This is a genomic window from Bacillus sp. FSL R5-0603, from assembly GCF_038050295.1.
GTDB classification, from domain to species: Bacteria; Bacillota; Bacilli; order Bacillales; family Bacillaceae; genus Bacillus; species Bacillus subtilis.
Genome location: NZ_JBBOYP010000001.1, coordinates 3,125,344 through 3,182,664 on the forward strand (window position 1 = coordinate 3,125,344; position 57,321 = coordinate 3,182,664).

At 46.6% G+C, this 57,321-nt stretch carries 60 protein-coding genes and 2 pseudogenes (2 of these 62 cut by a window edge); 18 read left to right on the plus strand and 44 right to left on the minus strand.

The features are described 5' to 3' along the window. From dhbC to NYE56_RS16155, 4 genes are all read right to left on the minus strand, one after another. Nucleotides 1-83 carry the start of an isochorismate synthase DhbC gene (dhbC, locus tag NYE56_RS16140; protein WP_015483641.1) on the minus strand. Its footprint begins 1,114 nt before the window's first position, so 83 of the gene's 1,197 nt are visible here — the first part of the coding sequence; the start codon lies at nt 81-83; its stop codon lies off the left edge, out of view. 25 nt (nt 84-108) lie between these two features. Next, complete coding sequence (locus tag NYE56_RS16145) at nt 109-894, minus strand: 2,3-dihydro-2,3-dihydroxybenzoate dehydrogenase (RefSeq protein ID WP_341284103.1); 786 nt, start codon at nt 892-894, stop codon at nt 109-111. Between the two features lie 193 nt (nt 895-1,087). Further along, the gene (gene besA, locus NYE56_RS16150; protein WP_341284104.1) at nt 1,088-1,957 is read right to left on the minus strand and encodes a ferri-bacillibactin esterase BesA; all 870 of its coding nucleotides are present in this window, start codon (nt 1,955-1,957) and stop codon (nt 1,088-1,090) included. A 213-nt stretch (nt 1,958-2,170) separates the two neighbouring features. Continuing rightward, nucleotides 2,171-2,767: a sulfite oxidase-like oxidoreductase gene (locus NYE56_RS16155; RefSeq protein WP_341284105.1), complete on the minus strand. Its 597-nt coding sequence runs from the start codon at nt 2,765-2,767 to the stop codon at nt 2,171-2,173. A gap of 100 nt (nt 2,768-2,867) precedes the next feature. On the opposite strand from NYE56_RS16155, the gene NYE56_RS16160 reads away from it, so the two are divergent. Continuing rightward, nucleotides 2,868-3,470 carry a biotin transporter BioY gene (locus NYE56_RS16160; protein ID WP_341284106.1) on the plus strand — a complete coding sequence of 201 codons (603 nt, stop codon included), beginning with the start codon at nt 2,868-2,870 and terminating at the stop codon, nt 3,468-3,470. Between the two features lie 68 nt (nt 3,471-3,538). Here NYE56_RS16160 and NYE56_RS16165 read toward each other — a convergent pair whose 3' ends face one another. Both NYE56_RS16165 and NYE56_RS16170 read right to left on the minus strand, forming a co-directional pair. Next, nucleotides 3,539-4,867 carry a Na+/H+ antiporter family protein gene (locus tag NYE56_RS16165; protein WP_335387352.1) on the minus strand — a complete coding sequence of 443 codons (1,329 nt, stop codon included), beginning with the start codon at nt 4,865-4,867 and terminating at the stop codon, nt 3,539-3,541. Nucleotides 4,868-5,014: 147 nt separating this feature from the next. After that, a complete protein-coding gene (locus NYE56_RS16170) occupies nt 5,015-6,517 on the minus strand; it encodes a leucyl aminopeptidase (protein WP_014477856.1) in 1,503 nt (500 codons plus the stop codon). Nucleotides 6,518-6,674: 157 nt separating this feature from the next. On the opposite strand from NYE56_RS16170, the gene NYE56_RS16175 reads away from it, so the two are divergent. Continuing rightward, a complete protein-coding gene (locus NYE56_RS16175; protein ID WP_268548023.1) occupies nt 6,675-7,151 on the plus strand; it encodes a divergent PAP2 family protein in 477 nt (158 codons plus the stop codon). Nucleotides 7,152-7,180: 29 nt separating this feature from the next. On the opposite strand, the gene spsC is transcribed toward NYE56_RS16175, so the two are convergent. From spsC to NYE56_RS16195, 4 genes are all read right to left on the minus strand, one after another. After that, complete coding sequence (gene spsC / locus NYE56_RS16180; protein WP_341284107.1) at nt 7,181-7,837, minus strand: stationary phase survival protein SpsC; 657 nt, start codon at nt 7,835-7,837, stop codon at nt 7,181-7,183. A 103-nt stretch (nt 7,838-7,940) separates the two neighbouring features. Continuing rightward, nucleotides 7,941-8,261 carry a YuiB family protein gene (locus tag NYE56_RS16185; protein ID WP_003243877.1) on the minus strand — a complete coding sequence of 107 codons (321 nt, stop codon included), beginning with the start codon at nt 8,259-8,261 and terminating at the stop codon, nt 7,941-7,943. A gap of 53 nt (nt 8,262-8,314) precedes the next feature. Next, entirely contained in the window at nt 8,315-8,458 is a 144-nt protein-coding gene (locus NYE56_RS16190) for a YuiA family protein (protein WP_003243733.1), read from the minus strand. A 173-nt stretch (nt 8,459-8,631) separates the two neighbouring features. Continuing rightward, nucleotides 8,632-9,852, minus strand: a complete 1,221-nt coding sequence (locus tag NYE56_RS16195) for an NAD(P)/FAD-dependent oxidoreductase (protein ID WP_341284108.1) — start codon at nt 9,850-9,852, stop codon at nt 8,632-8,634. A 331-nt stretch (nt 9,853-10,183) separates the two neighbouring features. Here NYE56_RS16195 and yumC point away from each other — a divergent pair, with 331 nt between their 5' ends. After that, the gene (yumC, locus tag NYE56_RS16200) at nt 10,184-11,182 is read left to right on the plus strand and encodes a ferredoxin--NADP reductase 2 (RefSeq protein WP_003220618.1); all 999 of its coding nucleotides are present in this window, start codon (nt 10,184-10,186) and stop codon (nt 11,180-11,182) included. Nucleotides 11,183-11,220: 38 nt separating this feature from the next. On the opposite strand, the gene NYE56_RS16205 is transcribed toward yumC, so the two are convergent. Continuing rightward, nucleotides 11,221-11,361, minus strand: coding sequence for a hypothetical protein (locus tag NYE56_RS16205; RefSeq protein WP_003228723.1), 141 nt, complete (start codon nt 11,359-11,361; stop codon nt 11,221-11,223). Between the two features lie 278 nt (nt 11,362-11,639). Between NYE56_RS16205 and guaC the strand changes: the two genes are divergently transcribed. After that, on the plus strand, nt 11,640-12,620 hold the full coding sequence (guaC, locus tag NYE56_RS16210; RefSeq protein ID WP_160244666.1) for a GMP reductase: 981 nt from the start codon (nt 11,640-11,642) through the stop codon (nt 12,618-12,620). Between the two features lie 73 nt (nt 12,621-12,693). Here guaC and paiB read toward each other — a convergent pair. From paiB to NYE56_RS16240, 6 genes and pseudogenes are all read right to left on the minus strand, one after another. Next, nucleotides 12,694-13,318, minus strand: a pseudogene (gene paiB, locus NYE56_RS16215) (protease synthase/sporulation negative transcriptional regulator PaiB). Between the two features lie 23 nt (nt 13,319-13,341). After that, nucleotides 13,342-13,860 carry a spermidine/spermine N(1)-acetyltransferase gene (gene paiA, locus NYE56_RS16220; protein ID WP_268555096.1) on the minus strand — a complete coding sequence of 173 codons (519 nt, stop codon included), beginning with the start codon at nt 13,858-13,860 and terminating at the stop codon, nt 13,342-13,344. 337 nt (nt 13,861-14,197) lie between these two features. Continuing rightward, complete coding sequence (locus NYE56_RS16225) at nt 14,198-14,560, minus strand: HesB/IscA family protein (protein WP_003244166.1); 363 nt, start codon at nt 14,558-14,560, stop codon at nt 14,198-14,200. A gap of 78 nt (nt 14,561-14,638) precedes the next feature. Further along, entirely contained in the window at nt 14,639-15,493 is an 855-nt protein-coding gene (gene dapF / locus NYE56_RS16230; protein ID WP_003243745.1) for a diaminopimelate epimerase, read from the minus strand. 122 nt (nt 15,494-15,615) lie between these two features. Beyond that, nucleotides 15,616-16,830: a NupC/NupG family nucleoside CNT transporter gene (locus tag NYE56_RS16235; protein WP_003228710.1), complete on the minus strand. Its 1,215-nt coding sequence runs from the start codon at nt 16,828-16,830 to the stop codon at nt 15,616-15,618. Nucleotides 16,831-16,966: 136 nt separating this feature from the next. Further along, nucleotides 16,967-17,203 (minus strand): YuzB family protein, encoded by a 237-nt coding sequence (locus NYE56_RS16240; RefSeq protein ID WP_341284109.1) that lies wholly within the window; start codon nt 17,201-17,203, stop codon nt 16,967-16,969. 262 nt (nt 17,204-17,465) lie between these two features. Here NYE56_RS16240 and NYE56_RS16245 point away from each other — a divergent pair, with 262 nt between their 5' ends. After that, complete coding sequence (locus NYE56_RS16245) at nt 17,466-18,533, plus strand: NAD(P)/FAD-dependent oxidoreductase (protein WP_341284110.1); 1,068 nt, start codon at nt 17,466-17,468, stop codon at nt 18,531-18,533. Between the two features lie 25 nt (nt 18,534-18,558). Here the strand turns inward: NYE56_RS16245 and NYE56_RS16250 are convergent, their stop codons facing one another. Continuing rightward, nucleotides 18,559-18,885, minus strand: a complete 327-nt coding sequence (locus tag NYE56_RS16250) for a YuzD family protein (RefSeq protein ID WP_021480530.1) — start codon at nt 18,883-18,885, stop codon at nt 18,559-18,561. Between the two features lie 98 nt (nt 18,886-18,983). Between NYE56_RS16250 and NYE56_RS16255 the strand changes: the two genes are divergently transcribed. Further along, nucleotides 18,984-19,319: a NifU family protein gene (locus NYE56_RS16255; RefSeq protein WP_010886606.1), complete on the plus strand. Its 336-nt coding sequence runs from the start codon at nt 18,984-18,986 to the stop codon at nt 19,317-19,319. 41 nt (nt 19,320-19,360) lie between these two features. Here the strand turns inward: NYE56_RS16255 and NYE56_RS16260 are convergent, their stop codons facing one another. From NYE56_RS16260 to cotNH, 5 genes are all read right to left on the minus strand, one after another. Beyond that, nucleotides 19,361-21,334: a S9 family peptidase gene (locus NYE56_RS16260; protein ID WP_341284111.1), complete on the minus strand. Its 1,974-nt coding sequence runs from the start codon at nt 21,332-21,334 to the stop codon at nt 19,361-19,363. A 106-nt stretch (nt 21,335-21,440) separates the two neighbouring features. Beyond that, nucleotides 21,441-22,370 carry a homoserine kinase gene (gene thrB, locus NYE56_RS16265; RefSeq protein ID WP_341284112.1) on the minus strand — a complete coding sequence of 310 codons (930 nt, stop codon included), beginning with the start codon at nt 22,368-22,370 and terminating at the stop codon, nt 21,441-21,443. Continuing rightward, nucleotides 22,367-23,425: a threonine synthase gene (thrC, locus tag NYE56_RS16270; RefSeq protein WP_003228697.1), complete on the minus strand. Its 1,059-nt coding sequence runs from the start codon at nt 23,423-23,425 to the stop codon at nt 22,367-22,369. The genes thrB and thrC overlap by 4 nt, the downstream gene beginning before the upstream one ends. Beyond that, nucleotides 23,425-24,726, minus strand: coding sequence for a homoserine dehydrogenase (locus NYE56_RS16275; protein ID WP_014477878.1), 1,302 nt, complete (start codon nt 24,724-24,726; stop codon nt 23,425-23,427). The genes thrC and NYE56_RS16275 overlap by 1 nt, the downstream gene beginning before the upstream one ends. Before the next feature lie 200 nt (nt 24,727-24,926). After that, complete coding sequence (gene cotNH / locus NYE56_RS16280) at nt 24,927-25,946, minus strand: spore coat-associated protein CotNH (protein WP_217020248.1); 1,020 nt, start codon at nt 25,944-25,946, stop codon at nt 24,927-24,929. A gap of 152 nt (nt 25,947-26,098) precedes the next feature. Between cotNH and NYE56_RS16285 the strand changes: the two genes are divergently transcribed. Then, complete coding sequence (locus tag NYE56_RS16285) at nt 26,099-26,599, plus strand: phosphatidylglycerophosphatase A family protein (RefSeq protein WP_003243814.1); 501 nt, start codon at nt 26,099-26,101, stop codon at nt 26,597-26,599. 26 nt (nt 26,600-26,625) lie between these two features. Here NYE56_RS16285 and nucF read toward each other — a convergent pair whose 3' ends face one another. The 3 genes from nucF to NYE56_RS16300 are packed head-to-tail and all read right to left on the minus strand — an operon-like array spanning nt 26,626 to nt 28,158. Beyond that, nucleotides 26,626-27,396: a 5' nucleotidase NucF gene (gene nucF, locus NYE56_RS16290; RefSeq protein ID WP_003243196.1), complete on the minus strand. Its 771-nt coding sequence runs from the start codon at nt 27,394-27,396 to the stop codon at nt 26,626-26,628. A 28-nt stretch (nt 27,397-27,424) separates the two neighbouring features. Next, nucleotides 27,425-27,859, minus strand: coding sequence for a DUF86 domain-containing protein (locus NYE56_RS16295; RefSeq protein WP_003228684.1), 435 nt, complete (start codon nt 27,857-27,859; stop codon nt 27,425-27,427). A gap of 23 nt (nt 27,860-27,882) precedes the next feature. Further along, the gene (locus NYE56_RS16300) at nt 27,883-28,158 is read right to left on the minus strand and encodes a YutD family protein (protein ID WP_003228682.1); all 276 of its coding nucleotides are present in this window, start codon (nt 28,156-28,158) and stop codon (nt 27,883-27,885) included. A gap of 113 nt (nt 28,159-28,271) precedes the next feature. Here NYE56_RS16300 and NYE56_RS16305 point away from each other — a divergent pair, with 113 nt between their 5' ends. Further along, nucleotides 28,272-28,904 carry a YhcN/YlaJ family sporulation lipoprotein gene (locus NYE56_RS16305; protein WP_021480537.1) on the plus strand — a complete coding sequence of 211 codons (633 nt, stop codon included), beginning with the start codon at nt 28,272-28,274 and terminating at the stop codon, nt 28,902-28,904. Nucleotides 28,905-28,919: 15 nt separating this feature from the next. Here NYE56_RS16305 and lipA read toward each other — a convergent pair whose 3' ends face one another. Continuing rightward, nucleotides 28,920-29,816, minus strand: coding sequence for a lipoyl synthase (gene lipA, locus NYE56_RS16310; protein ID WP_003222888.1), 897 nt, complete (start codon nt 29,814-29,816; stop codon nt 28,920-28,922). Nucleotides 29,817-30,050: 234 nt separating this feature from the next. On the opposite strand from lipA, the gene lytH reads away from it, so the two are divergent. Next, on the plus strand, nt 30,051-31,031 hold the full coding sequence (gene lytH, locus NYE56_RS16315) for an L-Ala--D-Glu endopeptidase (RefSeq protein WP_015714649.1): 981 nt from the start codon (nt 30,051-30,053) through the stop codon (nt 31,029-31,031). 27 nt (nt 31,032-31,058) lie between these two features. Here the strand turns inward: lytH and yunB are convergent, their stop codons facing one another. From yunB to NYE56_RS16350, 7 genes are all read right to left on the minus strand, one after another. Further along, on the minus strand, nt 31,059-31,826 hold the full coding sequence (gene yunB, locus NYE56_RS16320) for a sporulation protein YunB (RefSeq protein ID WP_015483652.1): 768 nt from the start codon (nt 31,824-31,826) through the stop codon (nt 31,059-31,061). A gap of 72 nt (nt 31,827-31,898) precedes the next feature. Further along, a complete protein-coding gene (locus NYE56_RS16325) occupies nt 31,899-32,204 on the minus strand; it encodes a YunC family protein (protein WP_019712942.1) in 306 nt (101 codons plus the stop codon). Nucleotides 32,205-32,268: 64 nt separating this feature from the next. Further along, nucleotides 32,269-33,657: a bifunctional metallophosphatase/5'-nucleotidase gene (locus tag NYE56_RS16330; protein WP_341284113.1), complete on the minus strand. Its 1,389-nt coding sequence runs from the start codon at nt 33,655-33,657 to the stop codon at nt 32,269-32,271. Between the two features lie 19 nt (nt 33,658-33,676). Beyond that, the gene (locus NYE56_RS16335; protein WP_163259898.1) at nt 33,677-34,498 is read right to left on the minus strand and encodes a sulfite exporter TauE/SafE family protein; all 822 of its coding nucleotides are present in this window, start codon (nt 34,496-34,498) and stop codon (nt 33,677-33,679) included. A gap of 17 nt (nt 34,499-34,515) precedes the next feature. Then, on the minus strand, nt 34,516-35,364 hold the full coding sequence (locus tag NYE56_RS16340) for a DUF72 domain-containing protein (RefSeq protein WP_003243895.1): 849 nt from the start codon (nt 35,362-35,364) through the stop codon (nt 34,516-34,518). Nucleotides 35,365-35,401: 37 nt separating this feature from the next. Further along, complete coding sequence (locus NYE56_RS16345) at nt 35,402-35,749, minus strand: YunG family protein (RefSeq protein WP_341284114.1); 348 nt, start codon at nt 35,747-35,749, stop codon at nt 35,402-35,404. 96 nt (nt 35,750-35,845) lie between these two features. Continuing rightward, the gene (locus NYE56_RS16350) at nt 35,846-37,186 is read right to left on the minus strand and encodes an allantoinase (protein WP_341284115.1); all 1,341 of its coding nucleotides are present in this window, start codon (nt 37,184-37,186) and stop codon (nt 35,846-35,848) included. A 174-nt stretch (nt 37,187-37,360) separates the two neighbouring features. Between NYE56_RS16350 and pucR the strand changes: the two genes are divergently transcribed. From pucR to yuzJ, 6 genes are all read left to right on the plus strand, one after another. After that, complete coding sequence (pucR, locus tag NYE56_RS16355; RefSeq protein WP_133954430.1) at nt 37,361-38,956, plus strand: purine catabolism transcriptional regulator PucR; 1,596 nt, start codon at nt 37,361-37,363, stop codon at nt 38,954-38,956. Nucleotides 38,957-39,100: 144 nt separating this feature from the next. Further along, nucleotides 39,101-40,450, plus strand: coding sequence for a uric acid permease PucJ (pucJ, locus tag NYE56_RS16360; RefSeq protein WP_326208231.1), 1,350 nt, complete (start codon nt 39,101-39,103; stop codon nt 40,448-40,450). Between the two features lie 5 nt (nt 40,451-40,455). Next, nucleotides 40,456-41,748: a uric acid permease PucK gene (gene pucK / locus NYE56_RS16365; RefSeq protein ID WP_341284116.1), complete on the plus strand. Its 1,293-nt coding sequence runs from the start codon at nt 40,456-40,458 to the stop codon at nt 41,746-41,748. Nucleotides 41,749-41,760: 12 nt separating this feature from the next. Further along, on the plus strand, nt 41,761-43,245 hold the full coding sequence (gene pucL, locus NYE56_RS16370; protein WP_341284117.1) for a factor-independent urate hydroxylase: 1,485 nt from the start codon (nt 41,761-41,763) through the stop codon (nt 43,243-43,245). Further along, nucleotides 43,245-43,589: a hydroxyisourate hydrolase gene (gene uraH / locus NYE56_RS16375; protein WP_003228653.1), complete on the plus strand. Its 345-nt coding sequence runs from the start codon at nt 43,245-43,247 to the stop codon at nt 43,587-43,589. The genes pucL and uraH overlap by 1 nt, the downstream gene beginning before the upstream one ends. 426 nt (nt 43,590-44,015) lie before the next feature. Next, the gene (gene yuzJ, locus NYE56_RS16380) at nt 44,016-44,147 is read left to right on the plus strand and encodes a YhzE/YjcZ family sporulation protein YuzJ (protein WP_009968115.1); all 132 of its coding nucleotides are present in this window, start codon (nt 44,016-44,018) and stop codon (nt 44,145-44,147) included. Nucleotides 44,148-44,353: 206 nt separating this feature from the next. Here yuzJ and pucE read toward each other — a convergent pair whose 3' ends face one another. The 7 genes from pucE to allC all read right to left on the minus strand — a co-directional run bounded on the left by pucE (nt 44,354) and on the right by allC (nt 52,272). After that, on the minus strand, nt 44,354-44,875 hold the full coding sequence (gene pucE, locus NYE56_RS16385) for a xanthine dehydrogenase subunit E (protein WP_217000760.1): 522 nt from the start codon (nt 44,873-44,875) through the stop codon (nt 44,354-44,356). Continuing rightward, on the minus strand, nt 44,866-47,103 hold the full coding sequence (pucD, locus tag NYE56_RS16390; protein ID WP_341284118.1) for a xanthine dehydrogenase subunit D: 2,238 nt from the start codon (nt 47,101-47,103) through the stop codon (nt 44,866-44,868). Before pucD ends, pucE begins: the two co-directional genes overlap by 10 nt. Then, nucleotides 47,104-47,937, minus strand: a complete 834-nt coding sequence (pucC, locus tag NYE56_RS16395; protein WP_341284119.1) for a xanthine dehydrogenase subunit C — start codon at nt 47,935-47,937, stop codon at nt 47,104-47,106. Further along, complete coding sequence (gene pucB / locus NYE56_RS16400; RefSeq protein WP_341284120.1) at nt 47,934-48,551, minus strand: xanthine dehydrogenase accessory protein PucB; 618 nt, start codon at nt 48,549-48,551, stop codon at nt 47,934-47,936. The genes pucC and pucB overlap by 4 nt, the downstream gene beginning before the upstream one ends. Next, a complete protein-coding gene (locus NYE56_RS16405; RefSeq protein WP_341284121.1) occupies nt 48,548-49,540 on the minus strand; it encodes an XdhC family protein in 993 nt (330 codons plus the stop codon). The genes pucB and NYE56_RS16405 overlap by 4 nt, the downstream gene beginning before the upstream one ends. 226 nt (nt 49,541-49,766) lie before the next feature. After that, entirely contained in the window at nt 49,767-51,017 is a 1,251-nt protein-coding gene (gene pucG / locus NYE56_RS16410; RefSeq protein ID WP_003244520.1) for a (S)-ureidoglycine--glyoxylate transaminase, read from the minus strand. 16 nt (nt 51,018-51,033) lie between these two features. Continuing rightward, nucleotides 51,034-52,272: an allantoate deiminase gene (gene allC / locus NYE56_RS16415; protein ID WP_160244653.1), complete on the minus strand. Its 1,239-nt coding sequence runs from the start codon at nt 52,270-52,272 to the stop codon at nt 51,034-51,036. Between the two features lie 244 nt (nt 52,273-52,516). Here allC and NYE56_RS16420 point away from each other — a divergent pair. After that, nucleotides 52,517-52,638: pseudogene (locus tag NYE56_RS16420) on the plus strand (hypothetical protein); the annotation flags it as partial. An 81-nt stretch (nt 52,639-52,719) separates the two neighbouring features. Beyond that, nucleotides 52,720-53,586 (plus strand): endonuclease I family protein, encoded by an 867-nt coding sequence (locus NYE56_RS16425; protein WP_042974677.1) that lies wholly within the window; start codon nt 52,720-52,722, stop codon nt 53,584-53,586. A gap of 33 nt (nt 53,587-53,619) precedes the next feature. On the opposite strand, the gene NYE56_RS16430 is transcribed toward NYE56_RS16425, so the two are convergent. Further along, on the minus strand, nt 53,620-54,723 hold the full coding sequence (locus NYE56_RS16430) for an ABC transporter ATP-binding protein (RefSeq protein WP_064671609.1): 1,104 nt from the start codon (nt 54,721-54,723) through the stop codon (nt 53,620-53,622). Nucleotides 54,724-54,904: 181 nt separating this feature from the next. Here NYE56_RS16430 and frlR point away from each other — a divergent pair, with 181 nt between their 5' ends. After that, nucleotides 54,905-55,633 (plus strand): transcriptional regulator FrlR, encoded by a 729-nt coding sequence (gene frlR, locus NYE56_RS16435; RefSeq protein WP_139327880.1) that lies wholly within the window; start codon nt 54,905-54,907, stop codon nt 55,631-55,633. Between the two features lie 24 nt (nt 55,634-55,657). Here the strand turns inward: frlR and frlD are convergent, their stop codons facing one another. Both frlD and NYE56_RS16445 read right to left on the minus strand, forming a co-directional pair. Beyond that, nucleotides 55,658-56,512 (minus strand): fructosamine kinase FrlD, encoded by an 855-nt coding sequence (frlD, locus tag NYE56_RS16440; protein WP_003228626.1) that lies wholly within the window; start codon nt 56,510-56,512, stop codon nt 55,658-55,660. 13 nt (nt 56,513-56,525) lie between these two features. Beyond that, nucleotides 56,526-57,321, minus strand: the 3' portion of a protein-coding gene (locus NYE56_RS16445; RefSeq protein ID WP_003228625.1) for a carbohydrate ABC transporter permease. Its footprint extends 107 nt past the window's final position; 796 of the gene's 903 nt are visible here — the last part of the coding sequence; its start codon lies off the right edge, out of view; its stop codon occupies nt 56,526-56,528.

Below are 57,321 nucleotides of genomic sequence, written 5' to 3' on the forward strand. Positions count from 1 at the left end.
GACGCTAAGAAAAAGGCGCCCGGCTGATATTCATGAAGCAAATGCTCCGCTTTTGTTTCTGTTATAACGTTTTGATCCAACATTCTCATGAACCTCCTTTAAATTCAGTTACACGCCTAAGGTCGCGCCGCCATCTACGACTAAATTATGCATCGTAATATGCCCTGCCTGGTCAGAAACCAAAAAGAGCACCGCATCCGCAATATCCGAAGGCTTGGCTAGTTTTTTGAGCGGGATCCCTGTTTTAAATGTCTCAAGTGATCCTTTTATGACTTGCTCCGCTCCATTCTCGTCGGCCCATAATGACCACTGCATGTCTGTTTCCGTTGATCCGGGAGATACAATGTTGCAGCGAATATTGTATTCTGCAAGCTCAAGGCCAAGGCATTTCGTAAACATCACAGCCGCAGCCTTTGAAGACGCATATGCCGCCATAGATGTTCTTGGTACACCGGCAGCATTCGATCCAACTGTTACAATCGAACCTGATCTTCGGTCCATCATATATTTGCTGACTGAACGCGAGGCGTTAAATACGCCAGTCGAATTCACTGAGAACGTCGCCTCCCATTCCTCATCGCTAAGTGAATGGATCAGTCCCGGGCGAAGGACACCCGCTACATTCACTAAAATATCAATCGGCCCCATTTCACGTTCAATGCGCGCCGTGATCTCGTCAATCGCCGCGCTGTCTCTCACATCCGCAGGAAAAGCTTCTGCATGGCGGCCTTCTGCTTTGAGGCTGCTCACAACTCTTTCCAGCTTTTCAGGATTATAATCAACTGCCGCAATATGTGCGCCTTGACTGGCAAGCGTCCGCGCAACAGCTTCGCCTATTCCTTGGGCAGCCCCTGTTATAAAAGCAATTTTTCCCTCTATACTCTTTGCATTCATATCATCAATTCCTTTCTTCGCTCTAAATGCCAAACAGACATCCAGCGAAAAAGACTGCTGCGCCTTGAAAAACGCAATCTATTGATAATGATTATCATTATCAATTATAAAAATAATCATATCCAAATGTCATGTGACAGTCAAATATAATTTCAGTGACAAATATTTTTTTAAAGGCAAGGCTGAGTATGTCTCAGCCCATTGAAAGATGCGGTCCGTCAGGGTGAAGCGCAAAACGCAGCGCCCTGCTGACCAAAACAGGAAGAACTGAAATATGTCCTTCTCCTGAAAACTCGCAAAATTCTGCCCGTATGCCTTGTTCAGATAAAACGGCCAGCCGCTCATAAAGCTCCCTTGCATTATCATTCATCCGGCTTTTATGATGCTGCTCTAATTCTCCTGCGGCAAGCAGGATATTGATAGGCTGATTGTTTTTCTTGGTGAGAGAGACGAAATGGTCCGTTTTCTCGAGAATAAACGGTTTATTCCAATGAATGGACGGACTTCCTGCGATATACGTTTGAAACGCATCGGGCTTTGTTAGCAGCACCTGCAGCACGAAAAGCCCTCCGAGCGAATGGCCAAAGATTGTTTGTCTATTTTTATCAATCTGGTAATCTCGTTCTATCTCCGGTTTTAAATCCTCTTCAATAAATCTGAAAAAGCCCTCCGCTCCGCCATGCTCCGGCCATTCTCTGCCGTCGGGCCTTTCCGGCAGCTTCGATTGGGCTGTTGGCATTGTAAAATCCCGGTGGCGTGCTGAAGAGAAAGGCTCCGCTGTCTCATAGCCAATGCCGACGATCACTGCAGGGATCACCCCGGTTTTTTCGGGTCGGCGTCCCTGTAATCGAACGGCTTCCGTCATCGTTCCGAAGACAGAATTGGCATCCAGCAGATAAATCACAGGATAACCAGCGGGTGGCGACGGCGTACTAGGTTTCGAGATAAAAATGTGATAGGTACGGTTTTCATTGCGTGAAGACATCATACGCACTTCCGTACCAGGAATCGTAAATGCGTTTGATGTCCCGCCATTTGTCCGGTCTGTTGTTTGCTCTTTCATGCAGTACGACATTCCTCTCCTTAAACTAAACCGCAATGTATGATAATGATTTTCACTATCAACTAGACACCTCAAATAATAGGTTTTCTTCCAAAGAAAGTCAACTTTTTCCCGAATAAAAAAGGCACCTTGATCAAATAAGGTACCTGCAGACTATCAATATGGAAGTAAAAACCCAATAAAGATGCGGATTGTCCTATTTGAAATAGAACCTTAATCCCATGTAAACCTTTGATTTTGCCATGGGTCGCCTCTCATGTGATAGCCATTCCGCTCCCAAAAGCCAGGGTGATTTTCTTTCGTAAATTGGATGCCGCGCAGCCACTTGGCGCTTTTCCAAAAATATAGATGCGGAAATACACCCCGCAGAGGAAAGCCGTGTTCAGGGGTTAAAGGTTCGCCATTATGCGCATAAGCCAGAAGGGAAGTTTCCGCTAAGAAATCATCAAGCGGCAGATTGGTCGTCCAGCCCTCTTCAGCATGTAAAATGACGTAGCCAGCTTCTTCTTTTACACCCGCTTTTTCCGCTATATCACAAGCCCGCACGCCTTGCCACACATTATCAAGCCTTGACCATCCCGTGACACAATGAATGTCATTTTTCGATTCATACCGTGGAAAGGCTTTGACATCTTCAAAGCTTAGCAGCATCGGATGGTCAACCAAACCGTATACTTGAAGATTCCATTTCGTCATATCTTCGTAATATGGGACATTTCCGGTATGAAGCACAGGAAATGAAGTGGTGATGTTTTGATTTGGCGGCACTCTTCCAGATTGATCGGACTGTCTTGTTTTTCCGAAATACATATGGGCCTCCTTTTTGTTAACCTAATTTAAAATCATGTTGACAATCTTTTTGTTCTTTATTACTCTATGATTGTGTATGTCAACCTAAGGGGGAACAACGATGAAACAACGTAAACTTCGTGCGGGAGATATGGCGCTGATTGGCATGTTCGCCGCACTTATGGCTGTCGGGGCCAACATTACATCAGTAGCACCCTTTTTACAAGTAGCCGGCATTCCGCTTTCGATGCAGCCGTTTTTCTGTCTCTTGGCAGCTTTGCTTCTTGGCAGCAAACGAGCAGCGATGGCCATGATTGTATATGCACTTGTGGGATTGGCAGGAGCGCCTGTGTTCGCTCAATTTTCAGCAGGCTTCGCACCGTTTGCAGGGAAAAGCGGCGGGTTTATTATCTCATACATCCCGGCAGCATTTGCAGCGGGATGGTTTTTAGAACGAAACATTCAGCCAAGTAAAATTCGATTTCTCATTGCTTCACTTATCGGAACGGCGATCATGTATCTCATCGGCACTACCTATATGTATCTTGCACTGAAGCTGTGGATTCATACGCCAGTAAGCTACGGCACGGCTTGGGGCTTTATGATTTGGTTTATGGTAAAAGATACAGCGCTGGCTGTGATACTGTCGTTTATCGCACCAGCAATCTACCGCTCTATTCATAAAGCAACCGGCTTTAACAGAAATCACATATCATCTACGTAAAAACCGTTCTAGTGGACGGTTTTTTATCATAACGAGAAAAGGCTCCCCAGTAAAGGGGAGCCTTTTTCCTATAAAACAAGCGCTGCAATCCAGCCAAAGATGATAAGCGGGATATTATAAAATATAAATGTCGGCACACAAGTGTCCCAAATGTGGTGATGCTGGCCGTCCGCACTCAAACCTGAAGTCGGCCCAAGCGTACTGTCACTGGCAGGTGAACCGGCATCGCCGAGGGCAGCAGCAGCTCCGATAATCGCAATCGTTGCCATCGGGCTGAATCCAAGCTGCATGCATAGAGGCACGAAAATGGTTGTGATAACAGGAATCGTCGCAAAAGAAGATCCGATCCCCATTGTAATTAATAAGCCGACAATGAGCATCAGCAATGCGCCCAAGGACTGACTGTGTCCGATAAAACCGGCTGACGTTTTGACCAGTGACTCGACATCTCCGGTTTTCGTTAATACGTTTGAAAATCCGGCTGCAACAAGCATGACAAAGCCGATAAAGGCCATTAAAACCATTCCATCAGTAATCAGTGAGTCCGCTTCATCACGCTTCATCACACCGCTGACAAACAGAACAATCAGACCAGCGAGCGCCCCCATAATCATTCCTTCTACTCCCAAAGTCTGAGATAAGTAAAGCTGGACGCCGAGTGACACAACAATGGCTAGAACCGCGATACCAATACTTTTTCTCGTATATGGCGATGCTTCTGCACCTGAAATATCTTTTGTTTCATATTGTTTCGGTTTACGGTATACGATCACTGATAAAATAAGGCCGACAACCATACCTGCAACTGGAATAATCAGTGCGTACGGAATATCAGCAAGCGGAACGTTTAACCCGGCATCCGCCATATTGTCCTTCAGCATGCCTTGGAAGATTTGGCCGAAACCGACCGGAAGCAAAATATAAGGAGCCGTTAAGCCAAATGTAATTACACACGCGATCAGACGGCGGTCCATTTCAAGTTCATTAAAGATTTTCAAAAGCGGCGGAATCAGCACCGGAATAAACGCGATGTGAACCGGAACGACGTTTTGCGAAAAACAAGATACAATTAAAATAATCAGCACAATCAGCACCTTAGACAGTGCTTTTTTTCGAGAATCTTCTTTATTTCCGATTAATTTAACGGAGGCTTCCACCATTGCGTCCGGAAGACCTGTTTTCGTCAAAGCGGCGGCAAACGCGCCAAGCATGGCATAGCTGACTGCAACGGTGGCATTTCCGCCGAGACCGTCTGTGAAAGCTTTAACCGTTTCGCCAAGACCGAGCCCGCCTGTTAACCCGCCGGCCAAGGCGCCTATAATTAATGCGATAACAATATTGACACGCAGCAGGCTTAATACAAGCATAAGCAGGACTGCGATGACGACTGCATTCATGATGATACCCCTCCAAAAATCCTTTAGTTTGCTAATGTAGTAGATAGATAAAGTACAAACGTATCGTATCATAATCGATCCACTTTAGTCAACTAAAGATTTCGGAAGAAAAAAATCCCTGCCGCATCATACAGCAGGGATTTTTCATTACTCGTTTTTATCTTCTTCCAATGTAAATCGCTCCGCAAGTGTAGCCAGTGTTCTTGCCATAACGCCGGTAGCCCCGGACGGCCCGAAGCAGGTTGCTTTATTGGCAGTCGCTGTGCCTGCAATATCAAGGTGAACCCAAGGTGTTGACTCAGCGAATTCACCAAGAAACGTTCCTGCCATAATCGCATGTCCCTCGCGTCCCGGTGAATTGTTGAGATCCGCCATTTGGCTGCTTTTCACGCGTTTTTTATCCTTCTCTGTTATCGGCAGCTGCCAGATCGCCTCGCCGCACTCTTGTGCAGCATCAGCTACCTGCTGGTAAAAGCTTTGATCATTTGTCATTGCGCCGGTTGTTTCTGTTCCTAATGCCACAACGACGCCGCCGGTAAGCGTAGCTACATCGACAAGAACTGATGCGCCATGCTGTTTCGCATATGTAATGCCATCTGCAAGCACTAGCCTTCCTTCAGCATCCGTATTAAGGATTTCTATTGTTTTTCCGCTTAAAGATACGATCACGTCATCCGGCTTCATGGCCCCGCCGGAGATCATATTATCGGTTGATGGAATAACGCACAGCACGTTTTGCTCAGGACGAAGCTCTCCGATCGTTTCCATAGCACCGAGAACCGCAGCAGCTCCTCCCATATCTGATTTCATGCCGACAATTCCAGATTTCGTTTTAATGGAGTAGCCGCCTGTGTCAAAGGTAATTCCTTTCCCGACTAGTCCGACGACGTCTTCCCATTCCTTTTTGCCCTGATATTTCAACACAATCATTTTCGGCGGTTCGGTGGAGCCTTGGTTTACCGCAAGTATTCCGCCCATACCGAGCTCTTCCATCTCTGATTTCTCCAATATCTCACACTCAAAATCATATTTCGCCGCAAGCTCTTCAGCATACGAAGCGAGGTCAGTCGCTGTCAGCATGTTTCCCGGCATATTCACAAGCGTTCTAGCCGAATTTGTCCCTTGTCCGTATGCCTGGCCGACGCGAAGCCCCGCCTGCACTTCCTGTGTATCTTCATCTGTTACAACATACACGGCTTCAATTTGTTTGTCAGGCTCATTTGATTTGTGCTTATAATCCTGCACCTCATAGGAAGCAAGCAGGCAGCTCTCAGCTAAAGCATGAGCGGCATCGGCTGGAGGCACGTCTTCCGAAATAAACGTATCAAGCAGGACAGCAGTTTCTTGTTTTCGATCTTTATGAATGGCTTGAAAAACATGAGCAAAACGTTCCTTCGCCTGTTCAAACGAATAATTTGCTTCTCTCCCCAGACCAACGAAATAAATCCGTTTCATACCCGCAGAAGATGGAGGGAATACTTTTGATACTTGATTCGGTTTCGCAGAGACATCACCCTCTTTTAAAAGCTGTGTCAGATGGCCTTCGAGCATTTCATCAATTTCCAACGCTTTTCCTGTCAGCTGGCTTTTTTGAAAAAGCCCGACCACAAGGGTTTCTGTATGCTCTGATTGTTGAACCGCATAAAACATGAGGCTTACACTCCTAACGTAATGGGTATTTGTAATGAACAATGGTATAATAGGAAAAACATTCTTTCCACTATACTTATTTTAACAAACAACAGTCTAAGACTTGCTTTTTTCTTTTGAAACACGAAGGATTTTTCAAATAGAAAGGATGTCGCCGATGGAACTTTTAACGAATTTTCCTTTATTATCAAGCCTGGCCGCAATTATTTTTGCTCAGGTCATCAAAGTGCCCATACAGTTTATCGTGTCCAGAAAACTGGACTGGTCGCTGGTCACAAGCACAGGCGGCATGCCGAGCTCTCACTCCGCAGCGGTCACTGCGCTTTCAACAGGCGTAGCCTTGGAGCATGGATTAGGCTCCTCACTCTTTGCGGTTTCCGCCATTTTCGCCGTCATCACCATGTTTGACGCAACCGGCGTCAGACGTCACGCCGGTGAGCAGGCAACAGTCATTAATAGGCTTGTTATTGATTTTAACCGTTTCGTAAATGAAGCGAAGGACTTCCCTAAGGCTGAAGAGAAAGAAAAGCAAAAAAAGCTGAAAGAGCTTCTCGGACATCAGCCGATCGAAGTCTTTTTCGGAGGCTTAACAGGTATTTTACTGACATTGGCACTCGCTTACTTTTTCATGTAAAAAAACGCTCCTGCTTTCGCTGGAGCGTTTTATTCTTTCACAGTTTTATATTGATTTCTGAACACTTGCAAAGATTTTGTTTCATTGAGCTTCTCAATCTCATCCTCCGTAATCTTTCCCGTTCCCTTTTTAATCACATATACATCAAGGGTTTTTTTGCCCCATTCATTGTATACATCTTTGACGGTTTCAAAGTACAGATCAAGGCGGTTTCCCTTAATTGCCGATCCTGTGTCAGCTACAACGCCGAGACCGTAGTTCGGAATGAATAAGATCGTGCCAATCGGAAATACGGACGGGTCAGCAGCAACCGTGGAATATAAATCCCTTTTCACTTTCACACCGGAATATGTAAGCCCGTATAATGGATCACCAGGATTTTTGCCCGTCGACTCAGCTCCTGCTGTGTAGCCTGTTGCTGTTACTCTTCGGACTGGATATTCATCCCAATCAAATGCCTCTTCTAACTGTTTAGTTTTATCCTCAGCCGCGGACGTGGTTTGTGTTTGTTTCTGCTGCAATGCTTTTAATGTCAGTCCTGCATGCTTCAAGTGCTTATCTTGATGTTCCTGCACCCATTTTGACAAGTCCTTCGCTTCAATTCCTGACACTGATAAAAATGTCGTGCCAAATGCAAGCAGAAATAAACAGGTCATCAGCAAACGTCTGATCATATTCAACATCATTCACCTCTCCTCCGAATCATTGTTCCCAAGTGGAGAGAGCATTATTCAAAATGGTGAATGAGATGAACGCATAAAAAAAGCTTTCTTTAGAAGAAAGCGGCATTTAAAACATTTGATATCCTCTTTTTCTGAGCATGTTGATCGCTATACCGGACACGATGGCGCCGGCCAAACCGCTGACTAAAATCAGCACATCAGCAGCCGCTAATGATAAGACACGATGAAACAGACTGGCAAAGGATTCTCCCGGCGACTGGACATAGCTGATCAGCTTTTCTTTGCTGATAATGAAAAGGCATACAATTGGATAAATCACAGCCATAATCCAAGACATTCTCAGCAGCATGTTTAATAAGAAACCGATTCCAAAAAACAAGACAAAAAACAAAACAATTGAGATGATTACGACTGGCAGACTAATCAACCTATTCCACCCCCCTGCGTTGTTTTTAGTGTAACGCGGGGGCTGAAATAAAGTCAACGGCTGGAAAAAGAATGACTGTCTTTTCCTGTCCCCTGGCAAGACGGACAAGTCTCTGAACCGCCGAGAATCAATTGAAAATATCCTTTCCCTGAACAAAATGGGCATGCATGTGAAGCGGTTGTCGTTGCAGTTTTCATCTAATCATCACCCTTTTTTCTTAATTTTCTGATAATATACCATATCAAGCTGTCAACAATAAAGTCAGATCATGTGACAAATCTTTTGATGTAAGCGGAAACATACTTATTTTCCTCTCGTTCTCTTTTTATTTTGGCGTTTTTCAATAAAGAAAACCCGCTTCCGCGGGTTTTTAGAAAAACTTGAACTTGCCTTTTTTCAATGTCAGTCCGAGTCCGCCAATCATAAACAGTGAGCGGTTATCAATGACTTTTTTCATAAACAAAGCGGGCGTGCCTTTCAGCTTTCTGCCATAAACAACCCCAACAGCGTTATGCTCGCCAAGAGAAGCCACTGTTCCCTTAATGTCCGGCTTGAATTCCTCAAGCTCTCCGCCTTTAATAAGCCTGCCAAGGTTTTTAGCGACCGTTATGCCCTGCTGCATTGCAATTTGCGCAGTCGGCGGATACGGGCGCTCTGTATCTTCATTCATAAACAGCGAGCTGTCGCCGAGAATAAAGACATTGTCATGTCCCGGGGCGCGGAGATCAGGGTTGACTTTGACTCGGCCGCGCATATTCTCAAAACCGGCTTCCTCCACAATCGGATGACCGCGGACACCTGCTGCCCATACAACGGTTTGCGATTTGATCTGCTCTGGTTCCTCATCTTTTTTGCCGACTCTGACTCCTTCTGGTGTGCATTCTTGTACAGCCGTGCCGATCTTGAACTCAACTCCGTTTTCCTCAAGATAATGTACGGCGTAATCAACAAGTTCCGGATCAAAGCCCGGCAAAACGGTCGGCGCTGCTTCCACACAAATAATGCGGACAAGACTTCTGTCAACGTCATACTCCTTACAGAGCTCCGGCACGCGAGCAGCCAGCTCGCCAAGAAATTCAATTCCCGTAAATCCGGCACCGCCAACAACGATCGTTAACCTGTCCGGCCGTTTTTCCGCTTCCGTATTGTAAGTCGCAAACTGCAGCTCAATATGTTCCCGCAGCAGGCGCGACGTGTTGATGTTGGCAATCGGAAACGCATATTCTTTTAAGCCTTTAATGCCGAACGTTTCAGGCACGGCGCCGAGCCCGATGACTAAATAATCGTACTGCAGTTCTCCATTCGCAAGCACAACTTTTTTCTCATCAATTTTGATTGCCTTTACGGTATCCTGTACAAAATTAACCCGTGACTGGTTGATTACATCTTTTATCTGATAACGGCAGCGGTCATGATGGAGCGTACCCGCGCTCGCTTCATGCATCCATGTCGTTTCATAATGATAATTGTGTTTATTTACAAGCGTAATGTCAGCATCATTCGGCCCGACATACTTCGTCAGCCTTGTCACCGTCATCAATCCGCCATACCCTGCACCTAAAATCACGATTTTGGGCTTATTCAATGCCATCACATCCACCTTCTCTTTTTTTGCTTTTGTTAGACCCATAATAAAATCATCATTTGTGTTAGCTTCAGCTTATTGGCGGGATTTTATGAAATATATTGAAAAGTTTTTTGTGAAGTCCTTACCCATAGCACTATTATCATGTTTATCCGGCTGGCCCAAGAAACATTCAGAAAAAGATCATTTCATTTGGTTATTATCGTAGCGGCCTGCGGAAATATTTTCAAGAACGGATGGGCACGTTAGATCCTTACGATTTTTTCTGCTGACTCGTCAATTTGAACGGCAATATGGTATAATTAATAACAATTTTCATTTAGGAGGCAATTTTCGTATGCGAGAGGATACAAAGGTTTATGATATTACAATTATAGGCGGGGGACCGGTCGGCTTATTCACCGCTTTTTACGGCGGGATGAGACAGGCAAGCGTCAAAATTATCGAAAGCCTGCCTCAGCTCGGCGGACAGCTTAGCGCCCTATACCCTGAGAAGTATATATATGATGTAGCGGGATTCCCGAAAATCCGTGCGCAAGAGCTTATCAATAACCTAAAAGAGCAAATGGCAAAATTCGACCAAACCATTTGTCTGGAGCAAGCGGTTGAATCTGTTGAGAAACAAGCGGACGGCGTGTTTAAGCTTGTAACAAATGAAGAAACCCACTACTCTAAAACGGTCATCATCACTGCAGGAAACGGCGCATTCAAACCGAGAAAGCTGGAACTTGAAAATGCCGAGCAGTATGAAGGCAAAAACCTCCATTACTTCGTTGATGATCTGCAAAAATTTGCCGGCAGACGCGTTGCGATCCTTGGCGGTGGAGATTCCGCGGTTGACTGGGCGCTTATGCTTGAGCCAATCGCAAAAGAAGTATCGATCATTCACCGCCGCGACAAGTTCCGTGCGCACGAGCACAGTGTGGAAAACCTTCATGCGTCGAAGGTTAATGTCCTGACACCATTCGTCCCTGCGGAGCTGATCGGCGAAGACAAAATCGAACAGCTAGTGCTTGAAGAAGTGAAAGGCGACCGCAAAGAGATTTTAGAAATTGATGACTTAATCGTCAACTACGGTTTCGTTTCATCTCTTGGACCGATCAAAAACTGGGGCCTGGACATCGAGAAAAATTCCATTGTCGTAAAATCAACAATGGAAACAAATATCGAAGGCTTCTTTGCAGCAGGTGACATTTGTACATACGAAGGAAAAGTCAACCTGATTGCCAGCGGCTTCGGTGAGGCACCGACAGCAGTGAACAACGCCAAGGCTTACATGGACCCGAAAGCCCGCGTACAGCCTCTTCACTCAACAAGTCTTTTTGAAAATAAATAATAAAAAAGGGAGCTTGTGTCTGCGACACAGCTCCTTTTTTATTTGAAGATATTTATATAATTCAATGCAGTTCCTACAACCAGCGCAATCACAAGGGCTGCGACCACCCAGATCATTGCCATAATAATGCGGTCCTGAATCTTTTGGGATTTCGGTGTTTTTTCTTCGTTTTGGGCCATTTTATTCGCTCCTTTCCCATGTCCATGCCATAAAGAAAGCCTGGTGCTGAACGACCAAGCTTTGCTGAACGTATATCATTCGCGTTTTGATTCGCTCTCTAAGACCATTCGTTAAAACTATGATACCTAAACTCACCCTGCATGACAAGCTTCGGCACTTGCACCACACCTGCCAGCAAATCATAATGTTTGACATCCTAAATAAAACAGAGTACATTATAGAAGGCGAACATTTTATACATTATACTTTTAAATATTCGTTTTTAGGAGTGAAAACCATGGAAAATGTATTTGATTACGAAGATATTCAGCTAATTCCTGCAAAATGCATTGTAAATAGCCGTTCAGAATGTGATACATCCGTACGTTTAGGCGGACGTACATTTAAATTGCCCGTCGTCCCTGCCAATATGCAGACGATTATAGATGAAAAACTAGCGATTCAATTAGCCGAAAATGGCTACTTTTATGTGATGCACCGATTTGAGCCTGAGACACGAATTAATTTTATTAAAGATATGAACGCACGCGGGTTATTCTCTTCTATCAGCGTGGGCGTCAAAGATGAGGAGTATGAATTTGTCCGCCAACTGGCAGAAGAAAATCTGACTCCTGAATACGTGACAATTGACATTGCTCACGGTCATTCAAATGCTGTCATTGAAATGATCCAGCACCTTAAAAAACATTTGCCGGAAAGCTTTGTTATTGCTGGCAACGTCGGAACGCCGGAAGCAGTCAGAGAGCTTGAAAATGCGGGAGCGGATGCCACTAAAGTCGGCATCGGACCGGGAAAAGTATGTATTACGAAAATCAAAACCGGCTTCGGCACTGGCGGCTGGCAATTAGCAGCGCTGCGCTGGTGTGCCAAGGCTGCCAGCAAACCGATTATCGCGGATGGCGGCATCCGCACCCATGGCGACATCGCAAAATCAATCCGATTCGGCGCAACGATGGTCATGATCGGTTCACTATTTGCCGGACACGAAGAATCGCCAGGCCAAACGATCGAAAAAGACGGAAAGCTTTACAAGGAGTACTTCGGCTCAGCCTCTGAATTCCAAAAAGGCGAAAAGAAAAATGTCGAAGGCAAAAAAATGCACGTGGCGCATAAAGGCTCAATCAAGGATACATTGATTGAAATGGAGCAGGATCTTCAATCTTCTATTTCTTATGCAGGCGGAACAAAGCTTGACGCCATCCGCAATGTGGATTATGTGATTGTGAAAAATTCCATTTTTAATGGGGATAAATATTAATCATAAAAAAACGCCAAGTCAGCGGTTCTCTGCTTGAGTTGGCGTTTTCTGCTACTTCTTCAGCAAAGTAAGCTTATATTTGCTTTTTGAATTTATCTTCCATCAGTTCTGCCATTTGTTTTGCATTTGGATTTTCTTCATTTTGCAACTGTTCAATAATGTTCATATAATCCGTTTCATTTCGGTTCTGGCTTAATTTATATGCCGCTTGAATATCTTCCACCTTAATCTTAAATCCAACGATACCTTTCAATTCACGTTCTAAGAGTTTTGGAGAAAGCTTATCCCATAAAACAGGATTGTCACGATGTTTTTCGTATTTCTCCAGCATGATTGTTAATTCTTCTGCTAATTCATCTTTCTCTAACATACTTGCTTTTCCATACATGTGGACAGCCTGATAATTCCACGTCGGAACATTTTCGCGCGAATACCAGGAAGAAGAAATATAAGCGTGCGGTCCCTGAAACATCACAAGCACATCTTCACAGGCTTCAAACGTTCTCCACTGAGGATTTCCATAAGCGAAATACCCCCCGTAATATAGTAATGATCATCTTTTTTATTGAATCCTAACGGCAAATGTGTGGCAATTGGTTTTCCTTGTTCTGTTGTGACAACCGTACCAAAGGAGTTTTCTTGTACAAAATTCCAAATTTCTTCAGCATTTAGACTTTAAAATATTTTGGAATATACATCATCATCCACCCTTCGAAAAATATTATATGAGTGTTTTAGCCATGATTAAATCCGTTTGCTCTTCATCACCCATATAAAAAGAGTGGGCGCCGGTCTGAACAAACCCCATTTTCTTATAAAAGGCAATGGCATTTTCATTTTTTTCCCACACACCTAGCCAAATGTTCGTTTTATTACGTTCCAGCGCAATTTCTATAGCTTTATTCAACAGATGTTTGCCAAGCCCATGTTTTTGAAAGCTGTTCTTTATATAAATTCTCTCGATTTCAAGTGATTCAGCACCCATTTCTTCAGACTGAGCATCATCGATATTGACCTTTACATATCCAGCGATTTCATGATCAAAGTAAATAAAAAAGAATTGCGAAGACATATTGGATAACTCTTTTTCCAGCTGCTCAGTGTTAAATGCGCTTTCTAAATAGGCTTTCATATTTTCAGGTGAGTTCTGTTCTTTAAAAGTGTCATTGAATGTTTCAATACTCAATTGTTGAAGTGTTTGTAAATCTTCCCGGCTGCATTTTTTCATTTTTATACTCATTGTTCGGATTCAGCCCCTTTATTTAAAATTCAATTGTCTTGTGTCCCTTTTATATATTTAAACACGGAACAGATACTGGCCTTGTTACCATTCCAAAAATCTTCTTCATCACCAACTCCCTATCGTGTTTTTGTTGTAAATGCAATAAAATATACTCCGCATTAAATATAGCGTAACTTTGCTGTATTTACAACAAAAATCAAACAACAAAGCAGCGTTTCTCTTGCCGAAGTCCCCGGAACTCTCTGCATCATTTCCCCATAATAAAAACGCCTCCCTTAACGATGATTTATCGCTAAGAAAAGCGTCAGTAATAGTTGCTATCCGTTTTTAGTGCTTAGCACTCTTCAGGCTTGCCTGCATTCGTTGCTGTTCTGAACGAAGAACCGCAGCCGCATGAAGCGATGGCGTTTGGATTGTCGATGGTGAAGCCGCCGCCGAGCATGGATTGTTTATAATCAATCACGGTGCCGTTCATGATGTCAAGGCTTTCTTTGTCAACTAGAACAGTGATGCCGTGCTGATCAAACACACTGTCTGATTCACTCTTTTCATGCTCAAAGCCCATGCCGTAAGAAAGTCCGCTGCAGCCGCCGCCTTTGACGCCTACACGCAGAAACGCGTTTTCTTCTTCATGCTCTTTCATCATATCTTTTATATGCAAAGCTGCTGCTTCTGTAATTGTTACCGGGTTGCTCATCATTGTGAACCTCCTTTTAAAAACCGGTTGCTGTCTTTTATTATAAACATGATCGTTCCAATTCTCAAACAAGGTGTTTTACAAGAAATAGACACCCTCACAAACTGTTTCAGCCGGCCCTGTCATCATTACATGGCCGTTATCTTTCCAGTTTATCACCAAATCCCCGCCTGCTAAATGCACCGTGATGTCTTGATTTCGCTTTGATACGCCGTTTAATACAGATGCGACTGCCGCTGCACATGCTCCTGTCCCGCATGCCTGAGTAATCCCTGATCCCCGTTCCCAGACGCGGAAATGCAATTCTTGTTCATTCACGGTTTCAACGAATTCCACATTGATGCCTTCCGGAAATCTCGGATCTTTCTCAATCACCGGCCCCAGTGTCGTTAAGGGTGCCTGTTCAATGTCTGCGATCGGAAAAACGATATGCGGATTTCCCATTGAAACGGCAGTGCCTGTTAGTTCTACTTCACCAAATGCCATCGTTTCATTGATTGTGTGCTCTTCCCCGCCGTCAAGCATCGGAAGCTCGGATTTTGTCAAGCGCGGCTCGCCCATATCGACAGTGACCACATTCACTTTTCCGTTTTCGACTTGAACCTCCGCTTTCACAAGCCCGGAGAGAGTTTCAATCAGAAAAGATGTTTCCTCAACCAGCTTATGCTCATATGCGTATTTTGCGACGCAGCGCAGGCCGTTGCCGCAGTTTTTCCCTTCAGACCCGTCATTATTAAAAATCCGCATTTTAACAGGCGCTTGGTCTGATGGGCATATCAGGATCATTCCGTCGGATCCGATCCCTGTATAAACAGAAGAAACCTGAATTGCAATCTCTGACAGTTTTTCTTCTGGAAGCTGTTCTTCAAATTGATTCACATAAATATAACTGTTTCCCAGGCCGTGCATTTTGGTAAATCGAAATGAGTTCATAGGTGCCTCCAACTTTTTTTCTTTTTCTTAGTATAAAAGCTATTATAAGCGGACACAATACAATTATCCCCCGTTTTTCATACATAAAAGCTCCTTGCACTGACGCAAGGAGCTTTTATCGTTTATATAAACATACCGGCAATGGCTGCGCTTAGCAGATTGGCTAATGTTCCTGCAAGAACAGCCTTCAGGCCGAGACGTGCGATATCTGAACGGCGGCTGGGTGCTAATCCGCCCAGCGTACCAAGCATAATCGCAATTGATGAAAAATTGGCGAATCCGCATAACGCGAAACTGATAATGGTAGCAGTTTTCTTAGAAAACTCGCCGATGTGCGGACCGAAGTTAGAATAAGCGACAAACTCATTCAGCACCAATTTCTGGCCGATATAGCTTCCCGCCTGCAATGCTTCATGCCAAGGCACGCCAATCAAAAAGGCGATAGGAGAAAACACATAGCCGAGAATGGATTCTAATGTTACGCCTTTTAAACCGAACAAGCCGAAAGCCCCGCCGAGAATACCGTTTACTACAGCGATTAACGCAACAAACGCAAGCAGCATCGCCCCAACGTTTAACGCAATTTGCAGTCCTGTTGACGCTCCCTTTGCAGCTGCGTCAATGACATTGGCTGCACCTTCGCCTTCATCCATTTTGAAATCGCTTTTTACGGTTTGCGTTTTTTCCGTTTCGGGTATAATCAATTTACCAAAGACAAGTCCAGCTGGAGCAGCCATAAAGCTGGCCGCCAGCAAGTATTCAATCGGAATGCCGAGAAGCGCGTACCCAAACAAGGTAGATCCTGCAACTGCCGATAGACCGCTCGTCATAATCGTAAACAACTCAGAGCGCGTCAGCCCGGCAATCAGGGGTTTGATCACTAACGGAGATTCTGATTGTCCTACAAAAATATTGGCAGCGGCCGCCAGAGATTCCGTTTTGCTTGTTCCAAGGAGCTTCGACAATCCGCCGCCAATGACACGGAAAACGAGCTGCATGATTTTCAAATGATATAAAACTGCAATCAGTGCTGAGAAGAAAATGATAACGGGCAGTACACTTAATGCAAATGCCGGACTGTCTCCGACCTTTAGAAGCGGTCCAAAAATAAAACTGATGCCTTCATTCGCATAGTCAATCAGAAGCTGTACACGGCTTGAAAACCATAAAAAAACAGCGCGTCCCGCTTCCCATTTCAACACGATGTATCCAAACGCCACCTGTGTGCATAAACCAACGATGACGGTTCTTATCTTAATATTGCTTTTCTTTTCTGAAAATAAAAACGCGATAGCAATGATCGCAACTGCGCCCAGCAGCCCCCACAGAACATTCATGAATACTCGTACACCTCTTAAATTTTATTTAAAAAAATATCTTTTATACGATAACAATAATATTTTTTGATGTCTACACATTTTTTTAGTTCTTTTGTACGGCAAAATAAAAAAGGGCCTGTCCAGGCCCTTTTCTTTAAAACATTGGATTTTCTTCAATAAAGGTATATATATTCTCAACAAGCTCAGCAGGCGTTTCACCCATGACGAATTCTCCGTTTACCAGAGCGAAAAGCGATTCCATGCATGTCCCGCAGTAGCTTAAGCAGCCATATTCAAGGACATCAAGGTTGGGATCCTTCTCCAAAATCGCCCGGGCTTCCTGAGAGCCGTGAGCCAGATTGCTGACACAAAATTCAATCATTGGATTCATGCGGTTTCACCTCACATATGTCCATTATCGCGAATTTTTCACTATTCGTCAAAGACAACGGATGATTCAAAATTTATTATCGTAACATATTATTTCTCAAATAACGTTTTACTAATTTGTGTTTTCAGGCTAAATTGTAGGTTATTTTGAAACTATTATTGTGATTTTAGATCAAATTCGATATAATTCTAGATGTTATTTTACATAGTTCGTATTTTCTTCAATGTATCTATCATACTCTTCGGATTAAAGGGGAATTCAAATGAAAAAATTGGTCTTGATCGGCGGAGGTTACGGGAACATGCGTGTTCTTCATCGCTTATTGCCAAACCAGCTGCCTGATGATGTTTCAATCACGTTAATTGACAGAAATCCTTATCACTGCTTGAAAACAGAATATTATGCCCTTGCCGCAGGCACAATTTCTGACCATCATATCAGAGTGTCATTCCCAGAGCACCCTCGCCTGGATGTCCAATACGGTGATATCACATCAATTGATATTGTACAAAAACAAGTGCTGTTCCAAGATCGTGAACCGATTTCTTACGATGACGCCGTAATCGGGCTCGGCTGTGAGGATAAATATCACAACGTGCCGGGAGCGCCTGAATTCACCTACAGTATTCAAACCATCGATCAGTCCCGCGAAACCTACCAAAAGCTGAATAATCTGAGCGCTAATGCCACCGTCGCCATTGTAGGAGCGGGCTTAAGCGGCGTTGAGCTTGCAAGTGAATTGAGAGAAAGCCGTGATGACCTGAACATTATTTTGTTCGACCGCGGTAATCTCATTTTATCAAGCTTTCCCGAGCGTTTAAGCAAATATGTGCAAAAATGGTTCGAAGAGCACGGTGTCCGCATTATTAACAGGGCAAATATCACAAAAGTAGAAGAAGGCGTTGTGTATAACCACGATGATCCGATTTCTGCAGACGCCATCGTGTGGACAGCCGGCATCCAGCCAAACAAAGTCGTCAGAGACTTAGATGTGGAGAAGGACGCACAAGGGCGTATTGTATTAACGCCTCATCACAATCTTCCAGATGATGAACATCTGTACGTTGTCGGCGATTGCGCCAGCCTTCCTCATGCGCCGAGCGCCCAGCTGGCAGAGGCTCAAGCAGAGCAGATTGTCCAAATCTTGCAAAAACGCTGGAATGGAGAAGCCCTGCCTGAATCAATGCCGCAGTTTAAGCTGAAAGGCGTCCTCGGTTCACTCGGAAAAAAAGCCGGCTTCGGGCTTGTTGCTGACCGTCCGCTGATCGGCCGTGTTCCGCGTATGCTGAAATCCGGCTTGCTGTGGATGTATAAACACCATAACGGTTAATGATAGAGAAGAACCGCTGATCAAGTCAGCGGTTTTCTGTATACCCATGCTTCTCCATTTCCTCATAAACGTCTTTTAATTTTGGATTGCCTTCACCGACAATTTTGTCTTCTACGAGCACAAGCGGATAAAAATACTCGTCATTTCTGATTTTTTCCGCAAGCTCTTTCGCATGTTCATTGTCAGGCGGCTCATGAATATCGATGTACTGCATCTCAAAAGGCTGATTTGGATATTTTCTTTTCAGCGCAGCCTCAAGCCACTCGTATGTATCCTTGGCTGTCGGCATATTTACACAGCTCGCACAAACGGTTTCTGCCCCGTACACGCTTAGCATGACTGGTTTCATCACTTGTAAACGCCCCCTTCTCCTATGTAAGTCCTTTCTTTTAAGTATACAGAGCCAAAGGACGTTTTTATAGAAAAAACCGTTTTTGTGTTGAAGTCTGAATGTGCTATAATAGGGAAAGCAACTTTGCAAACCAAACAATAGATTTTTATTGTTACACTGAATATAATGGTTTTATGACGACGAAAGGAGCGAATGTCATGACTGAAGTTGAAATGAAAGAACAGGTGCAGGAAGTACTGGACAAACTTCGTCCGTTTTTACTTCGTGACGGCGGTGACTGTGAGCTTGTAGACGTAGATGAAGGTATCGTTAAGCTTCGTCTTCTAGGCGCATGCGGCAGCTGCCCAAGTTCAACAATTACGCTGAAAGCCGGAATTGAGCGCGCTCTTCTAGAAGAAGTGCCAGGTGTCGTTGAAGTAGAACAAGTCTTTTAATAAAGCAGCCAGGCTGATATTTGATCAGCCTGGCTTTTTTATTAGAGATGTTGATCAAACCATGAGCTGATATAATTCAGGCGCTTGATCCGCTGTCTTGGGTGTCCAGTGCGTGACAAATTGTGCGATGCATTCGGAAAACGGACAAGCTTGGTTTCCTTGCCCATTTTTTTCAGAGCGATAAACAGCTGCTCCGCCTGCTCGATCGGGCATCGGTCATCCCGCTCGCCATGCAGAATCAAAAGCGGTGTCTCCACGTTTGCTGCGTATTTTAAAGGAGACCGGTCCCAGAGCTTTTCTGTGTCCTCAAACATGTCATGCTCAAGCTGCCAGTCTGTAAAGAAATAGCCGATATCACTGACGCCGTGAAAGCTGATCCAATTTGATATCGAGCGCTGGGTGACGGCAGCTTTAAAGCGGTTCGTCTGCCCGACGATCCAGTTGGTCATAAAACCTCCGTAGCTTCCGCCCGTGACACCGAGCCGCTTAGGATCAATATGCGGATCTCGCTTGATAGCCTCATCCACAGCTTGCATCACATCGTCATAATCCTTTCCTCCATAATCTCCTCTGACCGCATTCACAAATTCCTGCCCGTAGCCGTGGCTTCCTCTCGGATTGATATAAACGACCGCGTATCCTTTCGCCGCCAGCACCTGAAACTCATGAAAATATGTATGTCCGTACATCATATGCGGACCGCCGTGTATGTTGAGAATAAGTGGATATGTTGTCTCACCTTCCATTTGTGCAGGCTTCATCAGCCAGCCGTTCACCGTCACGCCGTCTTCTGTAGCATATTGAATCTCTTCAGGTATTGATATCGTATGCTCACTGACAAACTTGTCATTCGCGCCAGTCAGCTGTTTCTCTTCCTGTCCAAGCGGGATACTGTAAAGCTCACTCGGTCTGTCCGGCTTTGTCACACTGGCAATAAAGTGCTGTTCATCAGGTGAAAGAGAAAAGCTATTGATGTACTCTTTTTCCAGACGAATCGGATACACAAGGCCTTCAATCGAAATATAATAGATGCCCGTACTGCCTTGATCTGTGCCGATGACATAAAACCCTTGGCTGTCCTTTGTCCAAATCGGGCGCTGTTCAGCACCACCGATCAATGAATCTCCAATCAGCGCATCCGCTAAATGAACGTCCAGCATCTCAGTCAGACATGTAAGGCGGCCTTGTTCGATATCATAGAGCCACGCCTTTGAGAGCGTTGCATTCTGATATTCCTTTTCATTTCCAAGCAAAGCAAGATACCTTCCGTCTGGTGAAAATGAGCTTGATCCGAATGAGCCGCGATGAGGTGTAACCTGCTTAAGATCTCCAGACTCCAGTGACATCATGTAAACATCATGCGGCTTGCTGGCATCATCTGTTTCAGTTAAATTAGCTGAGAAAACAAGCCATTTGCCGTCAGGAGAAAAAGCAGGATCACCATGATCAGCTTTGTGACTTGTCAGCTCCTTCATCTCACCCGACTTTACGCTGACAAGCACAAGCTGGGCATACGCACCTCTCGTCAGCCCTTTGCCGTCCCGTTTGTAGGAGAGGCTTTGCACTTCAACAGGTTCATAGCTGTCCTGCTCCGTTTTTTCTCGGTCATCAATGCTTTCTCCCTCTCCCAAACTGACAGTGACCAGAATCGATTCGCCATCCGGGGACCATATTGGCTTTGACACGCCATACGGGATATCAGTCAGTTTTCTCGCTTCTCCGCCTTCAGCGCTCATCATATACAGCTGTGCCGCATCGCCTTCTCGATCAGAAATAAAGGCAAGCGTGCGCCCGTCCGGAGACCATCTTGGGTCGGTGCTTCGCTTTTCTCCATGTGTCCAAGGAACAGACCCGCCCGTTTTCGTTTCATAGATCCATATATTTGATGTATACGAATCTTTCTCTTGATTCACTTGTGATTTTACATATGCGGCACGGGTGCCGTCTGGGGCGTATTGAGGATCGGTCACAGAGACAATCGCTGTGATGTCGTCTGCGGTTATCAGCTTTTTCATATTCATCTCCTCCTTTTTACATGTATTTCGTTTTTCTAAATAAAAACTCCTTTATCTCCAGCAAAAAAAGCGCCCTCCGCTTACGCTGAGGAACGCTTGGCATGATCTATACACTTTTTACTTGATATAAAGGATTTCGCTCTATTATACTTCCCTCTTTCGGAACGGTCAAAGCGTCTACTTCACAATGAGGGAAATGAAGCGCGAGCTGTTCTTTTAGCTCTTCTCCCTTTCCTTTTTCGGTCATGACGAGAATCGTCGGGCCTGCTCCGCTGAGAGCCGTTCCATATGCGCCCTTCATCTCGGCAACGTGCTCTACTTTTGACAGCTCAGGCACAAGCATCGCCCGGTACGGCTGATGGAACATATCCTTCTTCATGATTTTCCCGACGAGCGGCCAATCCTTGGACATGATCGCAGCAATGAGGATATTGCTGACAGCACTTGCTTTTACGGCATCGGCATATGGAAACTCCTTCGGAAGCACGTCTCTCGCGTCTCTTGTCAGCACTTCATAAAAAGGAATGACAACGACTACGTCAATGTCAGCATTCGGGACGCGGATCATTTGGGTCTCGTCATCCTCATGCAGGCCGATCACAAGTCCGCCGACGAGAGAAGCGCCAGCATTGTCCGGGTGTCCTTCTTCTAGACTCGCTAAATGCAGCTTGTCCGTTTTAGACAGCTTTAAGCCGCATAATTCATCAGCCAGTTCAATGGCCGCTACAATCGCCGCGGCGCTGCTGCCAAGGCCGCGTGCAAGCGGGATGTCGCTCCACACCTTCACATGAACAGGAGGCATTTCTTTTCCGTACAAATCTGCGGTCCGTTTAGCCACTTGATAGATCAGGTTATCTGTACCCGCCGGAATTCCGGCGACTGTTTCTGTTTCAGCCTCAAAAGACCATTTGTCGCTTTCAAAGACGGTCAGCTTCAAATATCTGCTGAGCGCCATTCCGACTGAATCAAAGCCGGGGCCTAGGTTAGCTGTGCTTCCGGGAACAGTGACAGAGAACAGCATGTCGGCTTCGTTCATACACGGGCCGCTCCTTTTACATATTCAAGGATGCTGTCTTCATCAGTCGGCAATGTGACAGGCTTGATTTCTGAAATGTCGACCGCTGTGTTCGGATCTTTCAGTCCGTTTCCTGTTAACACAGCTACGACCTTGCTGCCTTTCGGAATTTCTCCGGATTTCACCTGTTTCAGCACTCCTGCGATAGATGCGCAAGAACCTGGTTCTGCAAACACGCCTTCTACTCGGGCGATCAACTGATATGCGTGAAGGATTTCATCATCAGTGACTTCGTCAATTTTCCCATTGGATTCCTCGGCTGCCTTTACAGCTTTGTCCCAGCTTGCCGGGTTTCCGATACGAATGGCTGTCGCTATTGTTTCAGGATTTTCAATCACTTCATTGCGCACGATTGCCGCCGCACCCTCAGCTTCAAAGCCGCGCATTTTCGGAAGGCCTGTGCCGTTTTTCTCATGATATTCCTTGAAGCCCTTCCAGTACGCAGTGATGTTTCCCGCGTTTCCGACCGGGATCGCTAAAACATCAGGCGCTTCCCCCAGCTGTTCGCACACTTCGAAGGCAGCAGTTTTTTGGCCTTCAATGCGGTAAGGGTTGACTGAGTTGACAAGGGCAATCGGTGATTTCTCACAGATGGAACGGACAATTTTAAGCGCATCGTCAAAGTTTCCGTCAATTGCGATAATCTCGGCTCCGTACATGACAGCTTGAGCGAGTTTTCCAAATGCAATTTTTCCGTTCGGGATGATGACAATGCATTTCATGTTAGCACGGGCTGCATATGCTGCCGCAGCAGCGGAAGTGTTACCTGTTGACGCGCACATAATCGTGTCATTGCCTTCTTCTTTTGCCTTTGCCACAGCCATAACCATTCCGCGATCTTTAAATGATCCCGTAGGATTGACGCCTTCCGTTTTGACATGAAGCTCAATTCCGAGCTGCTCAGACAGCTTCGGCAGGTGAATAAGAGGTGTGTTTCCTTCATGTAAAGTTAGCGCCGGTGTTTGATCTGTTACAGGTAAAAATTCTTTATATTGATGGATAAGTCCTTTCCACATTAGCTCCAACCGTTCCCTTCTACACGATATGTGCTTTTGACTTCTTGAACGACTTCCAAATCATTTAGGTTTTGCAGAATATCACTGAAATCAGCTTCTGATGTATGATGTGTGACAATTACGATTTCAGCTAACTCATCATGGCCTTTAATTGGCAGCTGAAGGATTTTTTCAAAGCTCACGCCCCGCTCTGAGAACACAGATGTAATTTTCGAGAATGAACCAACCTCATCTTTTACATGAATTCTTAAAAACTGCTGTGCATAAATGTCAGACGGCGATTTCATGTTTTTCTCATATTGCGGCCCGACAAAGCTGTTGCCGGTTACACCGAGGCGCATATTTTTCATGACAGCGACGAGGTCAGAAACAACGGATGTCGCTGTCGGCATGCTTCCGGCTCCCGGCCCGTAAAACATCGTCTCACCGACAGCCTCGCCGTATACATAAACAGCGTTAAACTCATTATGAACAGCAGAAAGCGGATGGTGGTCAGGAAGCAGTGTCGGCTGTACGCTGACCTCGATTTTGCTGCCGTCACGCTGAGCAATCCCAATCAGCTTCATTGTATAGCCGAGGCGTTTGCTGAAGCTGATGTCCTCGTCTGTAATTTGGGAGATCCCCTTTACTTTGACGTCTTCCAGATCCACGTTCATCGAGAAGCCGAGGCGCGCCAATATCGCCATTTTCCGTGCGGCGTCAAGCCCTTCCACGTCAGAAGTCGGATCAGCTTCGGCAAAACCGAGATCCTGCGCTTCCTTGAGCACTTCCTCGTATGGGCTTTTCTCTTTGATCATTTTTGTTAAGATAAAGTTTGTAGTGCCGTTCACAATTCCCATCATTTTTGTAATTCGATCTGATGAGAGGCCTTCCTCTAACGTGCGCAGAATCGGAATCCCGCCGGCAACACTGGCTTCAAAGTAGATATCGCATCCATTTTCCTTCGCTTCGGCAAGCAGCTCGGAGCCGTACACAGCCATTAAGTCCTTGTTTGCTGTGACAACATGCTTTTTCGATCTCAGCGCGTCGACCAAATATTGTTTTGTCTGTTCAACGCCGCCGATCACCTCGATGACGACATCAACATCTGGATCATCAATGACATCATACACTTCTGTCGTGAGCACTTCCTTCGGCAAATCTACTTCTCTCTTTTTCTCTATATCTTTTACAAGCACTTTTTTTATCGTAACCGGACAGCCGACCTGATGCATAAGCTTATCCTGATGGTCTTGAATAATTTTAACGACACCGCTTCCGACGGTACCTAAACCTAAAAGCCCTACACGAATCGCTTTCAAAAAAACTCCACCTTTCTTTTGATTGTCCTCTTGAAAAAGACAATTGTTAACTCAACACAGACATATAAGTTACAAACATTATATAAGCCCGCTCCTGTTTTGACAAGACAGCACTAGGCTGAATTTTGTGAATGTAAACGCTTAACGCATTGATATGACAAGATTCTTTATTTTCTAATTATTTTTGTCAGATTTTCTCCTCACCCTGAGCTGCCTTTGCCGAGCCAGCTGACGCGTGGAACAAACAGCTTCTGCGCCCGCATATTCATGAATTCCTGCGCTGTATTGAGAAATTGTTCATAACGCCCACAGTCATTAAGAATGAAGTCAAGCTGTTCTTCAAAATAATGCTTTTCTGATTCTGATGACATGTAATAGCTTTCCACGATTTCAAAATAATGAAGCGGGAAAAGCAGGCGGCTGTATAAAAGGCGTTTCGAAAATGAAGACAGCGGTGTGACTTGCTCGTATTCCTGTAAAAAGAGAAAGCCCTGCTGATTAAAATCTTGTCTGTGATGCAAATACGTATGCCTCATATATTCAGCCAAATCACGGGAAGCGTGGTCAAACACCCAATCCGCCGGAATCCTGATCAATGATTCCGGTGACCATGTATGCCTTTCCATCCGCTGATGGCATATCGTTCCTGAATCAGCGGCTTGGGGCTTGTCATCCAGCTCAGTGTCCACTAAATATTGTATCGCGTTTTCTGACAGTCCTAAATAATATGGAAATGATTCGATCATTTTTTTATCGAATGGCTCATGCGGAGGGGTCTGAACCTTTCTCTGCCAAAATGCTTCCAGCTGATCAATTCGTTTTCCCCACAGATCCTTCCACTGGCCGATTCTTCCGGCTGCCTTCACCTCATACGGATATCCTCGGCCTTTTCGGTGAAATTCCGCAAGCTCCGCTCCAATGGAGAACGCCCTGTTTGAATAAGGGGGAGCCGCCTTCAGCAGAGCGTACGTTTTTCCCTCATGTTCAAATGTCAGTTCACCTTCTTTTGTAAAGATAAAAACCGAAACGTATGGGTCACTTTGTTCTTGTAAATACTGACTCATGTAATAAAGCTCCGCCAGCTCTGTTTCTGAGAATTGGGAAACGGGGACAATCAGAAAGTATGAATTAGGCGTCTGAAAGCATTGATATGTGTGCTGGTACATGGAAAGCTGCCTGATGTGAATGCCGTATTTTTCTTTTATTGTACCTTTCACCATGATCACCTGCCTGTTGAATTAGGGCTCATCACATCGTAGTCATACACAGCCGGAATTATGAATACATATTTTAATCCGAAGAAGGCGCAAGAAAAAGTCGTAAACTTCTCAAGCATTTTGTATAAACTAGTAAAAAAGATTGGGTGAAGCTGATGTCAGAAAACGAACAATTCAGTCAGATGGAAGCTAAAGCAAGAGCACGGATGAAGGAGCGCGGCGTTGAGGTATCAGACATTGCCGAGCTTGTCTTTTTTCTGCAGAAAAAATATCATCCGGATTTAACCATTGATGAATGCACGCTGAACGTCAATCGTGTTCTCGCAAAACGCGAGGTGCAAAACGCGATTTTAACGGGCATTGAATTGGATGTTCTTGCTGAGCAGAAAAAACTGTCTGAACCGCTGCAAACGATGCTGGAAATAGATGAAAGCCTATATGGAGTAGATGAAGTTCTGGCATTTTCCATTGTGAACATTTACGGATCGATCGGGTTTACGAACTACGGTTACATCGACAAAGAAAAACCCGGAATCCTTAAACGATTGAATGATAAATCAACCGGTGAATGCCATACTTTTTTAGATGACATCGTCGGAGCGATTTCCGCCGCGGCTTCAAGCAGACTCGCACACCGCGCGCGGCATACAGAATAAGGGCACCCTTTAAGGGCGCCCTTTTTTCAAATGTATGGAATCCATTCAGTCAGAGAGTCAATGGCGTGAGTCGGTTTTTCCATATCGTCTGTCATATGTTCTCTTTTCGTTACGCCTGTGTGAACGAGCAGCGTATCCATACCCGCGTTAATGCCGGCCATAATATCAGTGGCGTAGTTGTCGCCGACCATGAGTGTTTCAGACACATCTGTGCCGAGAACGCGCATCGCCTGCTCCATAATAATTGATTCCGGCTTGCCGATAAATACAGGCTGTACACCTGTAGATACGGTTAACACCGATGTCAGTGAGCCGTTTCCCGGCAGAAGCCCTCTTTCAGTCGGAATCGCAATATCTCCGTTAGTGGAAATAAAGCGGGCGCCATTTCTGATTGCCAGGCAGCCGACAGCAAATTTTTCGTATGTAATGGAACGGTCGATGCCAACAACGACAAAGTCCGCGTTTTCTCCGCCAAATGTCAGGCCGTTTTCTTCAATCGCCTGGCGGATTCCTTCCTCCCCAATCACATACACAGACGCGTCTTTTTTCTGCTGTGCAATGTGCTGGGCAGTTGCCATGCTGGTCGTGAAGACCTGCTCTTCTGTTGCCGGAATATCAAAAGACACGAGCTTGTCCGCTACCTGCTTCGGTGTGCGCGAAGAGTTGTTTGTCACGAAAAGATAAGGAACGCCGCGATCTTTCAGCGTTCTGACAAATTCACACGCTTCCTCGATTTTTTCCGTGCCATTGTACATCGTTCCGTCTAAATCAATTAAATACCCTTTATATGTTTTCATATCCAACACTCCTGTGGCTTTCCAGTTGTTATTTAAACGCGGAAACAGGTCCTAGCTCTGTTTCCAAATAGCTTCTGATCCGTTTCGGGAAGTCCTGAAGAGCTGTTTGATGCGCCTTGATCAGCCTGTAAAGCTCGCCGCTGTCAGCGAGCAGATACTGTTGAACCAACGTTTTGCGGTAGGCGATCAATTTCTTGAGCTCATCACCCTCTTTTTCCGTGACAACTTTCTCATCAACAAGTATATCCATAATGTCGTCATAGCTGCCCGGGTCCCGCATAATAAAGCCGTCAATCATGTCATTGCCTGTATCCAAAATGCATTCGATTAACAGATGGCCTATACGCTGAAGTGCCAATTCCCCGATTTCAGACTGCCAGTCTGTTTGTGAGTCAAATAGCGCCAGCTGGTGCTCGAAGAACCCTAGTGTTTTCTCGATTTTGCTTCTGTCAACAAAATACATGACAGCATCCCCTTTGTGTATATTTATTTTCTGATCCGTTTCAAGACAAAATACGCACAGCCGAAATTGCAGTATTCGTAAATATATTCATCTAATGTGCTGATTTTCGTTTCGAAGGTTGCCTTTTGATTCTGGTCGTCAAAGAAGCCCTTGAGCCTTAACTGACCGTATCCCCAGTCTCCCACAATATAATCGTATTTATTTAATATATCGGAGTAGCGGGCTTTAAAAGCCTCTTCGTTGAAGCCGTCTTTGAAATTGTGCACCAATTCAAATTCGGCATTTTGAATAAGAATCATGATCTCACCTCTTTTTCACTCATTCCTATCATAATTCATTGCCCCGTCCCCATCAATTGCTAAAGAATAAATCATGCGATTTGGCTACCCTACACATGAGGAGGGATTGATAAATGAAACGAACCGCTGTCAGCCTCTGCCTGCTGACTGGACTTTTATCCGGGTGCGGAGGCGCAGGATTGGATAATGCCCAAAATGTCCGGAATCAGACGCAGAATCAAACCAAACCCATTCATGTGTCGGACCGCAACGAGGCTTTTAACAGGCATAATGAGAACGAACAATTTGGCTATGTCCGCTATCAAAAAGAACAATTTGACGGAGACCAGCAGAAAACGCCGGTGATGAACCGGGAAGAAACCGCTCACATGATATCAAGTTTAACGGTTCAGCTCCCCCATATTCAAGATGCTGCGACATTGGTGACTGACCGAGAAGCGCTTGTCGTATACAAAACCGATTCTAAAAACCGGGAGCTGACCGCCGATCAGGTGAAAAAAACAGCGGCTTCCGTGATACCGCGATACTATCACGTGTATATTTCCGATAATCCAAACCATATGCAGTCTGTCGAAAATTACAGCAATCTCGGCTCTGGTTCAAGGGATATCAGAGAGATCATGTCGGGGACGATTCAAGAAATGAAAACCTCCCCGCAAGGAAGCCCTGTCTCAGAGAATGAAAATGCCAATGGAGAAACGCGTCAGGACATGAAAATCGATAGGAATGACAAAAACGCCAGATGATCTGGCGTTTTGGCATTATGCTTGTGCTTGACGCTTTTTAGATGCTTCGTTTACTTGTTCATCCGCATGGTAAGAGGAACGGACAAGCGGACCGGCTTCACAATGGCTGAAGCCTTTTTGCATCGCGATTTCTTTTAATTCTGCAAATTCATCAGGATGGTAGTATTTTTGGACTTTCAAGTGTTTCTTCGTCGGCTGCAGATATTGGCCGATTGCCATAATATCCACGTTGTTCGCCAAGAGGTCGTCCATTACTTCAATAATCTCTTCTTTTGTTTCGCCGAGCCCGATCATGATACTTGATTTTGTCGGAATGTCAGGCTGCATTTCCTTCGCACGGCGCAAAAATTCCAATGAACGGTCGTATGTCGCACGCGCACGGACTCTTGGCGTCAGGCGGCGAACCGTTTCGATATTGTGATTCAGGATGTCTGGGCGTGTATCCATTAAGGTTTTTAGGTTATCGTAGTTTCCGCCCATATCAGACGGCAGCACCTCAATTGTTGTGAACGGGCTTTTTCTGCGGATCGCACGGACAGTTTCCGCGAAAATGCCTGCCCCTCCATCTTTCTGATCGTCACGCGCAACAGCCGTAATAACCGCGTGCTTCAGATTCATAAGCGCGACTGAATCCGCTACGCGTTCCGGCTCTTGCAGGTCAAGCTCAGTTGGAAGGCCTGTTTTGACAGCACAGAAACGGCATGCTCTTGTACAAACAGAACCTAAAATCATAAATGTCGCTGTACGTCTGACAGCCCAGCATTCATGAATATTCGGACATTTTGCTTCTTCGCATACGGTATGAAGGTTGTTTTCCCGCATGAGTTTTTTGAGCCCTGTATAGTTTTCATTTGTATTTAATTTAATTTTAAGCCATTCGGGCTTTCTGAGGTGTTCGTCTTTCTTTGCCAATTCCCATCATCTCCAATATCCAATATACTCAATTTCTGACACGAAACATTCTGAAAACGAGAAAGGTGCAGGTTTTAGTTCTGCAACAAAAATAATGTTTTTCTAACTAAAGAAAGTCTTTTCTTTAGACACTTTAACATAGGAAAAATTTCTCGACAAGGGAAGATGATTACTGACATTTTTAAGCCGGGTTGCCGCAAACTATGTGTATTCAATATGAAAGGAGATTATTTTGTGAAAGTTTTGTTATCCGCTCTTCTTCTCCTTTTGTTTGCATTTGAGCCTTCTGCGTCTGGAAAAAAGCTTTCAGATCCAGTACTGTCGAAACGGATGGAATTATATCATAAAATCGAAGCTGTGACGCAGATCCCTTGGTATGCGCTCGCCGCTGTTGATCAATACGAAGAAAACGTGCGGAGCAACCGGAAAGATCTGCCTGACAAGGCGGGAATCATCAGCATCTATATACCCGATGACATCTGGAGCGGGCCTGAAAACCCGAATCCGAAAGATGATGCGCCGTTAAGCATTAAAGTGTTTGACGGAATCGGAATGGATGGCGATGGAGACGGGAAAGCCGAGGTCAGCAACGATGAAGATATCTTGTATACGTTCAGCCAATACTTACTGTCGTATGGCACAGATGAAGACAACATCCGGATCGGGCTTTGGAATTATTACCGGCGTGATCAGACAGTGGGGATTATATCTGAATTCATGAAGCTGTTTAAAGCCTACGGCCATATTGATCTGGGCGAGCATGCATTCCCGCTTCCGATCAGAACCGATTACAGCTACCGAAGCACGTGGGGAGATGCCCGCGGCTTCGGTGGAAGGCGGATTCATGAAGGTACGGATATCTTTGCCCATTACGGCCTTCCTGTCAAATCCACATGTTACGGCGTAGTTGAAATGAAGGGCTGGAACCGCTTCGGAGGATGGAGAATCGGCATCAGGGACATTAACAATACGTATCATTATTTTGCCCATCTCAATGGGTTTGCCAAAGGGATTAAAACAGGACAAATCGTTGAGCCTGGCCAAGTGATCGGATCAGTCGGCAGCTCCGGATACGGCCCGCCGGGAACCGCCGGGAAGTTCCCGCCGCATCTGCACTATGGCATGTACAAAGATAACGGAAGAACCGAATGGTCATTTGATCCATACCCGCATTTGAGGGCGTGGGAGCGATATGAATACCAAAAAAAGAAGTAACAAAAAGCCGCCTCTTCGACAGGCGGCTTATTTGCTGCTTTTTTCTTTTTTTGAATCAGCACCGTCTTCTTCTTTGCTGCTCGGGAGCTGGACAGAAGGCGTGACACCCGAGCCGCCGCTTCCATTATAAAACTGCGGCACTTCGCCCTGCACTGCTTTAATCGATACAGGAACATTATTTGTGACGACAGCGGTTTTGCTGGCAAATGGAATGATGACCTTCACTTTAATTTCGACAAAGATGCTGATATCAATAAGTGCGTTATTTATGCCATACGGCTTGATTTTGGTTTTGACATCTGTAAAAGCGTCACCGATTAAATTGAACCGGACCGGGATTTTCGGCCCGAGGTTTCCAAGAAGGCTGTTGCCGGTTACCTGTCCCAGCGGAATGTTGATCATAATGTTTTCACTGGCGCCGCTGTGTCCGGTATGGGTTTCCATCTCTTTCAAATGAGCTTGAAGCTGCTTTGTCACTTTTGTTTTCACACTGTTTACAACCTGTGTATTAAAATCGATTGTCGTTAAGTTTCCGTTTTCATCAGAATTCATTTGAAACATATCTTTCATATTTTCACTGTCAGACATATAGTCCTCAATCGAATCCTGGATCACCTCTGTCGCTATACGCTTCGTTTCCATCTCGCCGATGTCCATTAAAACAGGTTTGATCGAGCCATTGATCATCCAAAGGCTGACCGTTGTTGACAGGATAAAAAAGACAACTGACAGGAGCATCACGTAACGGAAAGGCAAAGGTCCTCTCTTGCGAAAAGGGCCGCGATATCTTGGCAAGAAAATCCCCCCTTACATATCACAATGTATGCTTGTAAGAGGGGACATAGTAATAGCCGGGGCCAATTTATTTTATTTCACCATTTTTAAAAGCGCTTCTCTGCCGCTCATGCCGACTTTGATGCCAAGATCTTCCGCGGCGTACGTGACGGATTCTAAAGGTGCGTCTAACAGCTGGTCAATGGTGCGGACACCAACTGCGCGTCCCGCCACAATGCCGCGCTCCTTTAATTTTTCATTCAGCAGCGCCACATCAAGCGCGCCGCACATAATGTATCCGTGATCATTGGCGACGGCCATAAAATTCGTTTTGGGAAGCTTTACTGTCACAGCTGTAAAAGGCTGTCCTTCTATCATGATCGGTGTCAGGTTTACCACGTCAACCACTCCCTTCATTCATCACTTTATGATGAAGGGCACAGCTTGTTGTGGGCTGACTGCCTTATTGTGCAAGCTTCCAAGCAAGCAGATCCCGCAAAAATTCCGGCATAAAATATTCTTTTTCTGCAGCGTCGCGAATCAACGGAAACAGTTTGCCGAGCGTAAACATATCAAGCACCGCAACGGAGTATTGTTTATGTTTTTCAATATCTTCCCCGTTCAGTGTGATCCGGGTGACGTGGGTGATCCCGTCATCGAGCCGTTTCGTTTCTACCTCAACGCCGGCATACACCATTTTCCCCATCACTTCTCCGCGGAAGCCGAGTCCTTTGATCCGGAGCTGCTCCATTTGTTCGGAAGCGGCATGGACAATGGTTTCCTTCAGTTCTTCTCCCGTCAGGCGGACAGCCACCGGGTTGATCGGATGCGGACAGATTCGGTGCAGATCCAGCTTTGTCACAGGACCTGCTTTAAGCGGACCGAGAATGACACCTGAATTGACCATACTGATGTCCGTCTCGCACCATTCCTTTAAGGCGTATGCCAAAAGCAAAGGCAGCTCTGATTCTTCAAACCACTTCACCTCAGCATCTTGTGCAAGCTCTGCAACGGCATCGGACAGCTTCTCCTCGGCTTCACGTTCTTTTTCATTGAGAAACGCTTTTGTTTCTGCGGATTCTCCTGTCCATTCCGCCATGTTCTGCACAGAAGCCGTTTTGCTGATGATGCTTCGCTGTACGCTATCCACCGTGATTTCTACACAGCCGACATAATGCCCGTATTTCTCGGCGCTGGCCAGCAGTACCCCATTAACCACTTGTCCATCTTCAAGCAAATGATGGGTATGTGATTCGAGGATTACATCAATCTCAGGCACCGCTTCAGCCACTGCCTGATCATCAAGAATGCCTAAATGTGACAGCAGAACGATAATATCAGCCTGCCCTTTCACTTCCCGAATGGTTTCCTTTATGCTTTCAAAAGCATCCGTTACTGTCCATCCCAGCTTGTCATATACAGGATAATACGGCACAGTTACACCTAAGAAAGCAATGGACATACCGTTTTTCAATGATTTGATATGGTAAGGCACCGCCCAGGACGGACGGTTTCCATTTTTATCAAACAGGTTAGAGACGATGACAGGAAATTCAGCATGATCATATAAGGCAGCAAGCTCTTCATGCGGAAGCGTAATCCCTTCGTTATTGCCGATCGCCGCTCCATCAATGTGAAGGCGGTTTAAGAGATCGACATTCGCTTTTCCGAATGTCGCCTCTGTCACGAATTGAAAACGATCAAGATGATCGCCAATATCAAAAACGAGCGTCTCTTCGCCGTCTGACTGATGCTCTTTTCTTTTCTGCTCGATATAATCTACAATTTTCGGCCAATTTTCAAAATGGCTGTGCAAATCATTTGTATGATATAAGCGGAGCTTCTCCTTCATAATATCTCTCCCTAATCGTTCAGCTGAAAATGCCTTCATAAATGAGCTGGCAGCCGATCAAAATCAATACGATCCGCATGATCATAACGATCGTTTTCGTCTGCATTTTTCTGTTGATGGCGGCGCCAAGCTTTCCGCCGAACCAAGCGCCGGGCACAAGCGCGAGGGCATACAGCCAATTGACGTGCCCGGAAATCATATGTGAAACAGACCCTGTCATAGAAGACAGGAAAATAATAAACATGGACGTTGCCACCGCAACCTTCGGCGGAAACAGAAATAACAGCATCATCGCCGGAACCATCAGTGATCCGCCGCCTATACCGAAAAGTCCGCCTAAAAAACCGACAACAAAGGCAATGGCAATACCGACAGGGGCCTGATATGAGTACGTATAAGGCTCACCGACATCATCCTGAAATGTCCGGATAATTCCTTTGTGCGCTTTGTTGATTGGCCGGGCTTTCGCTTTCAGCATTAAGGATAATGAAATCAGAATCATAAAAATGCCAAACCAAACGGAAAACGAGTTTGAATTGAACAGCTTTGACACGTAAGCCCCGATCATGCTGCCGGGACCTGAACCGATAAAGAAAATGAGCCCGCTCTTATAATCAACTGTTTTATATTTAATATAAGCCAAAGTTGAAGAAAGGCCCGTAAAAATAATGACCAAAAGCGAAGTTCCAATCGCAACCTGCGGCGTCACATCCTGAAACAGCTGCGTCACTGTGCTTAAAAACATCAGAGATGGCACAATGACAATTCCGCCGCCAAGCCCGATCAGACTTCCTACCGTACCTGCGATTAATCCCAGTACGACCAAAATCACAAACGACATCAATAAAAACCTCTTTTCTAAAATAAATCGAGCTGTCTCGGAGCAAGTCCGCTGTACTCGATATCAAGCAGTTCAAGCATCTGCTTGCCATTATCCGCAGCGTCACCGCCGGAATTATTGTTGAACAGGACAAAAACATCCTTACATTGCTGCTGCAATTCATTCAGGTGCTTTTTCCAATCCTCCAGCTCCTGTTGGTTGTAGCGGTATAAGTACCTGACCTCCCGCCAGTTTTTCCCGCCATCAGGCTTCATCCAGCCCTGCTTGTTGCGTCCGTGAAACCTGACGAGCGTTTTGTTTTCATCGGTCGCGCGCAACACGGTCGGAACGCTGCCTTCTCCGATTTGCGGTTCATCACAGACACTGTGAATCCAGCCTTCCGCTTTCATAAATGAAAGCGTCTGCTCATAAAATGGCGGCGAGAACCAGGAACGGTTTCTGAATTCAAGCGCACAAGGGATATCTCCCATTTGGTGCTTGCACCATCTCAAATAGGCGACATTCTCCTTCTTGCAGTCAAACCACGGCGGAAATTGAAACAGCACCATGGCGAGCTTATTGCTATGTAAATATGGCGTTAAAGACACCTTAAACGCATCAAACATCTCCTCTTTTGAGTCAAAGGGAATTTCGCCGCGCTGATGCCCTGTCATACCCTGATATGCTTTCACGATAAATTGGAAGGTTTCGGGCGTTTCCTTCACCCACTTTTCATTATTGCGCGCCGGCTGAATCGCGTAAAAGCTCGCGTCTAATTCCACGATCGGAAAATGGGAGGAATAGGCCTGCAATTTTTTCTGGCTGGCCGTTTTCGGCGGATAGATGCTGTCATGATCCCCCCACCCCGTCAGTCCGATATAAATCACACTCATTCACCTCTCTTCCAGTTTATCACACGTGTTTTCAGGTTTCCTCGGAAATGCTGTTCATATGGCGGGAAAATGCAGAACGAAGATGCTGATATTGTTCCTCATTCGTATCTAAAAACGCCTCTTCTCTTGAGGAAGGAATATGCTGATAATCAATAGGCGCCTGAAACTGCTCACTCGTAAAATCGTACATCACACCCTTGATGCTGTTGTAAAAATGCCAGCTCTCACCGACTTTTGTTTTGAAAATCGTGCCGCCGAAATGGTCTTGAATCACCAATGCCGTCACGCCGCATTGGCCGCATGACGGGCATTCTTCCGTCCATTTAGAGCTCGAATGGCGCGACCAAGATTGCTTAAGTATGTATTTGACATGCTCCATTGCCTCCGCCTCCTTTAAAAAAAGATACCACGTTGATGAGATTTTAAAAACTAGAACGGAGGAAATCAAAAAACCCGGCGGTAAAATCCGCCGGGCTTACGAAGGAACGACCAGAGCTCCGTCAATTTCAGTGACTTTTTCCCCATCATTGTACACGCACCGGCCCTTGCTGTAAGTGGCCCAAATGCTGCAGGGAAATGTATGTCCTTCGTAAATGCTTTTTTTATGCTTTGCAAACATCGATTCTCTTGTAACAGTGTACGGCTCCATGCTGACGAGCACGAAATCTGCATCACACCCCGCCTCAAGCCGCCCTTTTTTCTGAAGGCCGAATCGTTTTGCAGGGGCCGCCGCTGTCCATTCTGCGATGGTTTCAAACGGAATCTGATGCTCAAGCGCCAGTTCCAGCATTCCTAATAAAGTGAACTGCCCGCCGCTGATTCCGCCCCATGATAAAAACATGTTATCCTCCCGCTTCAAGGATGGACGGCAGGGGGAATGGTCTGAGGAAACCATGTCAATGTCCCCGGCAATGAGCGTCTCGATAAGCGTCTCTTTTGATTGCCGTGACCGGAGCGGAGGCGCGCATTTTGCGACAGAGCCCCTTTGCCGTAAATCGTCATGGCTGAACAAGACATAATGCGGACATGTTTCAACCGAAACATTAAGACCTTCCTGTTTCGCCTCTCTGATCAGCCGGACCGCTTTCGCCGTGCTGATATGGACAAAATGAACCGGACAGCCTGTCACCTTCGCATACTGAATCGTGCGATACACCGCTTCAACTTCTGCTTCCTCCGGGCGGGAGGCGGCGTACGCATCCGCGTCCACCTTTCCTTTATTGGCCAAAACCATCTGCAAGTAGCTTGTGATCGCGTCACTTTCCGCGTGGAGAGCGAGGATTTTTCCTGCAGCCGCGATTTCTGCCATGCCTTTGAGCAATGTCCGTTCATCAACAGAGCGGAACTCATCAGTGCCTGACTTTGATAAAAACGCTTTAAACCCGATCGCTCCCGCTTCAGCCATCGGACGGATGTCATCGATATGGCCTGGCACAAGGCCGCCCCATAGCGCAAAATCCACGGCAGATTTTTGCCTGCCTAGCTCAGCTTTTGCGAGAAGATGCTCTGCCGTCACGGTTGATGGAATACAGTTGAGCGGCATATCAAAATAGGTAGTGCAGCCGCCTGCGGCCATCATTTGAGAACCTGTTTCAACCCCCTCCCAATCCTCCCTGCCCGGTTCATTAAAATGAACATGGCAGTCTATCACACCAGGAAACACGTACTTCCCGTCTGCCTGGATGATTTCCGTCCCGCTTGCTTCAATGTCAGAACCTATCTCGGCAATGACACCGTTTTGAACTGCAATCTCAGCTTCTATAACGCCATCTGGCGTAACTGCCTTCGCACCTTTTATCACCATATCGTAAGCCATATTGATCCCCCCATGTCAGGATGACGATTTTTCATGTCAGTTTATGTAACACAACCAGTTCTATTTTCAACAGTTTACTGCTACTATGATCGTATTACATCAGCAAAACCGCTAGAATTCCTATTGAAAATTATTCACCTTAACCAATGTTTTTATAGAAAAGGAGAATGCGCTATGAATATTCTTGATGTGATGAAAATACCGGCTTTTGAAAACGCCAATTTAATCGCTGGAAAAGCAGGAGGGGAAAGAGAGGTTCAGCATGTCAATATGATGGACGCTCCGGATATCGCAGACTTTTTGCATAAGAATGAATTGCTCGTCACCACCGCCTATCACCTGAAGGATCACCCGCATCAATTATCTGAACTGATTCGGCAAATGGCAAAACGCGGCTGCGCGGGCCTCGGCATTAAAACAAAGCGCTATCTGGAAGATATCCCGAAGGAAATCATCGAACTGGCCGATTCATATGCGTTTCCGATCATTGAGCTTCCGGAACACATCCGACTCGGCGATATTGTGAATGCCACACTCAGCCATATTCTCGATATGCGTTCTAACGAGCTGCAGCAAGCCATTTACGCGCACAAAAAATTCACAAACCACATTATGAGCGGCAAGGGGCTGCAATCTCTCCTCAAAAAGGTGTCAGACCTCCTTCAGCTTCCCGTGCTGCTGCTTGACCAGCATGCCAAAATGCTGTCTGCGTCTCATCAGATTTCAGTTGAGACCGAAAAGCTGAAAGGCACCCTGAATACCGTATCCGGGCCATTTTTCACTTGTTTCTCTACAATCTCAGATCAGAAAACATATTCTGTCCTGCCTATTTATAATCACGAAAAAAACTGCGGCTACCTGCTGATACCGGACATGGTGCAGGCAGGCGACAAAGGATTGATCCTCACGATTGAACAAGCGGCCAACGTCATTTCCTTTGAACTGCTGAAGGAAAATGCGCTGAAACAGTTCAGCCGGCGGGCCCGCAATGAGTTTTTCAACAATTTTATTGAGCGGTCCTTTTCTTCAGATGACGAAATCAAAAACCGGGCGAAAGAATTCAAGTTGCGCTGGGATCAAAAATACATGTGCATTGCCGGCAAACTCGATCGCAATGACGAATCAATCAGCTTTACAGAAAATCAGCTCGCTTCCGACAGCGTATTCGAATTTCTTGAAGGTGAATTATCAGCCTTCCCGTTTCCGCCTCACTTCTTTATGAAAGGAAATGTCGGCATTATTCTAATCGAGGCGACAGACAGCTGGAGTGAAATGCACGCCTCGGTGATCAGCTTTTTAGAACAGTTTCAAACACAGGTCAGCGCTCAATTTAAACGAACCGTGTCCTTTGGCATCAGCAATATATGCCAAAAGCTCATTGATGTTCCCGACGCTTTCACAGAAGCTTCTGATGCTCTGCAATCGGGGCATTTGTCAAGAAGCACCGCATTTATCCAGGTGTATCACGCCAAAGATGTGCCTGAGCTTCTGCGCTTGCTCCCGGTTGAGGATTTGAAGAAATTTTACAACTCCACGCTTCAGAGCCTCGCTGAAAAACAGCAGGAGGATCAAAGCCTGCTTCATACGCTTTCCGTCTATTTAGAGACACACTGCCAAATTTCAGAGACGGCAAAGCGTCTGTACGTTCATCGCAATACGGTCATATATCGCCTTGAAAAATGCGAAGAGCTTCTGGGTAAAAGCTTAAAAGATCCTGAAACAACGATGCGTTTGCGGCTTGCCTTACGTATGCAGCGGCTGATCAGCTAATGTTTGTTACATTTCCTTACAAAATGAATCATTTTTCGTCACTTTCAGCAATCACACCTGTCTTTTTCAGCTACTGTATCCAATGACACCCCTCGATCGGCACGATATCATGTTACTAAAGTTCACATACAGGGAGGGACTATAGTGAAAAAAAGATCGTTTAAGGTGTTTACGCTTAGCCTGCAGCATGTGCTCGCCATGTATGCAGGTGCGATTTTGGTGCCCCTGCTTGTCGGCAGGGCGCTGAATGTAACAACTGAACAGCTGTCCTACCTATTGGCGATTGACCTGTTAACATGCGGCGTCGCGACGCTTTTGCAAACCTTGCGCGGAGCATACATCGGCATCGGGCTTCCCGTCATGCTTGGCAGTTCATTTGTGGCCGTCACCCCGATGATTGCAATCGGCAGCACTTACGGCATTCACGCGATTTATGGTTCCATCATCGCGGCCGGTGTGTTCATCTTTTTGTTTGCGCGTTTTTTCGGCAAGCTGACTGTGTTATTTCCTCCTGTCGTAACAGGTACCGTTGTGACCTTGATCGGCCTTTCACTTGTTCCGACAGGTGTGAAAAATATGGCTGGCGGCGAAAAAATAAACGGCAGCGCCAACCCCGAATACGGTTCGCTCGAAAACCTTCTTCTCTCTGTCGGTGTCCTTGTTCTGATCTTAGTCCTCAACCGCTTTCTCAAAGGATTTGCCCGAACACTGTCCGTTCTGATCGGCATCGCCGCGGGAACAGCGGCAGCAGCGATCATGGGCAAAGTCAGCTTTTCTTCTGTTACAGAAGCACCGTTCTTCCAAATCCCGAAGCCTTTTTACTTCGGAGCCCCCGCGTTTGAAATCGGTCCGATCTTAACGATGCTGATCGTCGGAATCGTCATTATTGTGGAATCAACCGGCGTTTTTTACGCAATCGGAAAGATATGCGGCAGACCTTTAACTGAAAAAGATCTCGTCAAAGGCTATCGAGCGGAAGGAATCGCCATTCTCATCGGCGGGCTGTTCAATGCCTTTCCTTATAATACCTTTGCGCAAAACGCCGGCTTATTGCAGCTGACCAAAGTGAAAACAAGAAACATCGTCGTTACCGCAGGCTGTATCCTTGTCTGTCTCGGACTGATTCCGAAGATTGCCGCCCTTGCATCTGCCGTTCCTGCTGCTGTACTTGGCGGCGCGACCGTCGTCATGTTCGGCATGGTGATTGCCTCCGGCGTCAAAATGCTCAGCACAGCGGATCTCAAAAATCAATACCACCTCCTGACCATCGCATGCTCAATCGCACTCGGCATCGGCGCCAGCACGGCACCCGGGATTTTTGCTGAATTCCCCGCTCCGATTAGAATTCTGGTCAGTGACGGCACCATCACTGGAAGCCTGACCGCCATCTTTTTGAATCTATTTTTCAGCTTGCGCGACAAAAAAGAATTAACAGCACAGCAAACAGAACTTCCGGCATTAGAACATACACTCGCATTAGAAAAAGAGGTGTAAAAAAGATGAAGGAACAGCACAATGCCTTACAACTGATGATGCTGGGGCTTCAGCACATGCTTGCCATGTATGCGGGAGCCATTCTCGTTCCGCTGATCGTCGGAGCGGCGATCGGGCTGAATGCGGGGCAGCTGACGTATTTAATCGCGATTGATTTGTTTATGTGCGGGGCGGCAACTCTTTTGCAGCTCTGGAGAAACCGATATTTCGGCATCGGCCTTCCCGTTGTGCTCGGATGTACGTTTACCGCAGTCGGCCCGATGATTTCCATCGGCAGCACTTACGGTGTCCCAGCGATATATGGTGCCATTATCGCCGCAGGACTGATTGTCGTCTTAGCCGCGGGCTTCTTCGGGAAGCTTGTCCGTTTTTTTCCGCCTGTCGTAACCGGATCAGTCGTCATGATCATCGGCATCAGCCTGATTCCAACGGCAATGAATAACCTGGCCGGAGGTGAAGGAAGCAAAGAATTCGGCTCACTCGACAACGTGCTCCTCGGGTTTGGCGTCACATCTTTTATCTTATTGCTATTTTATTTCTTTAAAGGCTTTATCCGCTCCATAGCGATTTTACTCGGTCTTATCGCAGGAACAGCGGCTGCATATTTGATGGGAAAGGTCGATTTTTCTGAGGTCTTGGAAGCGTCTTGGCTTCATGTTCCGTCTCTGTTTTATTTCGGACCGCCAACCTTTGAGCTGCCGGCTGTTGTCACGATGCTTCTCGTTGCGATTGTCAGCCTCGTTGAATCGACAGGCGTTTATTTTGCCCTCGCTGATATCACAAACCGCAGGCTGTCGGAGAAGGATCTGGAAAAGGGCTACCGGGCAGAAGGCCTTGCGATTTTGCTGGGCGGCTTATTTAACGCGTTTCCCTATACAGCTTTCTCGCAGAATGTCGGCATCGTTCAGCTCTCAAAGATGAAAAGTGTCAACGTCATCGCCATCACAGGAATCATACTGGTCGCGATCGGGCTGGTTCCAAAAGCAGCGGCCCTGACAACAGTGATCCCCACCCCAGTTCTCGGCGGCGCAATGATCGTCATGTTCGGCATGGTCATTTCTTACGGGATCAAAATGCTATCCAGCGTTGACCTTGATTCGCAAGGCAACTTGCTGATTATCGCCTCTTCCGTCAGCTTGGGGCTTGGCGCTACAACAGTTCCCGCGTTGTTTTCATCTCTTCCGGGCGCGGCCTCTGTCTTGGCAGGAAGCGGAATTGTGATCGGCAGTTTGACGGCCATTGCACTGCACGCTTTTTTTCAAACCAAACAGCCGAATGGCACAGACATAAAAACGTAAAGGAAGATGCCAATGTTCACAATGGATGACCTGAACCAAATGGATACACAAACACTGACAGACACACTTCGCTCTATTTTTGAACACTCTTCATGGATTGCAGAGAGATCCGCAGCACTACGGCCGTTTTCGTCCCTTTCTGATCTTCACCGCAAAATGACTGGCATTGTAAAAGCCGCGGATCGCGAGACACAGCTTGATTTAATTAAAAAGCATCCCCGGCTCGGAACAAAGAAAACAATGAGCGATGACTCGGTAAGAGAGCAGCAGAACGCGGGGCTCAACAAATTAGAACAGCAGGAATACGAGGAGTTTCTCATGCTGAATGAACACTATTATGATCGCTTCGGCTTTCCTTTTATTTTAGCGGTGAAGGGAAAGACGAAACAGGACATTCACCAAGCCCTGCTGGCAAGGCTTGAGAGCGAACGAGAAACGGAGTTCCAGCAGGCCCTTATAGAAATTTACCGAATCGCCCGCTTTCGTCTGGCTGACATCATCACTGAAAAAGGAGAGACGCAAATGAAAAGAACTATGTCTTATGGCAAAGGAAATGTATTTGCATACCGAACGTTTTTAAAACCGCTCACTGGAGTGAAGCAAATCCCAGAATCATCTTTTGCCGGGAGAAGCAATACCGTTGTCGGCGTTGATGTGACATGCGAAATTGGCGGAGAAGCCTTCCTGCCATCATTTACAGACGGAGACAATACTCTCGTTGTGGCAACGGATTCAATGAAAAACTTTGTCCAGCGCCATCTCGCATCCTATGAAGGAACGACAACCGAGGGGTTCCTACACTATGTAGCTCACCGATTTTTAGATACCTATTCTCATATGGAGACGATCACTCTGACTGGCGAAGACATTCCGTTTGAAGCAATGCCTGCATACGAGGAGAAAGAGCTCAGCACAAGCCGCCTCGTCTTCAGAAGATCGCGTAATGAACGAAGCCGCTCTGTGCTGAAAGCAGAACGAAGCGGGAATACCATAACGATTACAGAGCAATACAGCGAAATCATGGATCTTCAGCTCGTCAAGGTGAGCGGCAACTCCTTCGTCGGCTTCATCCGGGACGAATATACGACTCTCCCCGAAGACGTCAACCGCCCGCTGTTTGTCTATTTAAACATCAGCTGGCAATATGAAAATAAAAATGACGCATACGCTTCTGATCCAGCCCGCTACGTCGCGGCTGAACAAGTCCGCGACTTGGCAAGCACCGTTTTTCACGAGCTCGAAACCCCTTCAATCCAAAACCTAATCTATCATATCGGCTGCAGAATATTAGCGAGGTTCCCACAGCTCACTAATGTCAGCTTCCAATCTCAAAATCACACGTGGGATGCGGTTGTCGAAGAAATCCCGGGCTCAAAAGGAAAAGTCTATACCGAACCGCGCCCGCCATACGGTTTCCAACATTTTACCGTGACAAGAGAAGACGCCGAGAAAGAAAAACAGAAAGCCGCTGAAAAATGTCGGAGCCTGAAAGCCTGATGGGAAAGCTGACAACCCATATTTTAGATTTAACCAGCGGCAAACCAGCGGCGAACGTAAAAATTGAATTGAAGCGGCTGGGCGAAAGTATTATGAAAGAGGTTTACACTAACAATGACGGCAGAGCCAATGTCCCTCTGCTGGCTGGTGAAGAGCTGGTTTCCGGAGAGTATGTGATGGAATTTCATGCAGGAGACTATTTTGCGAATAAAAACGTGAATACGGTCGATCAGCCGTTTTTAACCATAGTCACCGTCCGTTTTCAGCTTGCAGATCCAGATGCACATTATCATATCCCGCTCTTATTGTCGCCGTTTGGTTATCAGGTGTATAGGGGGAGTTAAGAAGAAAGCCCGCCGGTTGAGGCGGGCTTCTATTTAAACTTCAATAAACTTTTGATCCTAGGACAGTACTTGCAGTAATCCCACGCTTAGTGAAACAACAGCTTGAATAAAAATTCACCAATATTTTTTAGGATAATTGCCTACGAGTAAAATATCCTGTAGTCCTTTCATTTATAAATATTGAGGTTTCAAACTAATAAGTCAGCTCTTAGAAGCCGAGTTCCCTTTTCCAATCCTATAAACAGACCGCGTTTTTTCTCGAAAAATTACTCTGAAGACAATTGCTGCGGTTTTAATCGTTTTGATAATGCGTTCTCTCTTACACCTTTAGACAAAATATTCATTTTTTCTTTTTTAGACTTAAATCTATGTCGAAAATGATCGTTTGGCATACCTTATACTATCTCCATTAAAGGAGGTGACATTATGGGATTCTACAATTCTGGTGGATACAGTGGAAACTCTGGTTACTCAAACGGTTTCGGGAGCTCCTTCGCTTTGATCGTGGTGCTATTCATTTTGTTGATCATTGTTGGAGCAGCTATCTTTAATTATTAAGTTTAACTTTCCTTGCCTCCGCCGTATCCAACACCTCCCTGTCCGACAGACGCCATAAGAAGTTTTTATGGCGTCTTTGCTATGGATTCACTAATCATTTTCTAATCGAGAAGCTGTCAAGTTCTACGAGATTTATCGTGATGTTTTCCCACAACGCTTCTGCGTCTTGATCGCGCTGTCTGACTGAGGCTAAAAAAGTCCGGCTTTTAAAAGCCGGACTCCCGTCTCCCTCCGTTCAACTCTCTTCTAATCCTGCAAGCTGACCGCATAATCCCGCCATACCCGGTACACCGGCACAAATTCCCCGCCAGCCCTTCTTCTATATCTTTGTCAGAAGGTTGAGGGGTTTCCCGAAACAGTGCTTTAAGCGCAATTATCATTCCTGGGGTACAGTAGCCGCATTGGAAGCCTCCTTCTTCCAAAAAAGCGGTTTGGCAGATATCCAGTTCCTCTTGTTGTACGCCCTCGATTGTTGTAATGGAATGGCCGTCCACTTGGTAAGCCATGGTCATACACGCATTGGCCAGCTTTCCGTCGATTAAAATAGAGCAGGCTCCGCAGCGGCCGATTCCGCAGGACACCTTTGTCCCGGTCAGCTGAAATTCCTGTCTAAGCAGGTCACTCAGATGTGTCGTAGGAACGGCAGCAACCTCCCACTCCTGCCCATTCACGGTCATCCGGAACTGTTCCTTTTTTACAGGAAATGGCCCGGCCTCTTTTACGTCCATTGCTTCAGCCCCTTTCTGTCTATCGCTTCAAGCAGCTCTTCTCTTGAAATCGGCAGCTTGTTTATCCAGCAGCCGACCGCATCATGTACTGCCTTTACAATTGCCGGAGTGATGGCGATCGTTCCGATTTCGCCAACACCGCGCGGTCCATATACGTCTCCCTTCATTAAGTCTTCTATTGCAATCACCTTCATGTCAGGAACATCTTTGACTCCGGGGATCAAATAGTGATCGAGATTTTCCGCGAAATAACGGCCGTCCGTCATTTTGGCTTCCTCCATTAGTGTGTAGCCGAGCGCCATGGCAGCGCCGCCTTCAATTTGACCTCGATAACCCTGCGGACTGACAACCGGACCTGCCGCAATAGCGTGCTCACAATCTATCAATTTGACATCGCCTGTTAACAGATCTACCTCCACCTCAACGGCAGCCGCTCCAAATGAGTAGAGGAAATGGCCGCCCACCACAGGGTCAGGCGTTGTTGGAAAGTCAAATGCCGTTTCCTCTGCCAAAGGGCCTTTTTCAGCCAGCTCCTTATACGTAACCACGAGCGCCTTTGTGTTTTTGTCACGCAAGCCTGCAGCGCCGGGAATAAGGTTTTCCGCTGAACAGCCGCTCCATTCTGCCGCCCGTTTTTTCAACTGAGATAGAAACGGCTTCTTCAAACGCTGGATCGCGTGCCACACCATGCTTGTGCCGCGGGATGCTGTGGAGGAGCCTGACTTCGGCACTTTTGCGGTATCCCCAATAACAATGGAAATATCTTCTGCGGCACAACCTAACTCCTCCATGACAATCTGTTCAATCGCTGCTAGAATCCCCTGTCCGCATTCTTCAAATCCGAACGATGCTGTGATTTTGCCTTCACTCGAAAGGGACAAACGGCCTCCTGCCGCATCCATTCGGCCATACCCCAGCCCGCCGCCGTGCATTGTAATTGCCGCTCCCGTGCCTCTTTGCAGATACCCGCAGTTCCGGCTGGTTCTTGTAAGAATGGGAGATTTAGATATGGCATTCAACACCTGTGCCGCTCCGTCAGTTGGTGCAATTCGATGCTCAAGCGGCCCCAAGTCATGCGGTTTTCTGATATTTTTTCTTCTCAGCTCGAGCGGGTCGATGCCGAGCATGCCGCTGAGACGATCGAGATGGGTTTCGAGTGCAAATGTAATTTGGTTGCCGCCAAAGCCCCGAAATTCCCCCGCCACCCCGTTGTTCGTAAATACTGATATTCCTTCAGTCCGGATATTCGGAATACGGTACGGCCCCGCGGCATGCTCGACAGAAAAATCTAGAACGGCAGGCCCAAGCGTGGCGTAAGCGCCTGTGTCCGCCACAATTTTCACGTCGTGCGCCAATAGATTTCCCGAATGATCTGCACCCGTTTTTATCGTAATCTTCATCGGATGGCGCTTAATGCCAGAACGTACAGATTCCTTTCGTGTCTGATGGATTTTGACAGGGCGTCCGCTTTTCAGGGCCAAAAGCGCAGCATACGGCTGAATATTCAGCTCATCCTTCCCTCCGAACGAGCCGCCCATCGGACTTGACACAATTCTGATCTTCTCTTCAGGAATATCAAAAATACGGGCAAGCTGGAAACGGTCTTTATAGCCGTGCTGGGTTCCTGCATACATCGTAAAACCCCCGTCGTCTTCCGGAACGGCTACGCCTCCCTCCGTTTCCATATACGTATGCATCTGCCGCGGAAGCTCATAGGTTTCTTCAAGGACTGTATCAGATGCTTGAAACCCTTCTTCCACATCGCCGTTTGAAAAAAATGCGCGGTGCAGGATATTCCCGTCCTCATGCAGTCTTTGCGCATTCGGCCGAAGCGCTTTTTCTGGTGAATCTATGACTTCCAGCTCTTTATACTCAACTCGAATCAGCTCCAGCGCCGCTTCCGCGATTTCCTCCGTTTCCGCAGCAACTGCGGCGATCGCATCCCCGACATACCGCACCCTGTCCTCACATAAAACCGGCTGATCAGGGATGACAATGCCAAATCGGTTTAAGCCGGGAACGTCTTTATGCGTGACGATGGCTTGCACGCCTTCCATTTTCTCAGCTTTTATGGTGCAAACCGACACAATCTCTGCATGAGGATAAGCACTTCTCAGCACCTTGCCATACAGCATTCCCGGAAAGCTGAGATCGGTCATATATTTCAATTCCCCTGTGACCTTATCCCTTCCATCCGGCCTGACTCTTGACGGTTTGTTGATGATCATTTATTCCCCTCCCTCAGCCATCAGCTCTGCCATGATGACGTTGGCAGCGGCTTTTTTTCTGTATGCCGCTGACATAAAAGCATCTGAGGAAAACGGCAGCTCATGGATAAGTGTTTTGTACAGCTCATGCGAGTCCCACCCTGGTGCCATCCATTTCGCTTCGCTGTCCAATAATCTCCTAGGAGTGATATCGGCATGGCCAGCGGCGAGACGAATGCCACCGTCTTTCAAAAACCGTCCAGCTGCAACAGCATCCGCTCCTGTAAAAGCCTGTCGCCTCCCAAGTTTACGGTAAAATACACGCTCTCCCTCCGTCCGCGGGATGATGACACGCGTGACGATAGCCGTTCTAAAGTCTTCCTCACTGAGCCAAGCGCCAAGCGGCAGCCTGATGAGCTTCTTTTGATATACGATAAGCTCAGCATCAAGCACAAGCAGAAGCGGAATGAAATCACCGATTTTACTCGCTATGTTGCCGCCAATCGTGGCACGGCTGCGGATTCCCGGTGCGGCGACAGCAGAAGCAGCGTCACTGAAACAGCCAAGCGCGCTCTTGATCAAAGGGTTCTTTCTGCATTCATTCAGTGATGTGAGCGCCCCGATCGACACGTGGGTGTCACTGGCGCTGATCCCTCGCATCTCGTCAATCCCTTCAAGGCTGACAAGGTGCTGTTTCGGCAGAGTTCCTTTGTCCCACTGAAGCTGAAGCAGCGTGCTTCCCGATGCGGCACACACATCCGGAGCAAGCTTCTCTAAAAGCGAATAGGCCTCATCAAGCGCTGTCGGCCTCCATAATTGAATATTCATCCTTGCTTTTGTCACTTGGCCGTTCAAGCCATCGCCCTCCTTACCATGTCATATTCCTCGGGTGTATCAATATCGTCCAACTCGCCGCTATCCTTTGCCTCCAAAACCGCTCCTGCTCCAAGCTGTCCGCTTTTCAGGAGCCTGCGAGCCCCTTCATCTCCCGTTAACCCCTTTACATAAGGAAAACAAGCCGACGAGAAGTAGATTGGCGGGGTGAACGCCCCTAAAAACGATGACACGGCAAATGACTCAGGAGCCAGAGCCACAAGGGCATTGAGATGATCGACGGAAAGCTGAGGCTGGTCGGCTAACAAAATGACAACGCCGTCCGCCCCCATGCTTTCTGCTTTTCTCACCCCGCTGCCGACTGAATGCCCCTGACCCTTTTCTGCGTCTTGGCAAACGTGCAGGCTCCAGCGTTTTTGAAAAGGCGGAGCGTGATACGGCGCTCCTATCCACTCAAGGGAGGCATGTTCTGTCCGCTCGACGACCAGCACGTGATCAAGGCGGGACGACAGAGCAGTTTTCAAAGAAAGTGAGCCTATGTTTTCTCCTTTTAGCGGCAAAGCCAGCTTGTTTTGGCCCATTCTTCTGCTTTTGCCGGCAGCGAGAAACACGCCGATCAGATAGGGGCTTCTCATACAACCGCTATCCGTTTTCTTGTTTGAATGATTTCTGCAACTACACTTACCGCAATTTCCTCTGGACCTTCCGCACCGATTTTCAGCCCGACCGGACTGTAAAAGTGAGACGGAGGATGTTTTCCGTTCAGCAGCCGTTTCGTGCGGTTTGCCGAACCCAACAGTCCAATATAATGGAGGTTTTGAGAAAATAAGAAGTTGATGATCGTTTGATCGTGCTGATAATGATGGGTTGCCACAACAGCTGCATCATGCGGAAAAAATTGAAATTCGCTAAGCATTTGTTCCGGAAAAGCAGTGATCAGCTGATCCGCTTTTGGAAAAAGAGAGGATGTACAATAAGCGGGCCGCCAATCCGTCACGATAACAGAAAACCCTGTGTCAGCCGCCAAATTGGCCAGCGGTACAGTATCCGGTCCCGCCCCAAACAGAATGAGGCGCGGCTTCGGTTCAATTCGCTGAATAAACATGTTAGTGGGTGGATCGAAATGCGGTAAATGAAGCGTTGAAACAGTACGTTGAATATCTTGCAGAGGCGCGTCCGGCCAGTTGCCAAAATGCCCGTTCTCCGTCAGAAATAAATAATGGGAGGATCCAATCTTTGTAACGGAAGTGACAGCTTTGCCTGAATGAAGGCAATCCCTCACTTTCTCATAGTGCCGCCTTTTTTCCTGAGTGATTCGCTCTGCATGAACATGAATAATGCCATTGCACCCGGCTCCCATGCCCCAAGAAAGATCGTCCTCCGACCGCATGTCGTAGGGAATCAGCGTTGGTGTGAGCTGATCGCCCAGCGCACTGATTCTTTGGAATACATCTTCTTCCACACACCCGCCGCTCAGCAAGCCAATCCGTCTGCCATTTTTCTTAAAGAGCATAGAGGCGCCTGCTTTTCGATACGCGGAGCCTTCCACTTGAACAATTGTCGCCAGTACAGCCTCCTCCTGGTCTTCCAGGAGCGCATCTAACATCGTGTGAAAATTCCCCAATGCCGCATCCTCCTCTCGAAAATTGCCGTGAGAAACAACTAGTTCAGCGTGATTTTATAGGTAACTTGTATAAAGAATAGACGATGGAAGAAAAAATGACTCATGATTTGTCAGAAAATGAAACACATAGAAAGAGGATTTGTAAAAAGAGTCAAACGAAGAAAATCAGATTGGAGAAAACACGAAATCATATCTAAAAAGCTTGCGGAGTTCCGCAAGCTTTTCTTTACACCGCTGCCTGGCGGCCAGCGTTTTCATACACATCCAGCGCTGCTTGGAGCGCTTTTCCTGCTTCGATTCCTGCGTTATGTCTAAGAAGCACAGCCTCTAACCCGGCAAGCACGAATAGCACGTTTTCTTTTCTGCAGCTGTACCCCATCGTGCCGATTCTCCAGATCTTCCCTGCGAGCGGGCCGAATGAGCTGGCGATTTCAATGCCGAATTGTGCCAACAGCATGTCACGGACAGACTCGCCGTCAATGCCGCCGGGAATTTCGACACAGGTAACAACAGGCATTTTGCAGCTGTCATCTCCAAACAATCTTAGCCCCATTGCCTTTATCCCTGCTGCTAATGCGGCTTCATGGTGCCGATGCCGCTCGAAACGCGTCTCAAGACCTTCTTCAAGCACCAGTCTGACTCCCTCACGTAAGGCGTACAGCATCGTCGTCGCTTCTGTATGATGATTGAGCCGTCTTTCGCTCCAATAATCCTCAAGCTGGCTCAAATCAAAGTAGTTGCTTGTAATTGGCCGATTTCCCGAAAGTGCTGCCCTGTCAGCTTGTGTCGCAATCCCGCGTTCCACCTTTTTGCGAGCTGCAATCACGTCCGCCACCCGCTCATTATATGTAATCGGCGCCATTCCTGAAGGCACAGACAAACATTTTTGCGTTCCGCCGATGGCAGCGTCAATCTTCCATTCATCGACTTTAACCTCGCAGCCCCCAATCGTTGCGACTGCATCGACGATAAACAATGCATCCTCGGTGCGGCAGGCTTCGCCGATGGCTTTCAGCGGGTGAATCCGTCCTGTCGATGTTTCTCCATGCACCATGGCCACAATTTTCGGCTTCACTTTTTTTATCTCCCGTATGATGTCCTCCGGGTCAAAAACCGTTCCCCATTCGCACTCAAGCATATGAACATTTGCCCCATATCGCTCTGCGATTTCAGTCAGCAAATAACCGAAACGGCCGTAAATGGGAATGAGCACATCATCTTCCGGCTCTATCACACTGGCCAGCACTGCTTCAATTCCCGCCCTTGAAGTGCCGTCAATCGGGTATGCCCAGCGGTTTTTTGTTTGGAACAGCTCCCGAAGCATCTCCATCGTTTCATTCATAATACCTGTAAACGCCGGATCAAATTGGCCGACAACCGGGGTGCTCATTACTCTTAATACACGCGGATCAACCTCAACAGGCCCTGGCGTCATAATCGTTCTTAACGGGGTGCATAATTCTCTTCTGCCTGACACAGCCATTCCTCCTTTATCAGTAAGCCAGTTTGTATAATAAATCAGTCAGTGCGCGGACGCCGATCTCAAGCTGTCTGGCTGACGTATATTCCTTCGGTGAGTGGCTGACGCCGCCTCGGCTTGGCACAAACAGCATACAAGCAGGATAGCGCCTTCCGATCATTTGCGCGTCATGCCCTGCTCCGCTCACCATTTCCTCACAGCTGAAGCCGTTTTCTAATGCTGTTTCAAAAGCCGCAGCCTTCAGCCTTTCGTCCATCGGCACAGGCTCTATCCGCATATATTCATCAATCACGGCGCGAATTCCTTTTTGTAGGCAAATGCCGTTGATCAAAGCAACCATGTCTTGATGAAACTGCTCCAGCACATGCTGATGCTGATGGCGAATATCGATTGAAAACTGGACGCGACCCGGTATGACATTGGCTACATTGGGCTCTGCCGTTATTTTTCCGCATGTCAGACGGAGCTCCTCCGGCAGCTCCTCCGACCGCAGCAGCAGCTCATGAATGATACGGCTGCTGGCTGCGAGCGGGTCCTTGCGCCATTTCATGGAGGTGGTTCCCGCATGATTGCATTCCCCCTCCAGCGTGACGAGATATCGCCTCTGCCCCGCAATGCTTGTCACAATCCCGAGATCCCGTCCTGACATTTCCAATGTCTGTCCCTGTTCAATATGGAGCTCAACAAAAGCGCTGATATCTGTCCGATATGCTGCCTGAAACACACCTTTGCCAAAACCGTTCTCATGCATCGCATGTTGCAGTGAGACTCCTGATTCGTCTCTTGGCTCTGCTCCATCCTGTAATGAAAAAACACCCGTCATATTCCCTGATCCCCAATAGGTCACTGGAAAACGGCTGCCCTCCTCCTCACATAAAGATACCGCTTCGAGTGTTTTTTTCGGCGCTCCATATGTCTCTTTGAGCCGCTTTATCGCAAGCATTGCCGCCAGAACACCATAGGCGCCGTCGTATTTTCCCCCATTGATGACAGTATCGATATGTGAACCGGTTACAATGACTTCATCCGGAGACTGGGTGCCTGAAAGCCTTCCAAACACATTGCCGACATCATCGAATCTTGTTTCAAGCCCGAAAGAAGACATTTCCGTTTTCACGGCAAGCTGTGCGTCCATCCACTCTTTTGTGTATAAAAGCCTCGTTACGCCGCCATCCGCAGACGCACCGTATTGGGCGAGCCATTCAATATAATCTGTGATGCTGTTTTTTACTGAAAGCTTCTGCTTTTCCATGTACTCCCCCCTCTGGCCGCTATGGTGACTTCATTATAGAAGGAGGAACATGATAGTTCATTGACAGATTAACCAAAAAAACGTTTATTTTTTAGTCACATTATCTATCCAGCAACCAGATTCACCCTACAAGTCACAACTATTTTGATGTAAAGCTCAAAAGAAAACACGGTAAGGAAGAGAGCCAGCAAGAGCGAAAGAGAGGGTCAAAATGCCTTTCATATGAACAAGCTAAGCTTGCCGGAGAGGCGATGTTTGCGGAACAGATGAAAACGGAAATGCCGGCAGCTCGCAAAAACAGTACCTAAAGATATGGGAACAGGAGATCTTTCCGCCTCCTCCAAAGGGACTAATTTACAATTTTAATGAAAAATATACAAAATGACACTTCTATCCTTTATTTCAATTTTAGATAATAGACATGATCTGATAAAAGGAGGGCAAGTGATGACAAAAAAAGCATGGTTTCTGCCACTCGTCTGTGTATTACTGATTTCCGGATGGCTTGCACCGGCAGCTTCAGCAAGCGCGCAAACCGCATTAAGCCTTAATGACCGATTGGCGTCTTCCCCTTCAGGAACAGGAAGCCTTCTCTCATTAGCCGCCCCCGCTGCACCCTATGCTGACACAGATACCTATTATGAAGGGGCTGAAGGTAAAACAGGAGACTCGCTAAAAAGCACCCTGCACCGTATTATCAGCGGACACACGATGCTGTCCTACAGCGAAGTGTGGAACGCGCTGAAAGAAACGGATGAAGATCCGAGAAATCCGAATAACGTCATCCTGCTCTATACGAAAGAATCGCGGTCCAAAAACCTGAACGGCGGGAATGTCGGCGATTGGAACCGCGAGCATGTCTGGGCGAAATCCCATGGCGATTTTGGTACGAGCAAGGGACCTGGTACTGATATTCATCATTTGCGCCCGGCTGATGTTCAAGTTAACAGCGCCAGAGGAAATATGGATTTTGACAATGGCGGCACTGAATATGCGAAGGCACCCGGAAATTATTATGACGGCGATTCATGGGAGCCCCGCGATGATGTGAAAGGCGATGTTGCCCGCATGCTGTTTTACATGGCTGTCCGTTACGAGGGTGATGACGGCTATCCTGATCTTGAGCTTAATGATAAGACAGGCAACGGCTCAGCTCCTTATCATGGCAAACAATCTGTCCTGCTCGAATGGAATAAGCAGGATCCGGTTGACGACCGCGAGCGGAAAAGAAATGAAATCATTTATGAAAAATATCAGCACAACCGCAATCCATTTATCGACCACCCTGAATGGGCGGATGAGATTTGGCCGTAAGAAAAAGGTGCTCCTTTTGAGGAGCACCTTTTTCTAATACACAGCCTCTTCCGTTTCCACATCGAAAAAGACGACGTGGTCCATTTTCACTGAGAGCTGGATTAAATCGCCTGCATCGATTCGCGTGTTTCCGTCCAGACGGACCTTGAGCCGCTCATCCCCAGCCATGACATGCACTATGAGCTCCGAGCCCAAATTTTCATTCACTTCCACCTTCGCTTGAAACACTGAATCAAACAACTGGTCATTTCCTGTCATTTGTGTGATGTGCTCCGGCCGTACACCGGCAATCATCTGTTCTCCGGCATATCCCTTTTCCTTCAGCCGCTTTGCTTTTTCTTCAGGAATATGAAGCCGGATCGAAGAATTTGTGAAAAACAGCTCGCCATGCTGCTGTTCTATGATGCCTTTCAAAAAGTTCATCCCAGGAGAGCCAATGAAGCCTGCGACAAACAAATTGGCCGGGTAATGATAAATGTCATGAGGTTTCGCCACTTGCTGGATTTCCCCTTCATTCATGACGACAATCCGATCTCCCATTGTCATTGCTTCGGTCTGGTCATGCGTGACATAAATGATCGTTGCCTCTAATCGCTGGTGCAGCTTGCTGATTTCTGTCCGCATCGTCACTCTTAGTTTTGCATCCAAATTAGAAAGCGGCTCGTCCATTAAAAAGACCTTCGGCTCCCTCACAATCGACCTGCCAAGCGCCACCCTTTGCCGCTGCCCGCCGGAGAGCGCCTTCGGTTTTCTCTTCAGCAAATGTTCAATTTCTAAAATTCTAGCTGCCGCATGAACCCGCTCGGCAATTTCCTGTTTCGCCATCTTTCTGAGCTTTAATCCAAACGCCATATTATCAAAAACCGTCATATGCGGATAAAGCGCATAGTTTTGGAATACCATCGCAATATCACGTTCTTTTGGCGGAAGATCATTGACCCGCTCCCCATCAATAAGAAGATTTCCTTCAGAAATGCTTTCTAATCCAGCCACCATCCGCAGCGTTGTTGATTTTCCGCATCCTGACGGCCCCACCAGCACCAAAAGCTCCTTATCCTTTACATCTAAATCAAAGTCCTTCACGGTTAATTGTGAGTGATATGATTTTTTGACGTGTTCAAATGTTAATGAAGCCATCAGAAAAGTCCCCCTATCTTTTGACCCGTTATTTCGTCACTGGAAACAACTTGGTCTTTCTGTTATTTTTAGAGTAATCGATTCCCATTTTTGCTATATTTCTAAAATAAAAAATGTAAATTTGTATTATAACGTCATAATACATTATAATATAAATAATAGGTTAAAAGGAGGCTACCCTTTGTTAAACAACGGAAGTTCTACACCTTTATACATTCAGCTAAAACAAATCATCACTGATGACATCAAAAAGGGCGTGTATTCCCCAACCGCCAAGCTGCCTACCGAAAACGAGCTTTGCAGCAAGTATAACGTCAGCCGCATCACCGTCAGGAAAGCCATTCTCGATTTAGTCGAAGAAGGCTATCTGATCAGGCAGCAGGGAAAGGGAACGTTCGTTAAAAGCCCTAAATTAAAACGAGAGCTGATCGCTGTAAACGGCTACTCGGAATTTATGGAATCCACCGGCAAAAAACCGAAGCATCATGTGCTGTCCCATGACATCATTCCAGCGTCAAAGCCCATCGCCGAAAAGCTTCAAATCCATCCCGAGAGCCCTGTCGTTGAATTAAAACGGATTTTATATAATGATGATCAGCCTCTCACCTTTGAAGTGACGCATTATCCGCTTGATTTGTTTCCCGGCATTGATACCTTTATTGCTGACGGCGTCTCCATGCATGATATTTTAAAACAGCAATACAAAGTTGTACCCACGCACAATACGAAGCTATTAAACGTTGTATATGCCCAACAGGAGGAAAGCAAATACCTGGATTGTGATATCGGGGATGCGCTGTTTGAAATTGATAAAACGGCTTTTACATCAAACGACCAGCCAATCTATTGCTCATTGTTTTTGATGCACACAAACCGTGTCACTTTTACCATCAACAGCCCCTACACATAACAGGCATAAAAAACGAGACACTGCTTATAGTATTCTCGTTTTTTCACTGCTTCCCCCGTCCTCCAAGCGATAAGGATAGCCATAGCCGAAAGCTCCGTACACACCGCAAGTTTTCGCAGCCGTTTCAGCAGCCTGGCGCAAAGCATACGTTATATCCTGCTTCACGCAAAAGGCAGTCAAAAAGCCTGCTATAAAAGAATCTCCCGCTCCAAGTGTATCTATTATATCAGCTTCCACAATCGGCTGATGATAGACTCGATCACCCGCAGACAGGATTGCTCCTTGGCCCCCTCGGGTCATACAAACCATTTTGGCTCCGTACCCATGAGCTGTTTTGGCAAGCTCACCGCATTCCGACTCACTCAAATCGCTTCCTGAAAAAAACGCATACGTCACATAAGGACAGACCCTCCTCAAATAATCATCCTCCCGATTGGTTGAAAAATCAAATGAGACAGGGACCAGCCCGCACAGCTGCGGAAGATCGTTCTCAAGCCTGCTGTACACGCTCGTATGCAGCAGATCATGCCCGCTGATAAAAGATACATCTTTCTCCTGAAACGCGAGGCGAAGCCGGGACTGAATGCCGCCTTTATTTGATCTGACAAAAATGCGGTCCCCCTGTTCATCAAGGGTGACAATCGCCATCCCGTTTTCTCCGTGCGCCTGGCGGATATAATCTGCATTGACCTGCTCCAGCTTGAGAACGTTCAACAGATGCGCCGCGGCTTCGTCATTGCCGACGATTCCGATATAGGAAGACTCATGCCCGAGCCGCTTGGCAAGCACAGCAACGTTTAAGGCATTTCCTCCCGGGTAAAATGTTTCTTGATCCTGGTAGTAATCTACAACATTATCTCCAACCGCAATCAATTTCATAGCGCTTCCTCCTTTATCCTTTTACACTGCCGCTTGCAATCCCGCGGACAAAATATTTCTGCATCAATAAAAATAGAATAATAATCGGCGCGGCTGAAATCGTTAACCCCGCCAGCAGGACACCCCAGTCTGTCTGCAGCGCGTCTCTGAACTGCATCAGCCCGGCTGGAATGGTCCGCAAATTCTCATCATCTATGAAAATAATCGCAAACATAAACTCATTCCATGTATGGTAAGCTGTCAAAATGCCGGATGTCACCAAAATCGGCACGCTCATTGGTAAGAAAATTCTGAAAAATACTCCAAAACTTGTACACCCATCCAAATAGGCCGCCTCCTCCAATTCTTTGGAAATAGAAAGAAAATAAGAGCGGATCAAAATGATGGTGAATGGGATCCGATAAGCCGCATACGGCAGGATTAACGCCCAATACGTATTGTACAGGCCAAGCGACTGAATAATAGAATAAAGCGGCACAAGACTGACCTGCGGCGTCAGCATCAATCCGCCAAGACATAGCACCAAAAAGAATCCTTTTCCTTTAAACTCAAACCGGGAAAGGCCATACGCTGCCCATGCACTGATAAAGACAGTGATCACACACGTCAGCGCCGTAACGATGACACTGTTCATAAAATAAGAAGAAATCCCCTGGTTCCAGGCGGAAACAAAATTTTCCGGATGCCACGAAGACGGCAGCGACCAGCTGTGCTCAAAAATATCGTCAGAGTTTTTAAAGGCGCTCATCACCATCCAGAGAAGCGGATAGGCAATCGCAATCAAATATAGAAACAGAAAAACCCACACA

Coding starts and splice junctions, on each gene's coding strand:
- NYE56_RS16295 (WP_003228684.1), bottom strand. CDS start 27,859: ATGTATTTTGTTGACAGAAGCAAAATCGAGAAAACACTAGGGTTCTTC.
- besA (WP_341284104.1), bottom strand. CDS start 1,957: ATGAAAGAGCAAACAACAGACCGGACAAATGGCGGGACATCAAACGCA.
- thrB (WP_341284112.1), bottom strand. CDS start 22,370: ATGAACGAAGCCGACATGCTGTTCTCTGTCACTGTTCCCGGAAGCACA.
- NYE56_RS16155 (WP_341284105.1), bottom strand. CDS start 2,767: ATGTATTTCGGAAAAACAAGACAGTCCGATCAATCTGGAAGAGTGCCG.
- NYE56_RS16255 (WP_010886606.1), top strand. CDS start 18,984: ATGTGCTATAATAGGGAAAGCAACTTTGCAAACCAAACAATAGATTTT.
- NYE56_RS16175 (WP_268548023.1), top strand. CDS start 6,675: ATGGAACTTTTAACGAATTTTCCTTTATTATCAAGCCTGGCCGCAATT.
- NYE56_RS16345 (WP_341284114.1), bottom strand. CDS start 35,749: ATGGAGCATGTCAAATACATACTTAAGCAATCTTGGTCGCGCCATTCG.
- pucB (WP_341284120.1), bottom strand. CDS start 48,551: ATGAGAAGCCCCTATCTGATCGGCGTGTTTCTCGCTGCCGGCAAAAGC.
- NYE56_RS16160 (WP_341284106.1), top strand. CDS start 2,868: ATGAAACAACGTAAACTTCGTGCGGGAGATATGGCGCTGATTGGCATG.
- yumC (WP_003220618.1), top strand. CDS start 10,184: ATGCGAGAGGATACAAAGGTTTATGATATTACAATTATAGGCGGGGGA.
- NYE56_RS16190 (WP_003243733.1), bottom strand. CDS start 8,458: ATGAAAACTGCAACGACAACCGCTTCACATGCATGCCCATTTTGTTCA.
- pucL (WP_341284117.1), top strand. CDS start 41,761: ATGTTCACAATGGATGACCTGAACCAAATGGATACACAAACACTGACA.
- NYE56_RS16305 (WP_021480537.1), top strand. CDS start 28,272: ATGAAACGAACCGCTGTCAGCCTCTGCCTGCTGACTGGACTTTTATCC.
- NYE56_RS16430 (WP_064671609.1), bottom strand. CDS start 54,723: ATGGCTTCATTAACATTTGAACACGTCAAAAAATCATATCACTCACAA.
- NYE56_RS16285 (WP_003243814.1), top strand. CDS start 26,099: ATGTCAGAAAACGAACAATTCAGTCAGATGGAAGCTAAAGCAAGAGCA.
- paiA (WP_268555096.1), bottom strand. CDS start 13,860: ATGAGTATAAAAATGAAAAAATGCAGCCGGGAAGATTTACAAACACTT.
- NYE56_RS16165 (WP_335387352.1), bottom strand. CDS start 4,867: ATGAATGCAGTCGTCATCGCAGTCCTGCTTATGCTTGTATTAAGCCTG.
- yuzJ (WP_009968115.1), top strand. CDS start 44,016: ATGGGATTCTACAATTCTGGTGGATACAGTGGAAACTCTGGTTACTCA.
- NYE56_RS16145 (WP_341284103.1), bottom strand. CDS start 894: ATGAATGCAAAGAGTATAGAGGGAAAAATTGCTTTTATAACAGGGGCT.
- NYE56_RS16195 (WP_341284108.1), bottom strand. CDS start 9,852: ATGGCATTGAATAAGCCCAAAATCGTGATTTTAGGTGCAGGGTATGGC.
- NYE56_RS16205 (WP_003228723.1), bottom strand. CDS start 11,361: ATGGCCCAAAACGAAGAAAAAACACCGAAATCCCAAAAGATTCAGGAC.
- thrC (WP_003228697.1), bottom strand. CDS start 23,425: ATGTGGAAAGGACTTATCCATCAATATAAAGAATTTTTACCTGTAACA.
- pucK (WP_341284116.1), top strand. CDS start 40,456: ATGAAGGAACAGCACAATGCCTTACAACTGATGATGCTGGGGCTTCAG.
- NYE56_RS16330 (WP_341284113.1), bottom strand. CDS start 33,657: ATGAAGGAGAAGCTCCGCTTATATCATACAAATGATTTGCACAGCCAT.
- NYE56_RS16335 (WP_163259898.1), bottom strand. CDS start 34,498: ATGTCGTTTGTGATTTTGGTCGTACTGGGATTAATCGCAGGTACGGTA.
- NYE56_RS16170 (WP_014477856.1), bottom strand. CDS start 6,517: ATGTTTTATGCGGTTCAACAATCAGAGCATACAGAAACCCTTGTGGTC.
- pucR (WP_133954430.1), top strand. CDS start 37,361: ATGAATATTCTTGATGTGATGAAAATACCGGCTTTTGAAAACGCCAAT.
- frlD (WP_003228626.1), bottom strand. CDS start 56,512: ATGAAATTGATTGCGGTTGGAGATAATGTTGTAGATTACTACCAGGAT.
- cotNH (WP_217020248.1), bottom strand. CDS start 25,946: ATGGTGAAAGGTACAATAAAAGAAAAATACGGCATTCACATCAGGCAG.
- NYE56_RS16235 (WP_003228710.1), bottom strand. CDS start 16,830: ATGAATGTTCTGTGGGGGCTGCTGGGCGCAGTTGCGATCATTGCTATC.
- spsC (WP_341284107.1), bottom strand. CDS start 7,837: ATGATGTTGAATATGATCAGACGTTTGCTGATGACCTGTTTATTTCTG.
- NYE56_RS16425 (WP_042974677.1), top strand. CDS start 52,720: ATGACAAAAAAAGCATGGTTTCTGCCACTCGTCTGTGTATTACTGATT.
- guaC (WP_160244666.1), top strand. CDS start 11,640: ATGGAAAATGTATTTGATTACGAAGATATTCAGCTAATTCCTGCAAAA.
- NYE56_RS16240 (WP_341284109.1), bottom strand. CDS start 17,203: ATGAATCCAATGATTGAATTTTGTGTCAGCAATCTGGCTCACGGCTCT.
- pucE (WP_217000760.1), bottom strand. CDS start 44,875: ATGGACGTAAAAGAGGCCGGGCCATTTCCTGTAAAAAAGGAACAGTTC.
- NYE56_RS16225 (WP_003244166.1), bottom strand. CDS start 14,560: ATGAGCAACCCGGTAACAATTACAGAAGCAGCAGCTTTGCATATAAAA.
- NYE56_RS16245 (WP_341284110.1), top strand. CDS start 17,466: ATGAAAAAATTGGTCTTGATCGGCGGAGGTTACGGGAACATGCGTGTT.
- uraH (WP_003228653.1), top strand. CDS start 43,245: ATGGGAAAGCTGACAACCCATATTTTAGATTTAACCAGCGGCAAACCA.
- nucF (WP_003243196.1), bottom strand. CDS start 27,396: ATGAAAACATATAAAGGGTATTTAATTGATTTAGACGGAACGATGTAC.
- NYE56_RS16260 (WP_341284111.1), bottom strand. CDS start 21,334: ATGAAAAAGCTGATAACCGCAGACGACATCACAGCGATTGTCTCTGTG.
- NYE56_RS16300 (WP_003228682.1), bottom strand. CDS start 28,158: ATGATTCTTATTCAAAATGCCGAATTTGAATTGGTGCACAATTTCAAA.
- NYE56_RS16350 (WP_341284115.1), bottom strand. CDS start 37,186: ATGGCTTACGATATGGTGATAAAAGGTGCGAAGGCAGTTACGCCAGAT.
- dapF (WP_003243745.1), bottom strand. CDS start 15,493: ATGAACTCATTTCGATTTACCAAAATGCACGGCCTGGGAAACAGTTAT.
- pucD (WP_341284118.1), bottom strand. CDS start 47,103: ATGATCATCAACAAACCGTCAAGAGTCAGGCCGGATGGAAGGGATAAG.
- allC (WP_160244653.1), bottom strand. CDS start 52,272: ATGGAAAAGCAGAAGCTTTCAGTAAAAAACAGCATCACAGATTATATT.